The sequence below is a fragment of the Shouchella shacheensis genome (genome assembly GCF_001484965.1).
GTDB classification, from domain to species: Bacteria; Bacillota; Bacilli; order Bacillales; family Bacillaceae_D; genus Shouchella; species Shouchella shacheensis.
The window spans coordinates 1-57,671 of the sequence record NZ_LLYY01000007.1 but is presented as its reverse complement, the minus strand read 5'-3'; the positions used below and the strand labels follow the sequence as shown (position 1 = coordinate 57,671).

Below are 57,671 nucleotides of genomic sequence, written 5' to 3'. Positions count from 1 at the left end.
TAATATGCCTCCTATAATTAACTCAACCATACCTACAACAAACGAAACAATCGTTAACAAGTAAACACGTTTATCCATACTCTAACTCCCTTCTTTTTAGATTACCACAACGATAGTAACCCAATCAAGAGGATGAATCAAGAGTAAATTTCACGCCTTACAAACAGCATGGTTAATGTCTCATGAAAACGGAAAAAATCTCTCCAAGATTCTCGTTTCTCTCGAGAGCTTACTATGTTTCCCCGTCCCCCAGAGTAAGACGAACTTCATTTTGCGCAATTCTCCACGTATTTCCCCGGAAATTGTCGAGAACTCTCTAGCCTCAAAGAGCGATTCATTGCTTATTGTGCCTTACTTGAGCGATTTTCTTCCTTATATGTCTGAACTCATTTCTGTACAAAACGAGAGCTTCGCGAAAATGGAAAAAGTGGGGACTTATTTTAGCCCAATTCACTATTGAGGTGAGGAAAGACTACTATTATTTACACAATGAGAACTCTTGTTCGAAAATGTATATTCTGCTATACTCTACTTAGAATCACACCACGACTCACATCTACTCCCCTAAAGAAAGATGTGTTACGATGACCTTAACAACCATCGCACGTGAAGAATCTTCCTCGTACACTGATCACGACCAGTTGTTCAAGCAGCTAATTCACTCGTTTTTCGCTGAGTTTTTGGAATTGTTTTTCCCAGAAGTCCATGAAGAAGTCGATTTTCGTATAACGAAACCACTATCCGAGGAAATGTTCACGGACCTGATTGAAGGCGAGCGCCGCCGACTGGACATTGTTATAGAAACCAAACTCAAAGGCCAAAACACATTTATCATTGTCCATGTTGAACCTCAGAGTTACGGGCAAACCCATTTTCACGAACGGATGTATCACTATTTTAGTCTCCTGTATCACAAGTATCGCAAACCGATAGTGCCGATCGCGGTCTTTACTTATGACGAAAATCGCCAAGAACAGGATCATTTCACGATGTCATTCCCTTTCTTTCACGTGCTCACCTTTCAGTTTCTCAAACTGGAATTAAGAAAAAAGAACTGGAGAGACTACCTAGACTCAGAAAATCCTGTCGCAGCCGCCCTGCTCAGCAAAATGGGCTACACCAAAGCAGAACGAGTGCAAGTGAAAAAAGAATTCCTGCGCATGCTCGTTAAATTAGAGCTAGACCCTGCCAAAAGCGCGCTCATCAATGGGTTTTTTGAAAAATACCTATCACTAAACCAAAGCGAGGAGGAAGCTCTCATGGAAGAAATTCATCAATTGTCCAAAGACGAAGAAGAACAAATTTTAAAGCTGCCGAATTCCTGGATCGAAAAGGGGAAAAGAGAAGGCGAGAAAGAGGGCAAGAAAAACGTCGCGCTTGAAATGTTAAAACGAGGCTTAGATTCAGAGCTCATTGCGGAAGTGACAAAACTCGACCAAGAGGAAATCGAGAACCTCCGAAAAACGCTGTAGTTCATTTTTGAAGGGTTGTTCGAGCAAATGCGGGCAGCTCTTCATTCCTGCGCATGCTCGTTAAATTAGAGCTAGACCCTGCCAAAAGCGCCCTCATCAATGGATTCTTCGAGAAATATCTATCACTAAACCAAGAAGAGGAGCATGCTCTCATGGAAGAAATTCATCAATTGTCCAAAGACGAAGAAGAACAAATTTTAAAACTACCGAATTCCTGGATCGAAAAGGGGAAAAGAGAAGGTGTGAGAGAAGGCAAGAAAGAGGGTATGAAGGAAGGCATGAAGGAAGGCGAGAAAGAGGGCAAGAAACACGTCGCGCTTGAAATGCTAAAACGAGGTTTAGACTTGGAGCTCATTGCGGAAGTGACAAAGCTCGACCGAGAGGAAATCGAGAACCTCCGAAAAACGCTGTAATTCATTTTTTGAAGGGTTGTTCGTGCAAAAGCGGGCAAGCCTTCATTCCTGCGCATGCTCGTTAAATTAGAGCTAGACCCTGCCAAAAGCGCGCTCATCAATGGATTCTTCGAGAAATACCTATCACTAAACCAAGACGAGGAGGATGCCCTCATGGAAGAAATTCATCAATTGTCCAAAGACGAAGAAGAACTGATTTTAAAGCTGCCGAATTCCTGGATTGAAAAGGGCAAGAGAGAAGGTATGAGAGAAGGCAAGAAAGAGGGCAAGAAACTCGTCGCGCTTGAAATGTTAAAACGAGGCTTAGATTCAGAGCTCATTGCGGAAGTGACAAAGCTCGACCGCGAAGAAATCCAGAACCTCCGAAAAACGCTGTAGTTCATTTTTTGAAGGGTTGTTCGAGCAAAAGCGGGCAAGCCTTTTTTTGCCCATTGCGCATCTAGCAATGGCGACACGCTATCTTTCAAGTTTATTGGATGCTCTGAACGTTCGCAGTCACTTAGCCACTCAAATCGCCTGGCTATGGAGAGTATCTTACCGTCCAAACTTGAATGTTCCGTCCTTCTTCATTGCCCTAGCTCTCTTAATACCTCTTCTTGCTCTGTCTATCTGCGGAGACTTCGTTTTCTGTTACTCTCGGCCCAGTTTAAAAACTTTTCCCGTTCTCTCTCACTTTCAAATTCAACAGTCACTGGGTGAATGGTTCTATTCGTTGGAGTAAGCATGTTTTCTTCCTCCTCTTCGCTCACACGGATCACCGCGCCTTAGTCAAGCTCACTAACGTAACCAAAGCATAACACAGCTGCTGTTGCTCTTCTACATAACAGAGGACTCATTCATTTCTCCATTCCCTTCTCTACGGTGATCAGCAACTCCATGAAAGCGATCGTTTTCATGGTCAGTCAAGAAGCTTTGCACATTCCCAATCGCGGTCGAAGACGCTCCGAATCAAAACGATTCTTCTATTTTTCCCTTCCTCAAATCAATCGTCCATCCCTCACCATAACATCGCACAGTGAATGGCAGGAACAAGTGAAAGGAGATTTGAACGGGGTTATGCACTAAGTTGTGCAAACGGTTTCTGTAACAGGTTGTGCGTCAGGAGGCGAAACAGGTTATGCAACGGGGGATGGCACCATTAGTTAAACAATACAAAACAATACCAGACCATACCAAAGCAGCCGCCGCTGTTTTAAGAGAGAGGGTTCTCTATGAGAAGAAGCAAGCGTTTGAGACGTTCGTTCGGAGTGCTTGCTATGGCTGTAATGGGCTCTTCTCTTGCTGATTCTCTCGATCACACACCTTCACTGCAAGCATACACTGCCTCTCCCTCTCACCACTCACACCCGTTCACACTCAGGTCTGCACCCGGGCTGCAGTCTCATTCTCACAGTACTTGGCAAAAACAAACAAGAAATTTTTAAAGAAAATATAAACAAACAAAAAAAGGGGCCGATAATAGAGACAGAAGCAAAAAGCAAGTCGGTCAAACCTTCGCTTCGGCGAGTTTGAATAGCAATCCTTAAAAAAACACAAAGGACGTGAACTGTATGATTATCAACAACAATCTAAGCGCGATGAACGCTCATCGTCAACTTGGGGTTAACCAAGGAATGGCCGCAAATTCTCAGGAAAAACTATCTTCGGGGCTGCGCATTAACCGTGCGGGAGATGACGCTGCGGGGCTGGCGATTTCTGAGAAGATGCGTGCGCAGGTAAGAGGGTTGGACCAGGCAAGTCGGAATGCGCAGGATGGAATTTCGATGATACAGACGGCGGAAGGTGGACTTCAGGAAACACATTCTATTCTTCAGCGGATGCGTGAACTTGCAGTTCAATCTGCCAATGATACAGCTACTGACGATGATCGCGCAGAAATTCAAAAAGAAGTCAATGCCCTTGCAGAAGAAATAACACGTATCTCAAATGACACAGAGTTTAATAACCAGAAATTGCTTGATGGAGACTTTGAAGGAACGTTCCACATTGGTGCCAATGAAGGCCAAAATCTTGTTCTCAGCATTGATGCTTTTGATGCAGAAACGCTTGGCGTAGGCACGAGTGAAGGAGTAGATGAAGACGGCAACCCGACTTCGACTTCTAGCGGGATCGACGTATCTTCTCAAGCTTCTGCTGATGAAGCAATCACAGCCATACAAGCGGCGCTTGACACAGTTTCATCTGAACGCTCTAAACTCGGAGCCAACCAAAATCGTCTAGAACACACCATCTCGAACCTAAACAACTCATCAGAAAACCTCCAAGCTGCTGAGTCTCGCATCCGTGACGTGGACATGGCGAAGGAAATCATGGAGTTTACGAAACAAAACATCTTGTCTCAAGCATCTCAGTCTATGCTCGCGCAAGCTAACCAACAGCCACAACAAGTTCTTCAGCTTCTTGGGTAAGAGTGAGATTCCTGCTCGGACTCTGGTTCTACAGTAAACGGGCAAACGAACACCCGCCATGTGCCTTACTAGGTGCATGGCGGGTGTTTGAGTACAGGAACCGATAAAATTAAACAATACTTTGAATTGCCATATTTGATTCTCCGCAGGAATTGAATCTGGATTTCCAATCGTCTCATCAAAAAATTCTAGACTATGATTTACGTCGAGAGCAGATAAGTGATTCCACGGGTGTGTTTGCGCGGGATTATAAAGTACGCGTGCAGCACTCTCCCCATTATTGCATTAGTCACACTTGTGGTTACAATTGTGCTTCTTAAATAAGACAAATAGCCCCTAGAGCTCGCAACTCAGAGAAGGGCTATTTGATAGGGCTAAATGCTTTACCGAATCCGCCAACCTTTGGGTTGACCCATCTGTTTTACGCCTGACTCCGTGTTACCCGCACGGGATCAGGTCTTTTAGTGTACTCTGATATATAGAGGTTATACTTTTAACGTAAGGACTGTCAAATCTTTTTATACGCATTGTTTTAGGAGTACGTTGTACCTATACTTCGTCATCCATCCATAAAGGAACGTCTATCAAACGATGAACCCGAGCCATGATTATCAAGCCAATTTATGAGTAAGTGCATCGACCTTCCGTGGTTGCTATAACCGGAACCGATAGGACTTGATCAGCATTTTGCGCCGACCTGTTTTAGTGAGCATTCGGATCGGTATGACTTATGAGACCTTAAACGACCAGCTACTAAAGTAGGTGAATTTAGACATGAATGTCTGCGACTTAAAGCCGCCTTGAAGGCTGAAGTTTTCTGAAAGCACTTCTTGTGCTTAAGCATACCCATCGAACTGAACTCACTCCTCAACCTCAAAGATTTCGTTCTTTTCTTTCTCGGATTGATTCACTGTATAGTTTCCGATCATTTCTTCCGTCATATTTCCGACCGTAGTACAGAAGTGTCCTCTCGCCCATAGGTGTTGACCCCAATACGTTTTCTTTCGTTCAGGAAACCCGTCTTGCAACAATCAGCCCCTTACCACTAGTGGAATGAGAGGGACTCTTATCCACATCAAAAAAGAACACTTGTTCCCAAATAAATAATCTGGTATACTCTACTTAGAACCACACCACGACTCACATCTACTTCCTAAAAGAAAGATGTGTTATTATGACCTTAACAACCATCGCACGTGAAGAATCTACCTCGTACACGGATCACGACCAATTGTTCAAGCAGCTGATTCACTCGTTTTTCGCTGAGTTTTTGGAATTGTTTTTCCCGGAAGTCCATGAAGAAGTCGATTTTCGTATAACGAAGCCACTTTCCGAGGAACTGTTCACGGACCTGATTGAAGGCGAGCGCCGCCGACTGGACATTGTTATAGAAACCAAACTCAAAGGCCAAAACACATTTATCATCGTCCATGTTGAACCTCAAAGTTACGGGCAATCCCATTTTCACGAACGGATGTATCACTATTTTAGTCTGCTGTATCACAAGTATCGTAAACCGATAGTGCCGATCGCGGTCTTTACTTATGACGAAAATCGCCAAGAACAGGATCATTTCACGATGTCATTCCCTTTCTTTCACGTGCTCACCTTTCAGTTTCTCAAACTGGAATTAAGAACAAAGAACTGGAGAGACTATCTAGACTCAGAAAACCCTGTAGCAGCCGCCCTGCTCAGCAAAATGGGCTACACCAAAGCAGAACGAGTGCAAGTGAAAAAAGAATTCCTGCGCATGCTCGTTAAATTAGAGCTAGACCCTGCCAAAAGTGCGCTCATCAATGGATTCTTCGAGAAATACCTATCCCTAAACCAAAGCGAGGAGGAAGCTCTCATGGAAGAAATTCATCAATTGTCCAAAGACGAAGAAGAACTGATTTTAAAGCTGCCGAATTCTTGGATTGAAAAGGGGGAGAGGAAAGGTACGAAAAACGTCGCGCTTGAAATGCTAAAAAAGGGCTTAGACCCGGACCTTATTGCCGAGGTGACAAAGCTCGACCGAGAGGAAATCGAGAACCTCCGAGAAACGCTGTAGTTCATTTTTTGAAGGGTTGTTCGTTCTAAAACGGGCAGCTCTTTTTTTGGCCCATAGCCCAGTAAGCAATGGCGACACGCTACCTTTCAAGATTTTTGAATGCTCAAAAATTTGTAGGCAGTTAGCAACTCAAATCTCCTATAGGAAGTATCTTAGCGTCCAAATTTGAATGTTCCACCCTTTTTCTTTGTTCTAGCTCTCTTAATGCCTCTTCTTGCTCTGCTATCTGCGGAGACTTCGTTTTCTGGTTGCTCTCGGCCCAATGTAGAAACTTTTTCCGTTCTCTCTGATTTTCAACAGTCATTGATTGGTTGGATCTATTTTCTGCGCTTGGGGAAAGACTCTCCAATTCCTTTAATAAAGGCGGGGAACATATCGTAACAGACCTCTTTAACCGTGCGGGGGGTCCTGGTCTTTGAGAATAAAGTATTGACGAAAGTCTTCTAAGACGGATGCTCCTTTTCCCTCTGTCACAAAGAGGACACGCTTGGTATCAACATCGACAAAGAGGGGAACGTAATGATGTCCGCGTGACGCCAGAGAGATCCATGACATCCACGTGCTTGTTCACATAGTAGTGAAAGACACGCCAAAGACGCGTGTCGTGTTCCCCTACTTTCCGAGCCACAGCGGCCATAGGCATTTCTTTCATCAGCCCTAACAACTCGGATTCAAAGAGCAACGTGAACCACCACCAGGTCGTGACCAATCGACAACAACGGTTCGAGTAGAATGACAACGATCGCAACGTACGCGTGGGAGTCGGGCATGAAGATACGTCCTTGTATTGCCAAAAATCCAGGTGTCTCCACGTGCGATCCACATTCACGACATCATGGACTCTTGCCTGACCGTGACCGCAGTGGGGGCATACAAAGGTCGACCCTCTGGGGAAGTCAAGGTAGATATCTAAGACACCCGTTTGATAATCGATCTCGTAACGAACGACATCCCAAGGTTCTTCAATCTCAAAGGCTTCCTCAAAGAGGCGGTACTTTTCTTTGAACTCTTTTATCTTCATATCGCTCACCTCCGGGTTGTTTCATAGATTACCAACCAGTATAAAACCCATATGCCTTAGCGAGGAAGCCATCAAGTCTTATGGTGAAAAGCCATCAAAACCGTTATTATCGCTTCACATCGATTTTAATATTTCATGCTCCAATACTTGGGCTCCGATAGCAATATCTTCAATAGAAGCAAACTCATTTTTATGATGGCTTAATCCTTCCTTGCATGGAATGAAGAGTAAGCCAGTAGGACAGATGGATGCCATATTCATGGCATCATGTCCAGCCCCACTCACCATTTGAAGATGGGGAACGCCCAGTTCTTCACATGTAGTCGAAAGAGAATTGATCATTTTAGTATCTAATTTAACAGGAGCTTTATCAACTAAATATTCGTATTGAATATCGAGATGGCGTCGGTTTTTCAAGTCCTTAAAGCACTCTAGTAGTTTTAAGACTACCACTTGTTTTGATTCGACGTTTGTTCCACGGATATCGATTTTCATTTCAGCACGACCTGGAACCACATTCATTGCACCAGGAAATACACTACATTGGCCAACTGTGGCCACCGTCCCATTAACAGCCTCTAATTTTGCAGCTTCTTCAACAGTTAGAGCAATCTCTGATGCCCCCAATAACGCATCTTTTCGATAATTCATTGGTGTGGTGCCAGAATGCGAGGCCTTTCCTACAATAGTAACTTTTAATCTTGTAGGTGCAGCAATTGCAGTTACAACTCCGATTTTCTTCTGATGATTTTCCAAAACAGGTCCTTGCTCTATATGGACTTCAAAAAAAGCATGAATCCTCTCACCTTCCCTGGAGGCAAGCCGAATAGTTTCAAAGTCTAATTCCACATTTTCAACCGCTTTTGGAAAAGAAACACCCTCTTGATCCGTAAGTCGAGACATTACTTCTTGATCGAACTTCCCCGCCATAGCACTACTACCGATGGTTCCCATACCAAATCTCGAGGCCTCTTCTCCAACAAAACAAATCAGTTCAACCCTTCTCTCTGGTTGAATGTTTCGATCATTTATACTGCAAATTATTTCCACCCCTACTCCTACGCCCACTGAACCATCATATTGACCACCATTATAGACTGTGTCGAGGTGTGAACCAATAATAACCGGTGCGAGATTTGGGTTTTTTCCTTCCTTAATCATGATGACATTTCCACAATGATCAATTCTCGCTTCCATACCTTCTTTTTCACATAACTCAATCAATACTCTTTTAACCTTTTCTTCCTCTTTTGTAAATGCTAAGCGGTTCATTCCATGCCTCGAATAACCAATCTTATTAAACTCATTTAGGGTATCTTCAATTCGTTTAATATTCACCTGATGCCTCCTATGAACAGATAAGATAAAGTCATTCACAAAATTGTCACATAGATAATAAAGCTAGGTCTATTTTAAGTTTAGTTTCAAGGTAACGTTAGATAGTCACTGACCCTAAATTACAATATTTATTTTTTAAATGACCTAACTTTATTATCATGTATAGACAGTAGTTTGATTTTTAGAATGGTCCCCAATTAATGATAACACCCATAGCTAAAGCAACTGCACCTATAGCAAACCATATTAACATAATTCTCCAGATGAATTTAAGCCATGCAGAATATGGAACACCACCGATTGCTAAACTTGCCATCAGAATTCCTGAAGTAGGGAATAAACTATTGGTAAAACCATCTCCTAACTGAAACGCCTGAACAGCAACCTGTCGATTAATTTCTAGCATATCTGCCAAAGGTGTCCAAACTGGCATTGTAACAACGGCTTGCCCGGAACCAGACGGAACAAAGAAGTTGAAGACGCCATTAGCTACTAACATACCTATTGCACCAGCTATTGGCGAAAGTGGTTCTAGAACAATGGACATAGCATAAATTACAGTGTCTAGAATCCTACCATCTTCTAATATAAACACAACAGCTCTTGCGGCACCTACTACTAATGCACCGTAAACTAGATTTTGCGCACCTTGCATGAAGTTATTAACAATTTCAGTTGAATTCAATCTACCAATTATACCTGCTCCTATTGCAATTACTAGGAATATCGCTGTCATATCATTCATGTCAAAATCATGAACTAACGACCCATACACATAAAATGCAATACCAGCAACAAATAGCAATAATACTAATGCGTGTCTTCCTGTAAACTTTTGAGCTTTGCTTAGCTCATCATCTCCATCACTGGTCTGAAACTTCTCTTCTCCCATAAAGCTTTTAGAAGGATCCTTTAAGATCCTGTTAGAGTACCAGATAACGTACAATATAGTAGCTGCAGCAAACAGTATATATAGAATCACACGATAGGTTAATCCTGAAAAGAGTGGGAGTTCTGCTATTTCTTGAGCCACACCTAAGGTTTTGGGATTTAAAAACGCCGTATTAAAACCAGCCATACTTGTTAGAAATACGATTGCCACTCCGGCTACAGCATCCAGTTTTAATGCCTTAGCTATCAATATTCCAATTGGTATAAATGCAATGGTTGCATTTGCTGAAAATCCAGTCGTACACAATAGTGAGAACAATATTCCTAATATAACAATCAAAGTAAACTTTCTATTCTCAAATCTTTTGATAAGTCCCATAATCCCCGCATTAACTGCTCCAGAGGCTTCCATTATTTTAAATGCACCGCCAATGAATAAAATTAACATAATAATATTGGCAGTCTCTATCATACCTCTTGGATAGGATAGGAAAATATCTGTAATTCCTACTGGTGTTTGTTCAATCCTTTCATAACTTTCAGGTTCTACCACAGTTATACCGTTATTCTCAATCCTATTAAATTCTCCTGCGGGAACAAAGTAAGTACCAATAGCACACACGATCATTAAAATAAACAAAACAACATACGTATCCGGCATCTTTAATTTGAATTTCTTTTTCTTTGGTTCTGGTTTTTGCGTATTGGTTATTTTTTCAGCTTCATTTCGCATGAGAAACCTCCTTAGTTTTTATAGACTCTTGGCTTGCTGGATCAAATGAATGAAGGGATCCGTGACCCTCCTGTTTAATCCCTTCTACTTTGCTGGAAGGTCACGGGATAGTCATCGGGAAAAAGTACTTAACCGCTATCATCTCTACAGGATCAGCGTGTGACAGCCCGTATGACTTACTTCTTTTTATCCGCGCCTGATCTTGGCTTTCTTCCATCAAGCAGTTAGCTTTGTTATCAGTTGAGCTGAATTATCGCAACAGTTCAGCTTAGACGCGGTGGCTGAGCTTCTCGTTGCCACTCATGAGGTCAAAGCCAATATCAATTGATGCTCATAATCAGGCGGACCCATCTTTGATTTAAACGGACTCTCTAAAAACAATACGAAAACAGATAGCTAATTCAAGCTTCATCGGATAGGGCATGGCGTACAAATTTAACACTAGCTGGTTAATGACTTGGAATTCCCATAGCTTACTTCATAGTAGGACACTCCATTTGCCATCTTTAACTTGAATTTCTGTTCCATATGGCAAGGACAGTTTCCTAAGATGCTCTAAAATATCTTGTCTTTTACTAAGCTTTGGCCACCCTCTTCTAGAACGCGGCTTCTCCACACCAAGCTCAATTGGGTATAATTCTAGTTCGATCATTTCTCCTTCTCTCATTTTCCAAATCGGAATAATGGAGGACCATATTTTATCGTCAATAACAAAACCCTTTGTATCTTTACTAGTTCTTGCATCGTAAAGATCAGCTACACTACTAGAGTGATCTAAAGAAAATTTATCGTAGAATTCGGTTGGTTGTTTCGTCATAGTATCATTTTGAAAGATAAAGTTACCCAAGCTATAGAATATAGGTCGATTTCTATACACTTCGATTCCTCTTAACAAATGTGGACCATGACCTATGATTGAATCTGCTCCACCATCAATACAGTTTCTCGCAAACTCTTGTAAAAATTGAGGCGGCTCCTCTAAGTTATCGCCGCTCATTTCATGGGAATGGATACTAACAAGAACAATATCAGCTTGTCGCTTCGCTTCAGAGATAGAATTCAATATTCGATTCATGTCTTTTTTATTAGGTGTAGTTACTTGTTGTTCTTGATCTCCAATCTTAAAGTTGTATACTCCAAAAAAAAATAGGTTCTCATCCGAGTTGGTCCTTATTCCCAGTTTCGCGTGTAAATTATTAACCGCATTGATAGAGGTTTTTTCAGCAATGCGTTTCAATAGATCCATTTGATCCTCAGTTACATGATATTCGACATTGTATCGTAGAGGATTTACTCCTGGTCTACCTAACATATCTGGTCGTTGTTCCCCTGCCCTCCACGATTCGTGAAACGTAGATGTTGCAGAAATAATAGCAACTCTACCACTCGAAGTTTCCAGATATCTAGGCTGGCTTGCCTCAGCTAAATTACTCCCAGCACCAGCATGTACGAACCCATGATCATTAAGGTACTTTTCGGTTGCTTCAAGTCCACCAAACGAAAAATCTAGCGCATGATTGGTAGCCCAGGCTAACAAATTAAATCCGTATTTCTTAAGATCCTCTAACACACTTGGATGTGCAACAGCCCATGCACCGCCACTTACTGCTGAAGGATAACCTTCAAAATCATGAGTAGTTACTTCTAGATTAGTAAACCGAACTTCGGCTTGTTTCATAACATCTATAATGACTTTTGAATCCTCATCGTTCTCTGCTAACCTTCGCGTAATAAAGCTATCCCCAGTAGCTGCAATCGTAATTTCTTCGCTCATGAAGAACACTCCTTAATTACTATTCAACTCTCTAATGGCAATTCTTTTCAAAAGAGCAACTGTTGGCACCAAGACCTTTTCATCTATGTCAAAAGCTTGGTTGTGATGAGGGGCAGGAATAGTCGTTCCAACTAACATGTAAGTCCCTTTTCCACCATTTTCTTTCACTCTATTAATTAGAAAACTAGCGTCTTCACTACCTCCACCTTTGTTATAGTCCTTAATATTATGAAATGCTTCAATCTGTTCAGCCTCTTCCTTCACAACATTAATCAGTTCTTCATCACAGGAAAAGGTTACTCCACTTCCAATTACTTCTGTTTCAAATCCAAGTCCGTGCATTTCCGCACAATGATGAATAATTTTTTTCACCCGATCTTCAAGTTCTGCATTTACACTAGAGGAGGTTGACCTAGTTTCAATTAGCAATTTTGCATAATGTGGGACGATGTTTAATGCTGTTCCACCTTCCAGTAACCCAACATTGACTCTGGTTTGTTCAGAACTATGCCTAGGCAAACTGTGGATATTTAACAATGCAGATGCTGCACCTACTAATGCATTTTTTCCTTTTTCAGGAGAGGCACCTGAGTGAGATGGAACCCCATAAAATTGAGACAAAAGCTTAGTTGTTGCTAGCCACCCTTGCGAACCGCCACTAATTTCTCCTAGTGGGACATCTAAACCCAAATGAAAACAATAGATTTTATCAACATCATCAACCATTCCTTTTTCTACAACAGAATATGCTCCCCGTCCACCTTCTTCAGCAGGTTGAAAAATTAATTTTAGTGTTCCTGAAAAATCCCTATCTGCCATTTTCTTGGCAAAGTCAAGTCCAATTGACGTGTGAGCATCGTGCGCACACGCATGCATATTCCCTTCATATTCGGATCGAAAATCATTTGCTTTTGGAAAATGGTTATGTTCAGAAGTTTCCGGGACAGGTAATGCATCCATATCAAACCGAAAGGCAATAGTTGGTCCTGGTTTACTTCCTTTTAACGTTCCAATGACAGCTGTTAGACCTCCCTCCATCTCCTTCAGAATATCGGTATTAGCCCCATCCTTAATCGCTCTTCGATAAGCCGTATCTAGTTCTTCTTCGGTTGGAACTCCTCTACGGGAGTCGGCATCTAAAGCATCTTTTCCATAAATCACTTCAAATCCTAAAGATTGAAGTATTTCAACGACTTTACTTGCTGTTCTAAACTCTGTGAATCCAACCTCAGGATACTGATGTAAATCACGACGTAGTTGTATAACTTCTTCCATTTTAATTCTCTCCTCCTAAACACTTTATTGAAAGCGTTTTCTATTTTGTTTAAAAAAATCTCAGAATGAGATTTTTTTATTTAGTTTAATAGGCTGCAATTGCTTCTATTTCTACCAAGGCGTCTTTTGGAAGACGACTAACTTCAACTGTTGCTCTTGCAGGTTTATGCTCTGCAAAATGCTGACTATATTCCTCATTGATAAGCCCAAACTGATCCATATCATTAATAAATATCGTGGTCTTCACTACCTGCTCAAGCGTTAGTCCTTCTCCTTGAAGAATTGCTTTTATATTATTCATCACTTGTTTTGTCTGTAACGTTATACTGTTCTCCACAAGATTACCCGTGTTGGGGTCCATCGGTAGCTGGCCCGAGATAAATAAAAGGTTATTCGTTTTTACGGCTTGTGAGTATGGTCCAATAGCTGCAGGTGCTTTACTAGTAGATACAATTTGCATTCTTACACCCCTTCAAAGTAAAGTAATTACTTATTTATTACGTTTTCTACTCTTCGTATAACATCGTCTTTCTCTAACATTTCTGGGTTTACTTGAACGGTATCAGGATACTTAATTCCTGCTCCCGTATTTAAAACTACTACCGTCTCCTCCTCTTGGATCCACCCTTGTTCCCGTAATCTACGAGTAGCAACGAACGCTGCTGCCCCTTCAGGACATACAAAACTACCTTCCAAGCGTGCAACCTTTTCTTGCTCCTGAACCATTGACTCATCATCAATGGCAATCGCACAACCATCCGTTTTATAAATAGCATCCAGTACAAGAAAATCGCCTAATGCTTTTGGTACATTGATCCCAAATGCAAGTGTCTCCGATTCATTCCAAAACTCCGAATCACTTTTTCCTTCTTCCCACGCTTTCACGATAGGTGCACAGCCAGTTGCTTGAACAGCCACCAATCTAGGAAGTTTTCCTACGACCCAGCCAATTTCCTTTAATTCATTTAGTGCTTTATAAATCCCAATTAGACCGACTCCCCCACCTGTTGGATATAAAATCACATCAGGCATCTTCCAATTTAATTGTTCCGCAATTTCAAGGCCCATCGTCTTTTTACCTTCAATACGATATGGTTCCTTCAACGTGGAGGCGTCATAAAGATCGTGGTCTTTTACTGCTTTGCCAACAATCTTCCCCGCGTCACTAATCAGTCCATTTACTAAATACAGATTGGCCCCAGAAGAAGCTACTTCATTTCTAGTAATTTTTGGAGCATCATCTGGCATTACAACTGTTGATTGTAACCCTGCCCTAGAAGCATATAACGCCCAAGCTGCTCCAGCATTTCCATTGGTAGGCATGGCTAATTCCTTCACCCCAACCTCTTTTGCTTTAGACACGCCAACAGCGGCTCCTCTGGCTTTAAATGTACCTGTAGGAATAAGTCCTTCATCTTTCATAAGTAAATTCTTCATAGACATGTCTTTCCCTAACTGTGGCAATGAAACTAATGGAGTCATTCCTTCGCCCAAAGAAACCATGTTATCTTCGTCTTCTACAGGAAGTAATTCATGATATCTCCATAGTGTATTAGTTCGTTCCTTTAAATCTTCTGGTGAAAGATTCTTCTTTACACCTTCTAGATCATAGTTAACAAGTAACGGGGCCCCACAAGTACACAATTGGTGTTGCTCCTTTGTATTAAACGTATTCCCACACTTTGGACAATAAAGATTGGAGATAAAACTGTATTTCATGTGATCAACCCCTATAATATAATTTGATGTACATTTATCTTAAAGGTCCAAGACCTACTTCCCAGAAAAATATCTTTTCCTTTTAACGTTACTGCAAGCGATCTCAACCAAGTTTAATTCAATTACATGCATACACTTGACAGCGATTACAATTATTGCCGTTAAACATCAAGTCAAGATTCAATTATCATAAGCTCATTTCTGAAACTTGTCTAGCAGTCTCTATTTGTTATACCTCCTCTTTTCAGGATATAAATTTGTGGATTCTGAATGGTGTACAGTATCGCATAACGTGAAAGGGTAGTCAACACAATTTTTACAACAATACCAAATATCAGTTATTGATATTTTTAATCCTTTTCTTCAAAAATTTTAATATATATATACTGAACAGCTAGGGACCCCTCAAATCCAGTGGATCTTACACAACAATAAATGATATAACAGACAACAGTACTGACGTAATCAGCATAGCAATTAAAGGACGAGAAGCTCTTGCCCGTATCGCTTTAAAACTCACATTCAGCCCAAGACCCACCATAGCCATCGTCAAGATAAAAGTCGAGAGGCCTACAATACCATCAATAACATAGGACGGAACTTGAATATACTCTCCGATTACGTAGCTCCCCAAAATACTGGTGATGATGAAACCAATCAGGAACCACGGAAACGAAACCTTGGTCTTTTCCGTTTCACTCTTATTTCGTTTCTTCATCCAGTACATTAAGACAAAGCACAACGGGATTAATAAAAACACCCGTCCTAACTTAGCTAATAATGCCATTGCTAACGCATCTTCCCCAGCAGGTGCAGCTGCCAAGGCAACATGGGCGATTTCATGCAAGCTTATCCCCGACCAAACACCATAATCTAGAGCGGAGATCGGCAGCAAAGGACGAATAACTGTATATAATAAAGAAAAAATGGTCCCCCCTAATGCGATGATTCCTACTCCAATAGCCGTGTCCTCTTCTTTTGACTTTATTATCGGGGATACTGCTGCAATTGCTGCTGCACCACAAACCGCTGTACCTACCGCAAGCAAAAGAGATAATATAAAGTCTGCTTTTAGCCATTTCGCCACGAGCATCATCGTTACCATAACAAAGACGATTACTCCCGTGCCGACCAATAATAACGGGAGACCCTGGCTGAAAATGACATTGATGTTCAATTGTAATCCGTATAACACTATGGCAAAGCGCAATAACTTTTTAGCAGAAAACTCTATACCAGGACGGATTTTCTCAGGATAGTCCCAAATCTGTCGGCAAACTATCGCAATGATAATGGCACAAGCAAGAGGACCTATGCGATTAAACTCCCATATTTCAGATAAGCCAAGCCCCAGCAATGCAATGAAGAAGGTAAATGCAATGCCACCAACCCAAGGCAACCACGACATCTGTTCTTCATTTTTTTTTGTTTTCTCTGGCCTCGCTAAAGAATATTCCTCGTCTATCCTATCCGAGATTTTTCGATTTTCCATTTTGGCCTCCCCTCTTTTTAAAATATAGCACAGAAACCCAAGGAGAATTTATAAGGATATGTAATAGAAATTATTTAAAAAAATATTAAAAGGGCTTATAAGCATATTTGACAACTGTTACAGACAGCTACATAGTTTCGCTATATTGGACAGATTTTTAAAAGCCATATAAACTTAAAACAGGTTCTAGATAACTAATACAAGCTTTCCATCAAGTTTTTTTGAGTAGTTTGGTTCAACCTTTACTTAGAACAAATAAAATGAAACAAGTTGTTCTGATCTGTTGAGTATTCAATACATACAGGGCTTCTTTTAGGCTACATGTTATAGCTCAATGGGTTGAGTCATTTGAAAAGGAGAAGTGAGTATATTGAATTACGAACACTTGAAAACTTTTGTATCGGTTGCCGAAAGGAAGAGCTTTTCTGAAACAGCAAAAAAACTATACCTTTCTCAACCAACCATTACGTCCCAAATTAAATCTTTAGAAAAATCGTTAAGCACTACACTGTTTGAAAGAACCACAAAACAAGTAGAATTAACCCCCGCAGCAAAAATACTTTACCGCTATGCGACAAAAATCATTAACCTTAGCGAAGAAGCAGAAAAAGAGATAGCCAACTTATTAGGGAAGGTGCATGGGGATTTATTTATCCCTTGCAGCCTTACCATCGGAGAAAATATCCTACCAAATTTATTGAAAACCTTTACAGAGAAATACCCATTAATTGAACTAAGTGCGGCAATAGTAAACAGTACACAAATTTTAAACATGATTAATGATAACGTAGCGGACATAGGATTAATTGAGGCTCCTCTTGAAAGCCCTGGATTAGTCCTTGAACCTTTTATGGAAGATGAATTAATTATCATCGCCAAAAACGGGTTTTTTGATGGAGGTAAAATGGAGCTTGGCCTAGATGATTTGGTTAAGACACCTATGATTGTAAGAGAAAAAGATTCCGGCACAAGAGCTGTAATGAACCAGTATTTAACAGAATCCGGTATAAGCACGGATGACTTAAATGTTATATTAGAATTGGGGAGTACAGAGGGAATAAAATCAGCCGTGGAATCAGGTTTAGGTATTTCCATCATTTCAAAAAATTCCATTTATAAAGAACTGAAACTAGGAGTACTGAAAACATACAAAATACCAAACGTGTTCTTTTCTAGGCATTTTTATGTTGTGTATAAGCGTGGAGCCATATTAAAATCTCCGTCTGAAAAATTCCTCGAATTATTGCGTAATAATAAAATGTAATTTTAAAAATTGTTGCCCACTATTTCTTCACTATGGTATCGTATCCCACAACCCGGAAAAAGAGAAGACCTTCCTTAAACCTAGTTACACGCCACCTGTGTCTAAAAATCCCGCAAAGCCGCATTCCTATGCGTGTTTGCGGGATTTTTGTTTGCCTTGGCGATGGAGAACTTGAGTGGATTATGTTATGCAAAAGTGGTAATGGTTAATAATTAGTCCCTGCCTTGATGCAGGCGGGGATCAATTATTGTTTAAGTAAGACTTTTCCACACACAATACGAAACCCAGTGACTTGACGAGGGAGTTGCTTGACCGAATGACTGCGATTTTGATGAGTCGGGCCGTGAATACCTTTTGGTTATGATCGCCATTATTTAGACTGTGGATCTGTTTATATTTAATTCCATACGGTTCTAAGAGTTTTACACAATTTCCCTTCGACAAAAGACCCTCTCTGTAAAGAGGGCTCCGCTTATCTATACTTGCTAAATTATATTCTTCTCTTTCAACTCTTCATAACGTTCTTTACTGACTTTCATCTCCGAAATATAAAACGCTTCATTGTCTGATCCTTTTGTCTGACCGCTATGGTTGATTCTTCCTGGGGTTTTTGAGAAATGGGCAAATACATTCGGCATTTGCATTTTCCCAAAGAAGTTGTCTTCAACTTCAACAAAGGTTCTCCGTTGAATGAAATGTGGATCTTCGCGCATTTGATCGATCGTGTACATCGGACCTACGACTGCACCGGTCTGATTAAATGTCTTCATGACTTCATCCAAGTTTCTTTCCGCAATCCATCCGCCAATGATCTCATCCAGTTCCTGAACGTTTTTTAAGCGGGCTTCATTGGTTTCAAAGCGTGCGTCTTCAATGAGTTCTGGTTGCCCGATCGCTTTAAACACGTTAGCCGCAACGGATTGGGTGCTTCCAGATAAGGCAACCCAATTTCCGTCTTTCGTCTCATATGCGTTACGGGGGGCTGTTTGAACACTGCCATTACCCATTTTCTCTGGAATACTGCCGAGTTGATCATACGCCATAAGATGCGGCTCTAAGAAGCGCATTAATGGTTCATACAAAGAGATATCAATATATTGTCCTTTTCGTTCAGGATCACGGTCCCGCTCATAAATTGCCATCATAATGCCAAGTGCACCGAATGCACCGCTTACTCCATCGGCAAGAGGAATCCCTGGCAGCAATGGTTTGCCTCGCCGTTCGCCATTGACGGATGTAAATCCACTCATAGCTTCTGCTACGGTGCCAAACCCACCATTTTGCGAATAAGGGCCGCTTTGTCCATAACCCGATGTCCGCAGCAGAATTAACGAAGGATTGGCCTTGGAGAGGACATCCCAGCCGATTCCCCATTTCTCCAATGTTCCTGGTCGGAAGTTCTCTAGCATCACATCAAACTCTGGAAGCATTTCCAATAACAGCTGCTGTCCTTCAGATTCCTTTATATTTAATGTGATTGTCCGTTTGTTTCGGTTCAGTGACTTCCAATATACTGATTCTCCACCTTTCTTCTTGCCATAATTCCGGGCGTGATCTCCATAGGTCGGATGCTCCACCTTGACGACCTCGGCTCCAAAGTCAGCAAGATGTGTTCCAGCCCAAGGACCTGCCAGCATCGTAGCGGCGTCTAAGACTTTTAACCCTTCAAGAGGACCCTTCTTCATGCTGCATCTCCTCCCAACGTTTTCTGGCGTCCGCTTTTTTAGTTTCAAAGGCGATAATGTCATTATGAAACTCAACTAGCTGCTTTGCTTGTTCATAATGTGGATAATCAATCATTTTGTCTTTAAACACCATTGACGCTCGACCTTGCGCTACACTTTCTTCAAATACTTCAATTAAACGCTGTGCTTCCTCCGCTGTTTCTTTATCGGGAGAGAAGCTGTCATTTAGAATTTGTACTTGCCCTGGATGGATACAGCTATTCCCTTCAAATCCAAGCTGATAGGCGTTCACAGCCGCCTCTCGCACCTTGCCTACATCTTTGTAGTTGCTAATGCTTCCCATCAAGGCCAGCGGTTGAACGTGATGAGCTTTTGCGGAAAGTAGCATCGTGTAACGAACATGGCGAAGTAATTCTTCACGCTGCGGACCATTACCTAAATTCAATTCAGAGGCGAGGTCTTCTGCTCCTAATGATACGGATTCGATTCGCGTGCTGGCGGAAAGGATGGCATCAATATTGCGAATGCCTTTCGACGTTTCGATCAGGACGCTAATCTGTATTCTTTGTTCTGGATCTAGTTGATCCAATTGTTCGTCAACTATTCCGATGTCTTCTCTCGTTTCTACTTTTGGCAGGATTACCCCATGTACCTCAGGAAGTACAGAGGCGTGTATATCTTTTTTTTGTACAGTTTTTTCGGCATTTACTCTTATATACAGCCGATTTCCTCCAGCGGCAGCTGGCTTAACCGCTGAGCGGATGAGATCCCGAGCAATTTCTTTCTGATCATAAGGAATACTATCTTCTAGATCCAGTACAATCGCGTCAGCATTTCGTTTATAAGAGTTATTGACAAACTTTTTCACATTGATTGGAATAATTAAACGAGAGCGAGTGATTCTCATAAATACCTCCTTAGCGATAGAGCCGTTGTCGAATGTTCTCTAAATGCTCCATCATTTTCGTTCTTGCAAGCTGTTTATTACGTTGCTCGACCGCCTCAACAATAGCCCAATGCTCTCGATTGGCTTCATCGTATTTTTCTTTTCGAACGTAGGTGATCGAACGCGCCTGATGGATCAAATCAAGATTTAATTTCGTAAAGTTTAAAAGAACAGTGTTGCCGCTTAGCGCAGCTAAAGTCTCATGAAATAAATAATCAATATCTTTCTCTTTAAGAATCGTCTTCATATGTTCGATATCATTTTCTGATGCACGGTCTATAATAAGATCTAGCATCGGAACCTCCATTATCTCTCTAGCTTCAATCAGCTCAAGAACCGCGGCTTTCTTCAATTCCATAATAATTTCCTGGTTCTTCGTCGATACATCCTTTGAAGTCGAAAGCTCCTTCTTCAAGATACGCCCGCCTCCAGGGATCGTTTGAATGATCCCCATTGATTCGAGGACACGGAACGCATCACGAAGTGTTCCTCTAGAGACGCCAAGCGTTTCCGCTAATTTCCTTTCCGGCGGAATTCGATCGCCAATTTGAATCAATCCTTGTTTATAGTTATCCATTAATTTATCCAACACTTGTTCATAAAGCCTCTTATGCTCAATCACATGAACCTCTCCTTCAACTAAGCCGTTATATTTAACCTAATCTTAACGTACTATAACGACTGGGTGATGAGGGTTCAAGAAATTTCAGCAGAATTTTTCATATAGTGCAAGAGAAATCCTAACACGGCTGCGATTGCACTCAGAATATAGGCGGTTTTTGTTAGCACTTCGTTTATTGCAATCACTAGATCACCACTTTGAATAATCAAACCAACCATCTGAACCGTCACAATGACCATGCCGAGCAACAAAAAACCACATAAAAAGATTTTAAATAGTAAAGACATGATTCGATACATCCAATATTCCCCCTTCTATCAACCAGTTGGGACCGGCAGCCAACCTACACCAATGAGCAAACCAATAATCGTAATTGGAATAACATAATAAACAATTAATGGAATAAAGGTTTTTGTCGGGTTTTCATCCGCGATACTCGAAGCGATCATAATTGGTGCTGCACCTGGCGGCGACGCTCCTTCCGTAGAAGCAAATACGAGAATCGCAACAGTGGCTACGACAGGATCAACACCTGCTGATGTTAGGGCTGTAAAAGCAACCAAACCAACCGCAGTTACCGTGGCAGTTGCCGTTAAAGGCGTAGCAACCAATACAATGAGAACACCGACGAGAGCAATGATTCCCCAAAGCGGCAGGTCTGCGGAAGCCATTAAACTTCCTAAATGGTCGGACAATCCGAGTTCATTGAGAACATCACTTGCGGCAAAGGCAAATAGTAGGATAACACCAATCGTTGAGAAACCTTTCACCGCTTTCTGCAAGTAACTCGACCAACCTTTAATAGAGGAAGGTAAAGCCTTTCGCCCAACGGCCAAACAAATCATGATGATCAAGATCGGAACCCAAGTTAAGATGGAGATAGCATCTACCGCGTCCTCCCCGATGCGTTGGTTACCAGCAAAAAAATCTGACAAAGGTCCAATGGTTACAGCCACAGGAATAATAATTCCTAAGAAAATAAGCATAGATTTCCAACCTTGAGTTAAAGACTGTCTAATTGGAAGAATTCCTGTCGGATCTACCGCATCGATCTTATGCTTTTTAACGAACCACCATGTGAGGAGCAAACGATACCCTAAGGTATATATTCCCGCAACGTATAAGGCAATGAATAACTGTCCTTCAGATACTGAAGCAGCAACAGTAGCCATACCTAGTAAAATGAACACCGATCCACTTGGTGGAAATGAAATCCCTAACCCAGCATTCCCGGCAGCGACTGTTGCTGACATATGCTTAGGCCAGTTCGTTCGGATCATCCAAGGAATTGTAATGGCTCCTACTGAGGCCGTATTTCCGGACCCAGAACCGGAGACACTTCCAAATAAAGCTGAAGCAATGGTATCTACGTAACCAGCGCCCCCAGGGAGCCTCCCCAGCAACGAATTGAGAATCGAGATAAGTCTTTGAATAATCCCGGTTTGTTCGATAAGAAACGCCATGAACACGAAAGACATCGCAGCGAATAACACTTCATGTGTAGCACCAAAAATGAATCCGTTCCAAAGCAGGTTCGGAAGATCAGTCAACCCTCCAAATATAGCGCTTACAAAAAAGCTGACAATCATCGCTTCGCCAATGTTTCTCTTTAATGCAACGACCCAGAATATAATTAGCGCAATATAGACGATCAAAGCCCATACAGCTACCCCCAAACTCTTTCACCCTTTCTCTAATTGGATTATTGGATCAACCAATTTATATGTATCTTATAACGTTAATTCTTAAGAGTCAATGAATTTTTATAATTTTATTCACGAAAGTTTATTTAAATGGCCTCCAAATGTGCCCATCAATGTCGAACTCGAGTTGTAGACAACGATAGAGGTGAATTCTCATAGGCACGTCATTAATGATGCAACTCCCTTCTCCTCCCTACAAAAAGTAAAATTCCTGTAGCGTCTGAATGATTGTTCAGGGGCTTATGAAAGGGTATACCTTTTTCAATCATGAGCTCGCCTGAAAGATGAAGCAAAGGACTGGATTGCTGATGGCTAATGCTTGGTTTCAATTTAAGGGCTCCTTTGTGTTTCTTGTAGTATACAATGGAACTTCATAATACACGGCTTGTGAATCAGATCTTTCCCCATGCTTTGTTTTTGATCGTGCTACACAGTTTCATTAATTCCCAAAATAAAAGGTCTGACTATTATCCTTCGAAAAAAGATCTTTAATCATCCCACAGAATTGACGCGTAAAACAGGTCAATCCCTTCGCACACTGGGGGGGTTGGAGTTCTTCTAAAGATCTTTGACATTTCATCCAAAAAACCTGTTACACGCCACCTCTGGCTAAAAATAGCAAAACCCATACTATGGCCTTAGTTGCCTAGTCACTATAGAACTCAAGTTAACCAGACGCCTAATGTGGGATGAAAAAAGTCCAAACTAAAAAAGCCTATGCAATGGCGGAAACCCTCAAACACAGGAGAACACAAAATTGTCAACCCCAAAGGGTCGGGCATTGTAGGTATTGCATCCAATAGCCCTTATTCAAGTGGGGATAAATGGGAATATTTACTACTATTGTGAACCAAATCAAACAAGACGGTTATAATAACAACCAAAAACGCCACACGTACACCAGCGAAAGCAGATTCTGATGCTGAAATATTTTTGCATTAGGCATAATCATCCAGTATAGAAGCTCATTTCCGAGTGGGTCGTATCCTACGTTATCATTCATTTTTTTGCCGTTGCTGCTGCGTTCTCGTAAATCCGTTTCAGCGTTTGAGCGCTATGATGAAATTGCTCTTGCTCCTCTTCGCTCAAGTCCATTTCCACCACTTCGTGTATTCCATTGCGGGTAATGATGGCCGGTACACCAATGCATACATCGCTTATGCCGTATTCACCAGCTAGGGGAGCACTGACGGTTAAAATGGACTGTTCATCTTTTAAGATGGCTTTGGTGATTCGCACGAGGCTCATGGCAATCCCATAATACGTGGCACCTTTCTTTTCGATCACGTCGTACGCTGCATCCCGAACATCTTCATAGATGCGTTCCACATCACGGCTGTGGGAAGCGCCCTTTTTCTTTACCCATTGTTGCAGCGGGACCGCACCAATGGTTGCTGTGCTCCACACAGGAAGGGACGTGTCTCCATGTTCGCCGATAATGTACGCATGGACATTCTTCTCTGAGACGTTAAAGTACTCGCTGAGCATGTGCCGGAACCTCGCCGTGTCCAATGTCGTCCCACTGCCAATGACACGGTTTTTCGGCAGACCACTGAAGCTTTGAGTCGCTTGTGTTAAAATGTCCACTGGATTTGTAGCGACTAAAAAGATCCCATCAAACCCACTCGCCATGACCTTGCTTACAAGTCCCTTAAAAATGGTCATATTTTTCTCTACGAGCTCCAGCCTGGTCTCGCCTGGTTTTTGGTTTGCTCCGGCACAGATGCACACAATGTCTGCCTCTTTGCAGTCTTGATACTCCCCCTTCCATATCTTTGTTGAAACAGGCGCGAACGCCAGCCCGTGGTTTAAATCCATCACATCGCCACTTGCCTTCGCTTGATCCAGATCAATCATAACAAACTCTTCAGCAATTCCTTGATTCATCATCGCAAATGCATAACTGCTCCCAACAAATCCTGCTCCAATCAATACCACTCGGTTCACTTTTTTTCTGTTATCCATTCAGCTCATCCTCCAGTATGTTTGTGAAACATTTCACAAGTATAATCAAAAATAAATACACGTTCGTACACTTCTTGCACGTCTTCTCCATTAAAACACCAACCCAAAGGAAGAACCTCTCTTGTTGTGTACAACGGTAACGGGCCATTCCGCCTTTAGAGCGGCACGAACATCAAGGCGAACACTTTTATAGGATGCGACGCCATTGATCCACAGATGCCTCCACGACATCGTGATACACTCCAACGTCAAATGCACTACTGACACGCTCGTCTATCGCGTGTAAAAATAGCCTCCTCTCATTTATAAACCGTCGGAGAATGCGCGCATACACCTCCATAGTCCTTTCCCCCTTACATCCCTTTACTCTGTTTGTGAATCACTTCACAATTTCTTTATACGTTCATTATAGCCGATCTCGCTTCATTTGTGAAACACTTCACAAATATGTTCATGAATTGGACATAGATGAACGCTTGGAGTGAAATCATCCCCCCACCTGGATCGTCTAAATACCGATCAACGAACATCTTCTGTTGATGCGAGAGGTGTATCCGCATTCATATTACCTCCAACGACCATGCAGAATGAAAAAACCCCTTCACATGTTACAGCAAAGGAGCCTTCGATCTATAGCCTTCATCCGTTGTTCCTGCTTTTTTGACGGTTTAACTCCTCCACTTCTTTTTCCGTCAAACCCGTTAATTCCACCACTTTCCGTACACCCATGCCATCGGACAGCAAATTAATGGCTACTTTTTTAGCTCCTTTTCGCTCGTAAGATGTCATTAACTCCATAACTTTCGCCTCCTCCTCGGGGTTTAAATCTCTTACTTCTTCCTGCAATCGATCCTCTTCCTCGTCCGTGAGTTTTAAGTACGTTTCAAAGAATGCCGTCAATTCATGATTCCTTGCTGGATCGATTTCCAGTCGCACCAGCATTCGCAAAAATTCTTTTTTAACCTCAATCTTTTCATTTTCAGTATACCTCATTTTGCTCATTAACGCACCTGCGACCGGGTTGCTCTGTCGTATAAAATCGCGCCAATTGAGCTTTTTTAATTCCACAGTCAGATAGTTAAACTTAACCACATGAAAAAACGGAAAACTCATCTCATAAGTAGTCGGTTCTTCCTTATGTTTATCGTCATAGCTGAACAAAGCGATGGGTATAATTCGCTTGCCAGGATTCTCCTCCAGCAAACGGCTGAAATATAGAAACATCCGCTCATTAAAATCGTTTTCGTATTGAGCTTGTTGCTCCACATGGACGAGAATCAAACTGTCTTCACCTTTGAGCTTGGTTTTCAACAGCCATGTCCACTTCCTTGCTTCGCCGTCTTAGCGTGTCGTTGAACAATTCCTTGTCCAAAAATTTCAAATGGGCGAAGTCAATTTCCTCATGAACATTCGGAAAAAACAACAGAATAAATTCTTCGAAAAAATCTTGAAGCAATTCTTTAAACAAATGGTCATGGTCGATTCGCATTTCTTTACGATTGCCATTCTCCATAGCCAGCCTCCGTTTTTTCTTTTATTATACCAAACGTTTGTTCTATTTTCAATGTAAATATTCACGCCGATTCCTTTTATCCAAAAAGGTGGTTTTCTTCTTTGACGGATGAAAGATGATCAATTCGCTCAAGGAGCCCTATTTCATCGAGCAATTGGCCGATCACGGAACAAAAGCCTCTACTGTTCGGTTACTCAACTTTCGGAGTTGAAAAATATAGCGGAATCCCTATTGCTTGTTGGTAGGAGAGAACCCTGGGGATTGGTGCGTCTCCTGTCGGTATGAGGCTCGATCCTGTCGGTATGAACGCTCCTCTTGTCGGTATGAAGCTCGCTCCTGTCGGTTTGAACGCTCCTCTTGTCGGTATGAGGCTCGCTCCTGTCGAGAATAGCTGCACCTAATTCCCTTATACCAGTGGATGAGGTGCGCTTTTCGTGTCCGAAAGTTGAATCGGTAACATAGAAACGCCCAGGCGTCCTGCTGCAAATGCCGAAAGCTACAGCCGACCCTAACGATCCCTCTCTTCAGACAAAAAAAGGAACTCGCTCCTAAAAAAGCGAATTCCTTTTTCACACCTTAAACTGCGCAGTTATGCTTTTTCCATGATAGAATAAAGAGAAGATAACCAAGTGACGCACGGTCCATCATAGCTCTGGGGCTTGGCGACACCTTCTGAGAAAGGAGGTGTTGGCCCGGATGTCAGCTTATGAAGCACTGGATTTAGTGATCTCTACAGCAACAAACGTCGCAATGCTCTTTATTGCGGCCGCAGCCGTAGGGGTCCCTCTAGTGCTGTGGCTGATAGACAAACAGAAATAAGCCCCTTGAGCAACCAACTCTAGTAGGGGCTTATTGTGATCAACACATGCGCCAACCTTAGTGTTGTAAGGCCATGCGCCCGCCTATTGATGTATCAGCACCAATAGGTCTTTTTATCGTTCGCTTTCCTTGCTTTCATTATACCCTTCTTTGCCTCTCTTTACAAGCGACAGATCTACACATACGTTTGGCTCCTCTCCTACATACAATCGCTCTACATCTGAAAACCCACACGATTGCACTCCTTTCGCACAATGTAGACTACTCCATTATTCTGCCCCCTTGAGATGGTACCAATGTTACATTCCATGATCCGGGCTCATCCGTACATAGATGAATGTGGGAGTGTTGATGCCAAACGAATTGTCCCTCTGGTTTGCCAGCCATGCTAACGATTTTGCTTGTAGTCATTCTCTATCAATCGTAATCAGGCGATTCGTTTGATATAATAGATTACAAGATAGCCAAGTGAGATCACTAACGCTCTATGGGTTCGGTGACACCTCTGAAGAAAGGAGGTGCCATCCGTTTATGATGTCCGACTACCGAACAATCGAGCTACTTCTAGAAGTAGCAGACAAACTAGCGCATATAGCCATTGCTTTTGTTGCTTTGATTGTCTTGCCGATTGTTTTTAAATGGTGGGACGATAAACGCAAATAACCCCTCTAGAGCGCCAGAACTCGTAAAGAGGGGTTATTTGTGAAAACAAATTTTAAAGCATCTAACCCAAAGAGTCAGATCTCCGCCAATCAGTTACAGCTGATTGGTCTTTTTATTATTCTTACGTCTTTTCCTCATTATACATAAAATGTTCTTTGGTTGCAAATACTCTTTCCACTCAACAGCTCTGAGGAGTACACGTTAAGAAAAAATGTACGAAAGGTTATGTCAGGTTATCCACATGTAAAATTTACCAGTAAAGTTTTTGTCTTTTTTGGCAAAAAAGACAAGCCCATTCCGTCTTGTCATCATCAAAAAATCCCCCAAAATGCCAATATTATAGGTTTTTATATCGCTCAATTATCCCGCACTTGGCGAATTTTGGGGTGGATGATCTCGAAAAATATTCACTCTTCAGCGCTGTCTACACATCGTTTTCAACCTAGAAGTTGACCCTTCCTATGAGAAACTGACGCAATGCTCGAATCGCCTGTTCTTTTTCATTGATTGTACGTCGTTATTAGTAACAAAGGAGCGCAAGAACCCCATCTGCGTGAGCAAGCCCTGAATCTGCGTGAGTACAGCCCCAATCTACGTAAAACGACCCCGATCTGCGAGACCCCCGCGAGATCCGTCCTCCCCCACTACACCTCCCCCCCACCACATACCCCCGCTCCGCAAGCAACCGGTCAATAAAGTACCGTCCCTTCTGTGTCCAATCGGTCTGCACAACCACGGTCGTCCCTCCGTCCACCCGCAGGATCTCAAATGTGCGCGACTGCGTGTACCCCTCCCCCTGGTAGGCTGCTTTCAAGATCCACTGCCCGCGCACTCGGTACTGTACGTCTTCTGCCTCTAGAATCAGGTTCAGCGTCCGCGCCGACATTCCGTACTCTTTGGCGATTTGTGTCACGGTCAGCGTCGTGGGCGCAAGCAGAATGCGCTCGGCATAGCTCGCCTTTTCTCTAGAGGCCACGATCTGCTCCTGCTCCCAGACCCAGCGCTTCGCCCGCTCGATCGCATCGTCGATCGCATACGAGGGCCGCTCCTCTCGCTCCCTCGCATCATAGGCGCCGTGCTTGCGAATGCTCGGCAGCACCTCTTCTGTGACCCAGTCGGTGAATCGCTCGGCTTCCGGCTTGTTGCTGCGGAAGGTGAGCTTGTACAATCCGGCTTCATTAATGATCGAGAGCTCCTGCGATCCTCCAAGGGTCAGCATCCGATGCTTCCCCTTTTGGTTCGGCCCAATTTTACGAAGCACACTGTTTGTCCGTGCCAGCCCGAGCACATGGCACACATCCCTGGCGACAAACCAGACCTCCCCGCCCTTGACGACGGTTCGTACCTTCTGCGCGTGATACATGAAAATCCGCTCCACCTGCTCCATGCCTCCATCTCCCCTTTTTTAAAATTGGAATACCCGCTCGACCGTCTGCCCGCTCTCATCCTCGTCTTCCCCGACAATCCCTTCCATGAGCTCGCTTTTCCCCTGCCGCTTCGGAAACAAACTCTGCTGTGCCGACTCAATCGACACATGTACCACCTCATTAGGCCTAAACTTCCTCAGCGCGATCAAATTTTCGTTGTTCAACTCAATATCCGCGAGGACAATTTGCACGGATTGGTACCATTGTTCTTTTCGTGACTTGTTGATGATCTCAATTTTCTTAATCGTTGCGGTTAAGGCCGATTCACCCATGCGTTCTCACCCTCTCCAATTGAATCGTTGTGGCCCAGCCGATGTGCCCCTGGATCTGTTGGAGCAAGCCTTCCTCTTCCGCAAACGCACCGAGCGAGCGTCCGTTAATCACAAGATCGTACACCAGCGGTTGACACGCGACCGGTTGGCCCGGCGGATCAATCGTCCTTGTGGCTCGCTGCAGGTTATAGGCTTGGACAAGGCCACGCACATGGGCCTGCACGACTCGCTCAATACAAACGCTCTCGTTTTCCTTGACCGAAACGGGGCTGATTGTGAGAATCGCTGGCATGAGGGCGAGCGAGAGGATGTCACTCTCCGTTTCGCCCGCTTCCACCTCTTGGTCTAACGCTTCCGTCATCCCTTGATTCAGGTACTGCTGCAGGAAGCGGTTCACTCTTCCGCTTCCCGGGTGAATAAACGACCCATGCGTCTGTGCCGAATCGCTCGTGACATGAACGGAAACGAGACAGTCGGCGTTCCATTCCTGCGCGCATTCCACTCGTTCTTCCGCGCGCATCGGTTCGTCCCCCACCCTCGTCACACGGGCCTCGACGTCATACGCCTTATTGAGCTCGTCCTGGATGCGGGCAACCACCCGTGCCGTGACGTCTTTTTCCTGAACGCCCCTCCGTTGAAGGCCCGCATCACTCCCGCCATGCGCCGGATCGAGCATGATTCTCGTTGGTCTCCTCATTCGTTACACCCTTTCTTCTTTCATCGTCTTTTCAGCGCGGCGAAGCCGGTAATCTTCTCCACTGAGCGCCACCGTGATCGTCCGGTTCATCACTCGTGAAAAATTCCGTATAAGCCTATGGGTATCCCACCGGCTGATTCGATTGTACTATGGGCTGAAAGGGAAAAACAATAGATTTTAGAATAATACAACTATTTGTTGTGGAGTTTTTTGAGGGGGAGGGGGAGGCTGCGTTTGTGGGTTAATCAAACGTTTAATTAAGGGTGAATATCATTCCTTTTTTACGTGCTTACCTCTCAATATGTAACACTTGAATTAAGGAAAAAGAATTGGAGAGGCTCGAGAAATACCTAACTCAACTTTCCGAGTTGAAAAACACAGTGGAATCCCTGTTTCTTTGTTAGTAGGAGAGAACCCCGGGGGTGTTGCTTCTCCTGTCCGATTGAATCTCGCTCTTGTCGGTATAAGCACTCCTCCTGTCCGATTGAAGCTCGCTCCTGTCCGTATGAGCTCTCCTCTTGTCCGATGGAGGCTCGCTCCTGTCCGTATGAGCTCTCCTCTTGTCCGATTGAGACTCGCTCTTGTCCGTATGAGCTCTCCTCTTGTCCGATGGAGGCTCGCTCCTGTCCGTATGAGCTCTCCTCTTGTCCGATGGAGGCTCGCTCTTGTCCGTATGAGCTCTCCTCTTGTCCGATTGAAGCTCCTCTTGTCGGTACGAGGATCGTTCCTATCCAGAATAGCTACACCCAATTCCCTTATACCAGTGGGCCAGGCGCGCTTTTCGTGTCCGAAAGTTGAATACCTAACCTTAAACGAAAGCGAGAAGGAAGATGGCAAGAAAAGCGCCGCGCTTGAAATGCGGAAAAATACTGTAATTCCCTCTTTTGAAGAGTACAGTTCTAAACTTTCTAAATCAATGACGAAATTATGTTGTTTTAAAATATCTAATCCGAGCATTGCACTATGTTCCTTAGGCAACAACCCTACATCCACTTGGAAGTCTTTAACAATGAATGAGTCTATCTGTATTTTGTCCATGTTTTTTGTATAAAATGGAACACTGCCGCCAATCCCATATGCTTCATAAATCGTGTCACCGTTCTCCTATGTTACTCCAATTGTTTCTAAAATATCTGGTGAAATAACAGTATGAGAGGATCCGGTATCCACGACCACATTATCTATTCTTAGTGCCTCCCCACGGAATGTGACAGTTAAAGAAGTTGTGATAAGTTGCCCATCATAAAATAGATTCATTAGATCCTTCTCACTTTCATTAAAGGATCTTTACGTATATGGATTACAAAATCTGTATTCTCAGTATGGTAAACCAATGTTCCTTCTTCTGCATTGAAAAAAGCTTTATTCGCATCTTCATCTTTGATTGGTCGTATTGGAGCTACCTCATCAATTATCTTTTTGTTACCTTCATAATGGTAATTTAAAATGGAAACTAAAAGAAACTGATTAGGAAATAGTTCTCGGGCTTCTTCCCATCTCATTTTACATCCCTCCATGCCTTCATTATAAACACAAATAAAGGATGACCATATTCAAACGATTAGCTCCAAGTAACTTTTAGCTATTCAACAATCGCGCCTCGATTGGTGAACAAATATAATATTCAATGCCTTTAAATGGCCCTTATACGGCATAAGGGGCACAATGCTTTATGCTGCAATCGCGCCTCAATTCTGGAATAATCTTTTCCAATATTGGTTAGAACTCCATTAATCTTCGACTCACAAGGTGATACAAACCTGCAAAAGCAGCTGATTTTGATTGCTCCGGTGTAACCGTTACCTCCACATTGTTCGGGATAAGTTCATCTAACCTTTGGGCAATTTCGGGATACCCCCTGGATATCCCCCCACCTAATGCCAAGAGGGCATCTGAATTTATGTTTTTGATACCGATCGCTGTTGCCAATTTTTCAGCAATAAATGTGATGTTCTTATTGCTTAAATACTTCGGCAAACGCTTTGATTCTAATTCTGAATTTAGGCATCCAAAACTGCGACAACCCTCACAATAATTCTTGCCACCAATATGAAGGTGGCCCAAATCTAAGTCATAAGCTTGATTATTGAAAACCGAAGCACTACCTACTCCTGTTCCTAAAGAGATGAAATGTAAATTCATTAAGTTCGAGTTTTCTGAACGCAGAACACTTTCCCCCAAACTAGCTGCTACCACATCATTTTCTACTATTTGAATACTAGGTGCATTTAATTCTTTTCTTGGATCAGCTTTATCTGGCCAACCTAAGTTGGTTGCATAGTAGACCATATTTTCTTTTATAAGGCCCGGACATGCTAGAGCAATACACTTTTCGGCATTTAGAATGCCGGGATGAAAGCTAAAAGAATCTTTTGATTGATCATATATAATTGTTTGAGAAGATGATCCTCCCAATTCTAAAAATATCCAGTTATCTAGCACAGGTATCCCCCCTTTTTTATCGAAGTTCCTTGGGTCATGAATATTTTAGAATACTGCCATTATTAAGCAATATGGACCGTTAATTGAAGATTGTTTCTCCTCAAAATTCCCTTTGGAATAATCATATCCATGGATATGCGAGTAAAACCATGAGCCTTGTAGTATTCCTCGCGATGAGGCGGGGACTCCAAACAGATAAACGGTATTCCAACTGACTCAGATAACTGCACGCATTTGCCCATAGCTTCTTATAAAATGGATGAGCCATACTTCTTGCCTTCGTACTTAATATCTCTTCCCAAGTAATGCAACCTCACAGCAGGAAGCATTTTAACAGGAAGGTCATCATACTCTTCCCATCCTTGTTTCAGAATTTTACTTTTAGGCACTCTTATATGATCTGCGAAAAGAGTATAAAACCCAACGATGCTGTCATCCGTGGCAAAAACACGGGTTTTTGCTAAATTTTTGGAATGATAGCTAGGCTGGCTTCTTTTAGAAACTCCTTAACTACATCGTCATTGCAATCAAATTTTTTAATTAGCTCTTTGTCAATTTTCGTGATCGGGAGTATATTAGCGTCCAAATTTGAATGTTCCGTTCTTTTGCATTGCTCTAGCTTTTCTAATGCCTTTTCTTGCTCTGAACAGATCCTTAGACTGAGTTTTCCGCTTGCTCTCGGCCCAATTTAGAAACTGCTCCCGATCTGCCTCGTTTTCAAATTCAACTGAGATGGGTTTGATTTGTCTATTCGTAGTGGGAGTTGGCATGTTTTTCTTCCTCCTCGTCCTTGCTCACCCTGATCACCACCTTACTTATGAATACTATCAAGTGTGAGCATTTATTAACAATAGTATATCACGGCCTTCGGTTAAAGTACTTTCTTTATTGCCCATTCCTTCTCATTTTTCATCTAAAAAAATGACCCTCACGTTTGTTTTCCTATTAGGCAAATGGCATTTGCAGTTAGACGGACATTGACCAAACGAACAAGCCGTCCTAGAATACGAAAATGGGATCGATAAGCATTCCGTTTCGTCTGGTATCTTGAAGCAGAAGAAGCGCTGCTCGTCATGACCGACGTCAAACGTTACTTAATGGAGGCACGCGGAGCTTACTGAAATGTTCTGCACAACACGTAAAGAAATGTCGAGACTGGGTTATCTACAACTGCTTGCGGAGCGTTGCAGTTGCACGGGGGGAGAAGCGGATGGCTTGTTAATAACCGTATCCGTTTAACACATATAGCCTTTGTCACTTACTTCCTAATCGATGAGGCAGCTGAATCGATCAGCAACTGCCTCCTTTCCGTTTCCTCTGCCTAGTTCTATTTATTTAACCAATACACAAACAGAGGGAGACAGAAGAAAACGGTATACAAACGAATAAGCTGAACGGTAATGACCGTCATTTCATCCAATTGTAGAACGATAGCAGTAGAAGACATTTCTCCAGCGCCAGCCGGGATCCAGCCTAACACTGCACTAAAGACGTCGACCCGTGCCCAAAGACTGAATGCAACACCAATCAAGATGGTCATTCCAACCATACTCACCACAAGGCCAATACTTGTCCACTTGATTTCCCGTAATGTCTGCAGTGTCTCCCGATTAAAACGCAGACCTACCGAAGCACCAATCAGCATTTGTCCGATTCCAGCTAATAGGACCGGAACCTCGAACGATGCGAAGGGGGCCAGCAACACCATGATGATCGTTGAAAACAATAACGGACCCGCTGGAATTGGGAAGAGATAGTGTACCGATATCGCCGCGAATAAGATAAGAACAATGGGGAGAATCGATGCGCCCAAAGACAGTATATCCGCAATCACCCGCGTCCTCGTCCCCTGCCCTGCTCCCACCCCAACGAAAACCGGGATAAAGCCGACAAAGAGGATGACTCGGACAGAATGGAAGGCAGCCACAATACTAATATTGGCACCATCACGATCAGCAAGCCCGAGAACTTCTGAAGCTCCGCCCGGGATAAATGAATAGACGGCCGTTTTCTTGTCAATGCTTGTGCTTCTGTGAAGGATAAACGCAAGAACCAACCCACATCCGATAGTGGCGGCTATCCCAAACACAATCGCCCAACCAAAACGCATAATTGAATCCCATATTAACGGAACATCGACAGCACTGCCTAAAGAAATCCCTATCAGCCCGAGCGCTACAGGAAACACTTGCTTAGTAACCTTTGTGTTCTTAATGAAAAAGCTGCAGTACATTCCCACGCATAAAGATCCGATGAGAAATCCAGCAGGAATGTTTAGGAGATAAAAGATCGACGCCACGATAATGACGACGGGCCAGAAAGCAAGTCTTTGAATGTTATTCACTCAGGGAGCTTAGCTGGATGTATTGTTTTTCCCACTCTTTGATCCGAGCTCGATTGGTTATTCGGTTCCTCTCGTCCATCGTAATAATGTCGTTCATTTGAGATGTTGTCGACCCTTCTTCCTTAAGTTGAAGCAAGGATTCCTGCATGGCTTTAATGGTTCTCCTCTGAAGAAAGTTGGCATACAATACGATCCGAAAACCAAGCGTTGTTAATTCCGCATTGTTTAATATTGGGGTTAACCCATGCTCCACCATATTGGCGACCTGAGGAACGCCGTTCAATTCAGAAGTGATTTGCCTCATTTCTTCCTCGTTACGTGGCGCTTCTACAAACGTGATGTCAGCTCCTGCCTCTACGTAAGCATGAGCGCGCTCGATCGCCGCATCAATTCCTTCGATCGCAATCGCATCTGTCCTGGCGATAATCTTAAAGTATGGATCCTTTTTCGCATCTTTAGCTGCTTGAATTTTGAGCACCATCTCTTCTTGCGATACGATCTGTTTTCCGTCAAAATGCCCACACTTCTTCGGGGTCACTTGGTCTTCTAATTGAATGGCTGAGACTCCTGCTTTTTCAAACTCTTTCACGGTTCGAATGACATTCACCGCATTTCCGAATCCTGTGTCTGCATCAGCAATGACTGGAATGCTGACTGCATCGGTAATATAGTGCACTTGGTCTACTACTTCCTTAAAAGAAACCAACCCAACATCTGCGACGCCGAGCATTGAATTTGAAATACCGGCTCCTGTTATATAAACCGCGGGAAACCCCGCTTCCTCGATTAATCTTGCCGTGATCGCATTGGCCGCCCCGGGAGCGACGACGAATTCATCCGTCGAAAGCAGATGATGAAACCTTTCATTACGAGACATTGTGAAACACCTCTACTGGTTTTATTTGATCTATTTTTCATAACGAATGCTGTGAAGACTCTTCAATTCTCTTTTTCCTTACCCTCTTAAGAATAAATGGCGTTAATGCACCCGCTACCGTAATCATCATCATAATCAGGCTGATGGGCCGCTGGAAAAACGCCAACCAGGTTTGATCGCCGTACAGCTGGACGGATCGAAGCAATTCCTGATCCGCAATCGGCCCTAAGATTAATCCTAATACGACGGCAATGACTGGGTATTCGTTTCTTCTCAAATACCATCCAATCAACCCAAAAATAAAGACGATCGAAGCATCAAAGAGTAAATTCCGTTCGGAAAATGCACCAATCAACGCAAAAATGGTGACCACAGGAATCAAAACTCTTGTCGGAACTTGAACCACTCTGCTTGCCAGTAAACAGAAAGCAGCGCCGACAATAAACAGGACAATCATGGATACAAACTCAGCCATAATGACCCCATAGAGGACAGAGGTATGGTCAATAAATAACCTTGGCCCCGGCACCCAGCCCTGCATGACAATGGCTCCTAAAAGCATAGCTGCAGATGCACTTCCAGGGATACCCAGCACCAACATCGTTGCCAGCGCCCCCCTTCTGAAGCATTATTCGCGGACTCTGCGGCGATTACGCCTTCCTCATTCCCTTTTCCGAAACGTTCTTTATCTTTGGAAGCGCGCTTCGCTTCGTTATAACTGAGCAGACTGGCAACGGTTGAGCCTGCCGCTGGAAGCGCACCAATGAATACACCAATCCCGCTGGAGCGTACAATATTGAATGGAGATTTAAGCGCCCGCTTGATCCCATCCAACAATTCAGTACCATTGTTTCTCTTCACTTGCTGAGTGGCTACGTACTTCTTGTCCACTAAGAAGAAAAGTTCGGATATGGCAAACAACCCAATCAAGGCAGGAATAAGAGGGATCCCGTCCAATAAATTCACTTCACCGAACGTCCCTCGTACCGCCCCTGTGCTGGACATGCCAATTGTTCCTAATAGGATCCCAAACAAACCGGCATAGAGAGTTTTTACGAAACTTCCGCCTTTTAACGCTGCGATAATGGTTAAACCAAAGACAGCAATCATAAACAGTTCAATCGGACCAAACATTAAAGCAAAACTAGCCAGCGGTTCAATGATAATGAAAAGCACAAATATTCCTAGAAACCCACCGATGGAAGAGGAAGCAATTGCGATTCCCAAAGCTCTTCCAGATAACCCCTTTTGTGTCATTGGGTACCCATCGATCGTCGTGGCCACTGCAGCCGGTGAACCTGGTGTATTAAGCAATACCGCCGTGATCGCTCCTCCAAATAAGCCCCCAGTATAAATCGAAAGCAAAAAGACGAGCGCAGGCAGCGGATCCATCATAAACGTGAGTGGCAGCATGACTGCGATTCCAAGAGAACCTGTAAACCCTGGGATGGACCCAAGCACGACCCCAAGAATCATTCCAAGAAAAATGAGCAGGAAGTTTTCCCATTCCAAGAGCATCATCGTGCCTTCCAACACTGAATGCCAATCGATCATTCCTACCACCTCCTACGAAGGCCAGACAGGGAATGGGATACCCAGCGCCTCCACAAAGATAAAATAAATAATCAACACAACGGTTATGGGAACAGTCGTGAGCACTTTGAAAGATTTCGTCCCAAGCACCCGCATCATTACAGACAGAAAAGCCAAAGTGACAATGACGAAACCGAGGGGTTCGACTAATACTAAGTACAACGCAATTCCAACCATATAGTAAAACACTTTCTTTGTAAGCCTTGCATCACCCTCGCTTTTTGTGATCGCTTCAGCATCCTCGAGCGTCATTTTTTCTTGATTGATGTCTGTAGTGGCGCTTACATCCCCAAGCGTTTCATTTTTTTGTTTCCATTGTTTGCATTCCTGTACTATCACCAACAGGTAAAGAAAAAGCACCACCCAAAAAATTGGATTGATTAACAATTGATCCTGTGAAGAAAGTGCCTTCACTTCAATAAAGTAAGTAATGCTAAAACATAAAATCAAAGTAGGAAGAATCAAGCGATGAGCCAGTTCCCATTTTCCATGAGCCATCATGACTTGTTACACCTCGCTTTCAATTGCCAAGAAGAGAGAACGCTTTATCTTCTTGGCCGCCTGCCTAGTTTTCATCGCTCATAAGTTCAGATTCATATTGAAGGACTAACTCGTGCAACTCCAGATTCATCGCATCACTTTCTTCCGGTCCAATGAAACTACTGACGACGTCCGCCCCTTGATCGTCTAGATGCGACTGGTACGCTTCACTTTCAAACATACGTTCATAAGCTTCAGCGAAATAATCAAAAAGCTCAGGGTTGGTTTCTTTCATGGAAGAATGGGCCGCAATGAACCTGGCAGACCCGATATCAGGAATTTCCACTCCACGGTCATCCAATAATCCGTTTAAAGATTCCGTTCCTTCATAAATATTCAAAATTTCTTCATCCTCAGATGCAACCGCCAGCACTCGTGCCTGATCGCCGATCGCCAAGTCGCCATTTGCGTTCCCGATCATAAAATCGGCGTGCTGTCCTAAAAGTGCGTTTCGCATTTCGCCGCCCCCATCATAAAAGACAGGGCTTAATTCAATATCTAGTACATCTTCCAAGAGCACCCCTGTAAGATGTAGCGCCCCTCCATAGATCGTCGTATAGCTGATCTCCCCCGGATTGTTCTCAATGTCTTCAATGAGATCATCCAAGGTCTCGTGAGGAGAGTCTTCGTGAACAGTAATCGTAATCGGATCAAACTGTTCATAATTAACCATCGCAAAATCATCAATGCTAAAGTCCGCTCCTTGAAGAGCGATGTTGGCACTCAAGTATAATTGCGTTCCTACAAAAAAGACAGATCCATCATCAGGGGAATTTATAAATTGAGAAGCACCAATTTGCGCAGATGCCCCAGGGTGGTTCTCTATCCTTACATCAACACCTAATTCGTCTTCAAGATAGGGAGCCATGCCCCTGGCCATCACGTCCACACTTCCGCCTGCATCAAAAGGGATAATCAACGTAATTTCGTCATGTGGCCATTCTGTCATCTCCCCGTTCTCTCCAACTGCTTCTTCCTGGCTGTCACTTCCACACGCCGTCAACACTACAACAGACGACACAACCAAAGGAACCGATAACCGTTTGAACACTTTATACATTCTCAACCTCCCCTTTCACGTATTGATCACTAAGAATGTTTGATGTCTGCTAGCTGCGATATGTTCCTACATCATTTGCTCTGCCTTTGCCGCCTCCTCACATTCGATTGCTTTTACGACTTTCAGATGTTCGTCAAAAGCTAGAACAATTGAGGATGAAATGCACGTCCCCCATACCGGTGCGCAACTTGTAACAGGCTACGCCCCCCTGTCTTTGCTTAAAGCTCTCTTTTCTGTGGAAAGGGTTTCAAAAATAGGCCTATTTCTTTATTTCGGTAACTCCCCCTTTTTCACAAATTTAGTACGCTTATGCGTCCAACTTCAAATCACATTATAACGTACGTTTATAGGTACAGCAAGTACTTTTTACGAAAAGATGTGAAAACAATGAAAAGAGTTGAAGTAGCACTGAACGACCTTCTTCATAAACACGACTTAACCGTTCATGGACTTCATTTAAAGACTGGCATTCGACGTGCGGCGTTGAGTGAGCTGGCAAGTGGCAAACGAGAGAGAATTCAGTTTGAACACATTGAAAAGATTGCAGATGCCCTAGAAATTGAAGATATGAATGAGATTTTGAAGTTTGTGGAGAGCGAGGCAGAATCAGAGAAATGAAGGTATTGAGTACTACTGCTTGGAGTCTCGAATTATCCGCGAATCGGGGTTAAAGCACGTGCCGGTTCTCTTTACGAGGTGTTGAATGACTAGCTCTTAGCGTGGATGATCTTGTTCGTTGGGCCACTGATATTATTGATAACCAATTAGAGGGTTAAACATTTCGATAAGATAAACAGCCATTGGAACGGCACCGTTCCAATGGCTGTTTATTATTTTGTGCTTTGCCGTCATTACTAGCTCGCACGTCCAGAGCGAGCATAAGAATTACTGGTTTCTACATTGAACGCCATTCTTTGGACGAAGCGGAGCTAATCCACGAAAACCTTCCTCACGCATATTCAAACGTAAAATTGGATGATGCTGAATTAGTGCAATATAATAGGCTAATAGACCGCCTTGAATTCTATAACTCTACCGAAAGTTCTCCTCTATAAACTGTTCCTCCTCTTCCTCCGTAAGCAACCTTGTAGCCTCTCCGACTGTTCCTCCTTCCCAACCCCAAACGGTATTATGAACTTCTACGGCATTGGAAAAGTCCCCCTCAAGCCAAGGTTCGATTAGCTCTTTTAGCTCTTCTGCTTTCGGATGGCTGATATCTTTAATCTTGTCGTAAACCTCTTCTATCCTCTCGGGCGTGGCCTCTAAATTCGTCCACTTTTCGTCTGCCTCCACTTTTTGATGGGACATATAGTGAACATCGGAAATCGCTCTAGAGACGGTTGTATTAGGACTTTCATAGTCATCATCTTCTGATGCCTCACTGGCTGTGACAACTATTGATTCCTCGGTTGCAGGGGCTGCTTCTTCCTCTTCTCCGGTTGAGGAAGATTCTGCTTCAACGAGCTTGAACCAATAAACGCCGAATACGATGCCTCCTGCAACGAGTACTAACGAGAAAATAGAAGTCGCTATTGTTTTGTTCCTCATTTGTAATCTCCCCCTAATATGTAGTCTCTATTCCCGTCCAGTCTATCGTTAGGAAGACTATTTTACCACCCCTTTGAATCAATCCATTTCATCACTTTATCTAGGAATACGAACAGCTCTTTTGTTTCACATTCTTCGACTGTAGCAGAAAAAAAGGAAATCCCATCTTATCTATGAGAAGTCACTTCATTGGGTATATCTGGACACCTAATGCTCAGTATTTCTAATAACTCGGGTCCATTTGTCCAATTAGGGTTTTCTTTCATCGTTCCCAGATGGTAACATGAGAGCTCGATATTCCATGAAGGTTCATGGCTTCGGCGCTCAGCACTCGGAAGCTAGCATCCGCATGTTCGCGGGACGCTATCATGTCGTCCACGAACTCGTGCTCTTCCGGTGTAAGACTGTTATAGGACGGCCCCTTTGCGCTTTTTATAGGGACGACGCGAATGGAGGGCTTAGGGCTTTCAAGTCGTTCTCATAACGTCCTTGGCCGCCTTGAGGTTGTTCTTTTACTTCAGCCCATGCCCCGCCCAATGGTCCACAATTGTTCTTTTCCATATCATGTGATCATTACAAGCCAAAACATCTTTATCTTATATAAGTGTTCACTCTTATTTAGCGGAAGTTGTCTACTTTAGTATATTATCACCCCTTTGCCTTGTTTTTTTCTGCAACACCCAAAAAGAGAGCTACCTCGTAAGGTAGCCCTTTTTTAGGTGTTATCTATTTTTTCCTGTGTCTCTACTACTAGGTGGTCTTCCTGCGGGTTTTGCTTGAGTAGCAGGTGGCTTGACCCCCTTTTCGATATTTCCGGGCTGAACTGGAACTACTTTTTTAAAGTTTTCTCCCAATAGAATACACTCCCTTTTAGTTACATTATTTTTTGAGTTCAATTTCCGTTCGATGTCTTTGTGCTACTAGGTGGTCTTCCTGCCGGCTTAGGAACCGATGATGGAGGCTTCACACCGTTTTGTTGCTTAGTCGGTGGTTTCAGCACAGCTTTTTCCACTCTCTTCCCTGTCAGTTTCTTCACCCCCTCCATATATTTCGACGGCGAAATCTTCAGTAGCGTTAAAATTAAAATACATACTATCTAAGTGATAGAGCAATTCACCATTACCTTCTGGATACACATCCACGTCACTCAAATATAACTCTCTTATGTTTTCTTTTTCTGAATAAACCGCCACTTTCCCTTTGTATATTAAATCACCTCTCCGAATGTTTATCCATTGAACGTCATTAGAAGCCATAATATACTCCCATACATCTGAATCTCCATGGCTAGTTGATAGTCTTATTGCATTTACTGCCTTATAGACTAGTCCCCGAGATATTACAAAAACCAAAAACAGAGCTAAGGATATTCCAACTAATGTCGAAAGGAATACTTCCCAAACCTGAATTTCTTGACCACTGTTTAAGAGTGTTTCTAAAAAAGTCCCATCCAAACTTATTATGAAATTACAATAATTGGATATAAATGAATAGCCATGCAAAATGCCATATGAAAAAATACCAATTAGATAAGCATGTATAACAAAATTAAATACTTGTCTTTTCCTATGAGTGGTTAAAATATCAATTATAACTGCACCAATTATTCCCGGTAAGAACAGAAATATTATCCTTACTGACAAATCCGTAATGTCTATACCAATCACCCCGGGGTTATATACTACACACATTAACAACGTTCGACATAAAACTCTAAAATCCTTTTAAGCTGTCCATCCCCGCTCATACATTGACTAATGGCCCCTTAGTACGAGTCATCCTCTTGAAGTCCTACTAACCCTCTAAGCCAACAGTAGCGGATGAAAGATAAGGAACACGTCCTTTTCCACCTGTTGGATACGAATTAACCCTCCCTATTTCTACTACTGATGAGTATTCACTTTCCTAATAGTCTGGTTGAAGTTTTCTGATCCTCTCTTTCTATTACAACCTTCTTAGGGTTTATTGATTATCAAGGTTTTCAGTTTCATTTCCAAGATCAAACTTGATATCGTCTAATTTTTCCTTAACCTTGTCTTGTATTTCTGCCCCAATTGACGAAATAAAATTAAGCTTCATTTGTTCGTTCCAGCTACCTACATCAAGATGATGCTTGTACGCCTTAAGTATTGTTGGATATATTACCTTATAGAAGTATATCAGTAGACAGCCTTTCTTCTTGTCACGCTGGTAGAGAAAAAAATTCCCAGTATGCGAGTCCACATCAAATTTATAAGAACCATTAAGATTTATTTCTACAGTTAGATTTATGTTATCTACACTTAACTCTGGCGTTAAAGACTTTAATTTTTCTGTATTGAATAAGAATGCCAGTGTAGCAAGAATCTTTGTAATACGTAATCCCCTCCCCCAAGTATCATTTGCTTCGTCATCTGTACCGCCTCTATAAGCGGTCAATGCATTAACGTAAGCACTAGTTCCTTTAAATAACTCCTCAGTTTCAAAATTCATATATCTGTTAAAAAGCCAGTAAAAAATATCCTCTGAAACATCTAAACTATTTTCAGTAATTTCCTTTTTTCCACTAAAATTATTAGCTGATCTAAGGGCGGTTTTAGTATTAGCAGTTAATCCCTTAAAAGCAATAAAGAAAACTTGCCCAGTAGAATTTTCGCACACTAAAAATTCTAAGTCTGATTGTTTTATTCGCCTATTAACGTCTTTGTTATTACTCTCTGTACTGACCACCCTTTCCCAACTATGTAATACTTTAGAAAAGCGAAATGATTCATCGTCACTTATTTCAAGCTTATATTCATCACTATTATCGACCTCAATTAGAAATTGCAAATCTCTTTCTGAATCAACGGTGTCGTAATTTACAGGTTTCCAACCTTCGTAATCAATCATATTTTGTATAGTTTCGTCATAGCTCTTTTTTGTGTTTAGATTCCAAAAAGAAAATGTTTCCATAACCCCCATAAGAATCCCCCTATTCTAAGATTTTAAGTTTAAAATTTTTCTTGTCAGCAAAGAACCTGTTTAAAATTTTACCTTTTTTGAGCTCTGCTTGTATTTGTCCGGTTACCCCATTGAATTTTTCTGGCATTACCTTGAATTTAATAGTTTGAGTCTGTTCATTAGTTATTTTGTGATTAAATAACTTGTCCAATTCGATATAAATTACAGATTGAGCACGATCTATTTTTACTATACCTCGGAGTTCAACATCATTATCAACCTGTATACTCAACCAAGAAGAAAAATTTAATATCAATTGATTCTTCGTTTTATCTACAGCCTTACCACTGTCCAGAGTTATTTTACAGTTAACACTCAGGGGATTATAACTCTCTTCAGGCTTTAAAACTAAATTATTTTGTTTTTTCCTTGCCTCTTCAACTGACACAGTATACTTTGAGCTATCATGAAACCATGCAAGCAATACTTCTAATAAAATTCCAAGTAACATAGTGTTAAAAGTTAAATCTATAGCCCAACGTATCGATTGGTCTATATTGTTTAACTGGATAATGAAATCAGAAATTCTAAAAAAGAAAATGGAAATAACTAAAGACAATAGATTGAGACTTAACCTAAAAAATGCTATTGCTACCTTCATATGTGCTTCCTTAAAACGGGGGTTAATAACTCATTCTTTATAAAGTCAATTTCTTGATCAGTTGTGAAGAAAACTCCATTGTTATAAATCGTTGTCTTAACAGATGTTCCACCTTTTTTAAAAACAACTATTTCCTTAATATCAATGCTTTCGTCATTCACCAGCCAATCAATTGATTTAAACAAGGTGTTAATTAGTAGTTTATTTCCCTTAGATTGATTAATTTGATCAAGCAATTCTCTCATGTCTTCTGTCAAGTAGTCTTCTAACGGATCTATAAAATTTATCTCGGCTACAAATAAACCCTTTTCATAAACTAATTTTACAATTGATTTGAATATCGCTGTGGTAATTATAACTTGTTTGAAATCTCTTAATTTTGCTTCTTCAACGACTTTTTTATAAGAAGCTGAGCCATAACCGTAAGCTAAGTAATCAAACTTTTTCGCCGAATTAAAAAAAGCCTTATATTGTACCTTAGCCACCGTTATTCTCCCCTTCCCGATTTATGATATGCGCCCTAGTATTATACCATACCTAAGCATTAAGGAAATAAATTAAATTCAAATGTACGAACTTTTATGACAAGCAACGCTTACACTAACGTTAACAGCCAGGGTTGGCGTTAGTGCAAGAGTCTAGCAATGCGAGTGGTGGAAAGTATTCTAAATCACTTGGGAATACAATCCTACTCGAGATATATTTTAATATCTTCACCCACTTGAGTTAGTGCACATTGTACTTTCCCTGACTCTGTTTTATGAGCTTCCATTAAACCAAGGTTTTGCAACTCAATAATTGAATGCTGAATTCTAGCAGTCTTTTTTTTATCACTAATTCTTTTATGTTTGCAGTACTCTGCTGTAAACTCAGTGTAGAAGTCAGAGGTGACCTTTGTCCCGTTGGTCGCTGTGAAACCCAAGGTGATTAATGGCCAACTTCTTTGATCAGCTATAATTGTTAAAGCTTGAGGCGTGAGTCTTTCTATTTGGCCTAAAGCATACCTGTGTTGTTCAAAAAGAGATTTAAAATTTCCGTTCTTACAGATATTCTCTAATACTTTTGAAAGGTGCTTAACTAACTCAAGATCAGGAGGCGAGTCGTCAACAATTCTTATCAGTTTATTGAAAAGGGTATTGCCTTGAGGATCTCTTATAAATGCCGACAATTTTTCAAGAGCATGCTCAAATTCATCACTTTTATTAAAATATTCTTCAATTAAAATCATTTTCTTAGCTTCGCTGATGTTATCATTCACTTCTGTATTCCAGTCTAATATACTATTCGCAATATCGCCTACTACGCCGAACAGTGAGAACCCCTTTTCTCTTAAAATGGCTGTTCCCTGTTCCTTTTTAATAGTAGCTTCCTCTTTTTTACTTAAAGTAATTTCCTTAATACGTTCATCTAGACTTTTCCCTGATGTTTCGAGGTATTCACTTTGATGCTTAGCTATATATGCAAGTTGTTGTTTTCTGTTCACTTTTTCATCTCCTAGTAAATCAGTTGGACTTTCTACTGACATTCTCTACATTTCTAGCGTGAACCCTCACTATTTTACTTACGATACAGCTATATTGCTATGAGACCACCTTTAAAAAACCAGCGGGTAGCAGATACTGCGGACAAAAAATATCCAAATTAAAACAGAAACCACTCTCAGTGATAGTAAGGTTATCTTTATTTCTTTACGCTACTCCCTCTACTACTCGCACCTTCAAATAAAATGTTCTAATACATGCTAACATAATAAAACCCTTCAAACGCAGTTTCCTCTTTCCTACTTTAGGAGTTGCTGAATAATCTCCAATTCCTTCGAGCCATCCGGTGTTTCGAAGGCATGCTTGAATAAGACCGAGGCCATAGGTGCGTTTGCCTTCACCGGCAAAGGAATGCTCTTCACTAACCAGGCGGGTGGTGACAACACAATGAGACCCTACCGTTTTTCATTGCTCTTCTGGGACATACTCAATTAAATCCTGCACGTCACACTCAAGTGCTTCACAGAAAACCTCCAACGTTTCTCGTGTGATGGATCGAACTCCTTTGCCCTCATCCTGTAACTCATCGTCATGAACCCATTGACTAATTGTATTCGGTCTTATGCCAGTTAATTTGCCTAACTGATACATCGTTAAATTGCGCTCTTTTAATACCTCTGCTAACTTGAACCGAATCATACGACTCCTCCGTACACTTCATTTACAAAAATTTTATCATCTTAGTTATTGATTTTAATAACCCATTAAGTTATTATTAACTCATTAGGTTATTATTAATCAGATCAAGGAGGAGAGTTTTATGGCTTTTCACGCCGTTCAAGTCATTCAAGACCTTTCTCAACCAAATGAACAAGCGGTTCTAGAATACGAAGGTTGGATCGATACGCATTCCCGCGTCGTTTGGTATATCGAAAAAGAAGAAGCGCTGCTCGTCATGGCCGATGTCAAACGTTACTTAGGTGAAGCCCGTTATGAAATTCATCCTTACAGTACCCTCATTATTATGACCTTGCAGGATGCTGCTGCTTTCAACTCGGAGCACTTGGAGATGTTATGTACAACACTTACAGAAATGTCGAGTCTGGATTATTTGCAACTGCTTGCGGAACGTTGCAGCTGTACGAATTTGGGATTGGAGCGGGTGATTTAATAGCCGTGTAAGATAGCTTCAAATCATTCGGCGGCATTTTCATCGTGCGATAATCGATGCTCGAACTACTAGCCGTCGAATGCTATAGCCTTTCTACTTATTATTGTCTGATAGAATAATGTCAGTCACTTGTGGCATCTCCTTAACACTCCTTTCTGTCTAACGGGACAGTGAAAACTTCTCAGCACTAAGAAGCCAACAAATCCTCATCAATATCAGATGATTTCTGCTTAGTTGGATTATTTTCGTTATGGATAAATGCGGGTTCCGGGCAACCATGCGAAAAATAGATCGCCGCAAATAAGCCATAACTGACTTCGGAGACGATGGTCTTGGACGGTGACCGCAAATAGCGGAAAAACAAGTTGGAACTCGATGAGAATAGCGCACGGCGATAAGTTGCAATAGACCTATAGCCATACAACTGCACATGACGTAGCTTCGATGGCTTTGATTGTCAGGCGGATGCTTTCCTTGTCCTTCTCACCGGCGTCATGATCCAGTAATTGCATCGCCACCATTACTCCTTAAGAGAGCCTAACACCAAAAAAACCACCCTCAACAAGGATGGCCACAAGCACTCCCACTACTCCCTCACCTCTACAATATCAATAATCTCACGGATATCATCAATATCGAAGGTTTCAGCAATCTTTTCAATATGATGGAAATTGATATTCTGTCGCTTATGAGTGGAAAGCTCGCTTAAGGCTGCATGTCTAATATCTGTCAGTCGGGATAACTCCCGCAGTGATAGTTCTCGTTCATTCATTAACTGTTTTAACTTGACCTCAACTCTTTTTCCCATAGACATTCCTCTATAATTCTTTAATTTATAGTTGACTATCTTTTCAAACTAACATATACTAATTTTTAAACCGGTACGCTATAACGTACCATAAGAAAATATTTTGGTAGCCTTAAGGACTGTTTTAAGAGCTATAAGACTCTGTGCCAGATGTTCTTCAAAGGTGTAGCTTGGTGTAGTGAGCTTTTTGCGTTTCTTGGCATTGAGTTACAGCCGGAAATTTCGCCTATGTCTAGCTCGGCTGGGTTGTTGCGGTCGGTGTTGATTAGGAAGATGTGGATCAAGGTGAGAAAACGATAAGAAATAAGGACGATTCTATTCCTGTACCCGCGGCCCCAAGTTCGTCTTATGGTATCTTTATCAAAAATTCTTCTCGAAAAGGAATTAGGAGGTCTCAAAATGTCGTTTCAAGAAATTCAGGTTATACAAGACCTTTCTCAACCTAATGAGCAAGCGGTCGTGGAGCATGAAGGTTGGATCGACAAACATTCCCGTGTCGTCTGGTATGTTGAAAAAGAAGAAGCGCTGCTCATCATGGCCGATGTCAAACGTTACTTAGGGGAGGCACGCTATGAAATACATCCTTACAGTACCCTCATTATTATGACATTGCAGGATGATGCTGCTTTCAACTCGGAGCATTTGGAGATGTTATGTACAACGCTTAAAGAAATGTCGAGTCTCGATTATCTGCAACTGCTTGCGGACCGTTGCAGTTGCACGAATTTGGGGTTGGAGCGGGTGGTTTATTAAAATCCGTGAAATAGATACCATTCGGTGGCATTTCTTCATTGTGCGTTAATTGGTCTTGTTCTTCTTGCCATCGAACATTTATCGCCTTTGCTACTAACCCTACTTTCGTTTTAAAAGCCTGGAAGTTCCGTTGCATTGGGATTTCCTTTTTTATTTTGGTCACTACAAACTTTTTCCGACAATTTCGTGGTTCCTCTTCAACGGGTCTTTAACTCCCAATCGTTGTAAATCCCATTGCGCTGGATTTCCGGTTCCAGAGACTTTGATAAAGTGAATCTGATCGTTCATGATTACCGTTGATCGCTGATGGGTGGAAAGTTGGTTCTTGATGGTGATCCAGTCACGGTTGTCCCCACTTTCCTTTAGTTGATACTCCTTGCTTATAAGCAGATGATAGGCTAATACAGCGGTGAACAGGTGACCATTTGTCCGTTTAGCTGTTTGGTGATAAATCGGCCTCTATTTTTGTCAGAATGGTATAGAGTTGCCATACCTCTTTAAAAGCAGTTTTTGATCATTTTCATCAAAAACTGCCAAGAGTTGGGCTAAGTCCAGAGAACGTACAGCAAAAAAGCTCCCGCCTTGGTGGAAAATTCACTTGTTATTTATTTTATTATCCCTTAGCTGATCTGTCATAAATTAAGTGACTCCAGACTCTGCTAATGTGAAGCTTCTTTGATTGCATTAACAATATCTTCTGGTGCATTTTCCTTAAATACTTTCTTCCAAGTTTTCATTAGATTATCGCGTGAAACATGAACAGGTTCAACACCAATAAATTTGGGCACTGATTTATTAAGCATAGCATTGGCAGCCACGAGCGCGAGTGCCTGTCCTTGTTCATATGGGAGTTGGGCACTTACTTTCTTAACATGGCGTCTTTCCGCCATATTCAAGGCCAGATCATAATCTAAGTCAGCAGTTCCAATAATAATATCATTCCTACCAATTGAGGATAAAGCATTGACAGCTTTTATAGCTGGTCCCTCCCATGAGACATAAAGTCCTTCAATTTCAGGATGGTCTTTTATCAATCGAACGGTTTTATCAAATACCTCTTTTTCATCCTTGAAAAAGATTTCCTTCACAATTTCTAAGTCATCGTATTCCTTCATTATCATCTGTTTTGCTGCCGTATCACGTTGGTTGGTCGCATAGAAATCTGAGTCAAAGCGAATCATCCCAATTTTGAACTTGGCGAGTTCCCGCATGCTACTTCCAAGTCCACTTCCGGCTAATCTTCCGTGAGACCATTCATTGACAGAGACACAGCTTACATAATCGTTTTGGTTCATCCCTTTAGGCACATTTGTAATTAAAATTAACTGTGACCGGCTTTTAGCAATTTCTTTAAATATATTGGAGGTCTTACTATCATCTACAGGGATTGCTATGACAATGTCAGGATCCAATGAGAGAAGCCCTTTCAACTGTTTATTTTGCATTTCTGCGTCAAAATGGGCGTCAGTAACTGCTAAAATAGAAATACCAAGTTCATTGAAGAGATCACGTATCCCACGTTCGTGTAGATGCATCCACGCAGCCCCCGAGTAATGAAAAGAGATGACAGCAGTATGCTTATTTTCCTTAATACTTTTTTTCTCGTTAGCAGTAAGCTGGATTGTGTTAACACTAGCTGCTTTCTCGCCAAATGGACCCTTTGCAATACCTCCTGTAGAAGACCGGAGCTTCAATTTTGTGTCAATGATTGTAGTCTGGCCTCTTGAACTTAATACATTGGTCTGTTCAGTTTTATTAATAAACTTATCGACGATCTTCTCAGCAATCAGTTGGCAATTCTGTTGCACCGTTGTAATTTCTGGTTGGAAAAATTCGAACCATTGTAAATCATTGATACAAATAATCGATAAATCATCGGGGCATCTTAAATTTCTGCTCTTTAAGTATTTTAATACCGTCATTAATGAATGCTCATTTGTAATGAGTAGTGCGGTTGGTGCGTCCTCACCCCTCATCAAAGCAGCCAACTCATCTTCGCTCAAATGTCTATTTGATTCTATACCTAGAACGTTTTTTTTATTAAACGGGACTTTATTATCTAGAAAAGCTTCTTTATAACCTTGATATATTTTTTTACGCTCAGCACCTCTGTCGCATTCCGTCTGAAGTAGAGAAATTTTTTCATGCCCATAGTTAATTAAATGTTTGATTGCATCATACGCACCTTGATAAATATTAGAGAGGATAAAATCAACATTGCCAGCATAAGACTCTTTTAATTGAAAGGGATTTTCACTAACAATCACAGTAGGGATCCCTTTTAACGAGGAGTGCTCCCTATAAGAATTCTTTAAAGTCTTGTCAACTAGAACCACTTTTCCAATAAAACGTCGGGATTCAGGGACAACATAATTTGCAATTAGCTCTATCATATCATCGGATTGAACGACAACTAGATGAATATTCTCCTCTTTCTGAAGCTCTTCATTCAAATGTTCAATTAATCTTTTTTGAAAAGGGTGAAACATGCTTGAAGCAAAGATGAGCAAATAACGCTTTGCAGACTGTTGATTTACACCTCTTTTTTTCACAATAAAATTGGGCAGTTCATCTAACGAGTCAATTGCTTCTTCAACCCGCTTGACTGTGTCGGGGCTGACATATCTTGTCTTATTTACAACATGAGATACAGTTGCCACCGAGACCCCTGCCCTTAATGCCACATCTTGAATTGTAGCCACTTAAAACCCACCTTTTCAGTTCACTAAAAACCAGTTGATAACAAGACCTTGCGTTTTCCCCATACTGTGTGCAGAACTCCTCTTAAATAATAAAAACAAATTTGCAGAGTTATTTTACCAGCGCATATATAAAACCTACTCAATTCTTTTTATTTATTGTGTGCTTTGTATTTTTATTAGGCGGAAAAACAAAGGTAACTCTGCATAAAATCAGCATTTGAAATAGATTTTTCCGTCCTAAAACAACAAAAAACCCATAGGTTAGTCGGTTATAACAATCGACAAGGCTTCATTGTAGAATCAACTGCAACACCTAAAAACTAGGGGAAAGGCATGGTAAGAACGTGTAACGTGTATCATGAAAGTCACCACAACCTATGATATACGAAAATCTTATCGATGGCTTATCCTGATTCTAGCACAGAGAACCGTAAGAACAAACACCGTCCAAATTCGAACGCGATCAAGCCCAGTCTATCGCAGACAAGGCTGATCAATGCTCGTATTCGGACAGGCCTTAGGCCACGCTCCGAGTGCCATCAAGCGACAATTGGACCGCGGAAGCATAAAACAGCGGGCATCCAGCTGGAAGCTATCAAAGAGCACTCCCGACACCGACCAGCGGGTGTATGAAAAATCGTCAACGTTGTGGGCGAAAGCATCGCTATTTTGCCGAGGCGTGTTCGTTTCTTCATTTCTTCCTGCAGTGTCTATATAGTATCCCTTCGCCCAGAAATGTCTGTTGCCTTTCTGTTTAAATTCTGGATGTCGATCAAAAACCGTTAGAGCACTTTTCCCTTTAAATAACCCATAAAGGTCGATACACTGATTTTTGGCGGTATTTTCACACATAAATGAATATGATCGATAGATACACTTCCCTCTATTATTTCGACTCCCTTGTACTCACATAGCTTTTTGATGATTTCCCGTATGTCTTTCTTTAATTTCCCATACAAGACTTTTCGTCCGTATTTCGGAATAAACACAATATGGTACATGCAATTCCATTTTGTGTGTGATAAAGTTGATTTGTCCATTTTGGATGCCCTCCTCCGCTTTTGACAATGGCTTGCGAAACCTTTGTCATTATAGCGGAGGAGGGCTTTTTTATCATGTTTATCGGCACTTCCTCTTCCGTTCTCCCACGCATAGAGTGGAGCTTAATCTGGAGTTATGCTTTTCTCTTCTTACTTGCAAAAGCCACAGCAAGAATAATAATTATCCCTTGAATTACTTGTTGCTGACTAACATCAAGTCCTTGCAATATTAAAGCATTGTTTATAGTTCCAATCATGACCGAACCAATAATTGCTCCAACAACCGTACCGACACCCCCAAATAAACTTGTTCCTCCAAGGATAACGGCGGCAATAACTGATAATTCATCCCCTTCACCGAAAGTAAATCGCCCAGCCTGCAATCGGCCGGAGTAAAGCATACCAGCAAGCCCAGCCATCATTCCCGAAGCCATAAAAACACCCATTTTAACCCTCATCGTCTTAATTCCTGAAAAGGAAGCCGCTGTCTCATTGCCCCCTGTAGCAAGAGTTTGACGACCAAATGTTGTTTTACGCAAAATAAAGTGACCTATTATCGCTATGACTATCGTCCATATGAGCAGGATCGGAATACCAAAAACATCCCCTGATCCAAATAAATAAATGAAGCTTTCACTTGAAATTGGAATGGGGGCAGTACCCGATATCCACATTGCCAATCCTCTGGCAATCATCATCATGGCCAATGTAACAAGGAAACTAGGGATTGCAATTTTTGCTACAAGGTAGCCATTTACAAAACCGATCGCCAACCCTGTCGCCAACCCGACGATAACACCTGAAATCATACCTAAACCAGCTTGCATTGTTAATGCAGTCGTTATAGCAGATAAGGCAGCTACGGAGCCCACAGAGAGGTCAATTTGTCCTGAAGATATAACGAATGTCATGGCTACTGCCATGATCGAAATCATAGCTGTTTGTCTGGCGATATTCATCAAATTAGACGTAGTTAAAAAGCCCTCATTTGATAATGTAATAGCGAAATATATAAACACTAGTATAAAGGCTATATAGACGATATATTGTCTCCAATCAAAGTTTTGCAGCAAACTATTCACTTTGGATTGCACGTTCAACGTCCTCCTCGCTATTAATGTCAGTCCTCTTAATCGATCTAGTAACTTTACCATCTTTCATAACCAGTAATCTGTCGCTCATTGCTAGAAGTTCTTTCATTTCTGATGAAATTACGAGAACTGCTTTGCCTGAATTAGCAATTTCCCTAATTATTTTTATAATTTCTGTTTTCGCTCCGATGTCAACTCCGCTCGTCGGCTCATCTAAAATAAGAATTTCTGTATCATTTAATAACCATTTAGCGAGGACAATCTTCTGTTGGTTTCCCCCTGATAAAAGTGAGACTGTCTTGTAAATTCCATCTGTTTTTACATTTAATTTTTCGACAAAGCTTTCAACTTTTTCATTGGCTATTTTATTTTTTATTACTTTTAAATTAGATAATTTTTCGAGACTCGGTAAAATTAAGTTTTCTTTCACATTGTGCTCAAGAACAAGTCCTTGGGAACGACGATCTTCAGGTACAAGCCCAACGCCATAATTTATGGCATCTTTCGGTGACTTTATCGACTTCCTCTCACCTTTTATCCAAATCTCACCGCTATCAAGTTCATCAATTCCAAAGATCACCCGAGCCGTTTCTGAACGGCCACTTCCCATTAGACCTGCTAGCCCAAGGATTTCTCCTTCATAAAGAGTAAAACTGACATGCTGAACTTTATCACCCGACTTGATGTTTTTTACTTCGAGCAATGGTTTGAGGTTTTCATTCTGATCCCGCTGTATCCATTCAAATGAGGACTTCATATTGCCACCGATAATATAAGTAACTAGTTCATCCATTGTGGTCTCTGAAGCGATTGATGTAGCAGCTTTTTTGCCGTTTCTTAAAACAGTAATCCGGTCGCAGATACGGAATATTTCATCCATTCTGTGTGATATATATATAATCGTGATACCGTTTTCCTTAAGGCGTCTAATAAGTGCAAAAAGTATTTCAGTTTCCGTTTTGGTCAATGTTGACGTTGGTTCATCCATAACCAATATTTTTGTATTCATCGAAAGCGACTTAGCAATTTCTGTCATTTGCCAATAACCTATACTGATATTTTCCACTAGTTCCTTTGGCGAAAATGATAGTTCCAGTTCTTCCAGCAGGTTTTTTGCATCCTCTACCATTTTGCGATCATCAATCATGCCATATTTCGTTTTTGGCTCACGATTCAAATAAATATTCTGGGCTACAGTCAATTTTGGGATTAGACTGAACTCCTGGAATATCATTGATACACCTGCAGCAACAGCCTCATTTTGATTCATTAATTCTCTGATTTCACCACTAATCCTAATCTCTCCTGAATCCTTACTGTAAACACCGGTGAGAATCTTCATCAAGGTTGATTTACCAGCGCCATTGCCTCCCATAAGAGCATGAACTTCTCCCTCTTCAACTTCAAAATCAACTTCATTTAGTACGTTTACACTATTAAATGACTTGCTGATCTTCGACATTTGAAGAATAGCTTTACCCATTTGCACATCTCCTTTACATCCTCAATTGAGGACTAAGCAGTAAACCAGCCGCTGCAGCCTCCATATCTCAATTAGGCATGGGCATTTGTTTTCGTCCACCGTTGTTCTTCTGCTGAATTCAAAATTGCATCTGTAACCTGTGCGATTCTATGCCCTTCTTTAAAACTCGGTTCACAAACACGATCATTCATGATCGCTGACAAGAATTCATGCATTTCAATGATTTTCACTTCGCTGTATCCAATGCCTAAACCTGGAATTGGCCATAAACCTTCACCATAAGGATGAACCCCACCAGTATAGACTTTTTTGTAGCCTCGACGATCTTCAGGATCTTCTGAAAAACACACTTGGAGCTCATCGCGGCGCTCATAATTAAAGAAAAGCGATCCTTTTTCACCATGAATTTCAAAGGTTAGAAAGTTATGTCTTCCCCATGCATTGCGGGTAGCTTCAAGCGATCCAATTGCACCGTTGTTAAATTTAAGCATCGTCACTAGTTCGTCATCTACTGTAACCTGTCCCTTTTTTCCATTCGGCATTTTTACATTACCAAGTGAATCTTTTTGTGAAGCTTGCACTGGTCTTTCATCTATCCATGTTCGCGTCATGGCATTTACTTCAACAATATCCGCTACAAGATAGTGTGCTATATCAAGAACATGCGTCCCAATATCTCCAAGTGTTCCCGAGCCGGCAAAGTCCTTGTCAAAACGCCATGATAAAGGAGAGCCCGGATCTGCTGACCAGTCCTGCAAGTATGTCCCACGAAAGTTTAAAATTTTTCCGACAGCACCTTCATCAATATATTTTTTAGCCAGTGCCACAGCTGGTGTTCTACGATAGTTAAAAGTGACCATATGCTTGACTCCTGCCTTATCAACTGCCGCTAAAATACGGGCCGTCTCTTCAGCATTTCGGCCGAGTGGCTTTTCGCACATAATATGCTTACCTGCTTCAGCTGCTGCAATCGCCATTTCTTCATGTAAATGATTCGGTGTCACAATATCTACAATATCAACTTCCGGATTATTGATAATAGTTTTCCAGTCCGATGTTGAATGACTGAATCCAAGTTTTTTTGCCGCCGCATCAGCTGAAGGTTCATCAATATCTGCAATAATATGTTTCTCTAGCCTTACATCATCCTCATAAAACATCGGAACAGCAGTCATGGCCAAAGAATGTGCTTTAGCCATAAAACCACCACCGATCATCCCTACCTTCATCGTTTTCATTTAGAAAAACTCCTTAGTTACTTATTCGAATGCTTCAATGATTTCTGCTGGAGGTTCCTCGTTATATACTAACTCCCAGGAATCAAGTAAATTTTCTCTAGTAACAGTTGTAGCAGGAACTGCAATATAACTAGGTACCTCTTCTTCAAGAAGCGCGTGCCCTGCTATGATAGCTTCCGCAACACCTTGATCAAATGGAAGCTGAGCACCGACCCCTTTAATTTGCTGGTCACGAGCCATATCAAGCGCTACACCAGAGCCTAGATCAATTGTCGTCATGACCAGGTCATCCATTCCTGCCGTTCTAACTGCAGAAAGGGCGCCCTCAGCTGGAACATCCCATACAACAAATAGCCCGTCTAAATCAGAATTACGAGTCAGCATAGCAGCTGCCACACTTTCTCCGTCTTCCGGCTCTGCAATACCGTCACGTTCAACAATCTCAATATTGGGGTATTCTTCTTCGATGGTCTGTTCAAAAGCTTCAACACGCTGAGCAGTGACAAAGAAGTCTGCATCGTGATAAATAACCCCTATTTGGCCCTCTTCCTCAAGTTCATCAGCCAGCGTATGCGCTGCAACAGTACCGTTTCCATAATTGTCTGCTGACACTACACTTACGTAATCTTCACCTGGCTCAAATCCGTCTGGAACATTGTCCATGAAAACGAGGTGTATACCTGCATCGGCTGCCGCACGATAAGCTCCTGCTGTTGAAACAGGATCAACTGGTATACTGACGAGAATATCAGGATCCCTAGCCATTAATGTTTCAATATCACTTGCCTGTTTTTCTACACTGAATTGTGCATCTGTAATAGCGATAACTTCAACACCCATTTGTGCAAAAGTTTGCTGCAGACCATCAAGTTGTGCACGGGACCAGTCATTTCCTGCATAGTGCATGGAAATTGCTGCTGTATAGTTTCCTTCACTGATTTCTTCCACTTGGTCAGGCGTTAATTCAATATCATGTGCTGAAGTTGCAACCTCACCTTGAGGACCTTCACTATAAATTTCAGAATCTTTATCTATATTCGGGTTGATGCGTATTGGCTCCGACGCTAATTCGACATCATCCTCATCAACTTCCACTTCGACATCACCAATATCATCACCAGTACCCACTGAATTACCATTACATGCAACTACAAAAATTGTCGTTATTGAAAGCATCCCCACCACTGCTAACCTTTTGTACATTTCCATGTGCCACACACCCCTTAATTTACTAGAAAAATTTAATCTGATCTGCCTTTGTCAGATAATATTTATTTCACTTTTTCCCAAGATCGTGATTCTGAAGACCTCATAACCGCTTCACATACGCGATCAACTTTGTAAGCTTCCTCAAATGTTGTCGATGGCTGGACACCTTCTGTAACAGCTTTCAAAAAGTCATAACTTTCAATGGTTTTTAATTCACCATACCCGATATTCATACCTGGAATATTCCATGTAATCTCTCCGTAGTCATGAGCCGGGCCTGTATAAATCGTTTTAAACCCGCGGCGGTCATCCGGATCATCTGAGAAGCATACTTGGAGTTCATTAAGTCTCTCATAATTAAAAAGGATTGATCCTTTTGTGCCGTGAAGCTCAATTGTAATGTAATTATTTCTGCCCCATGCATTACGTGTGGCTTCGATACTCCCTACTGATCCATTTTTAAAATTAACGAGGAAAGATGCTTCATCGTCAACATCCGAGGCCACTGAAAAACCATCATTTTTTCAGCTAGAGAATTTTCAAACA

Annotated in this window: 51 protein-coding genes and 3 pseudogenes (1 of these 54 running past the window's edge); 11 read left to right on the top strand and 43 right to left on the bottom strand. The window is 41.9% G+C overall.

The window, feature by feature from the left end:
• Positions 1–78 carry the start of an MFS transporter gene (locus AVZ68_RS09465; RefSeq protein ID WP_059104304.1) on the bottom strand. It extends 1,125 nt beyond the left edge of the window, so only the first 78 of its 1,203 coding nucleotides appear in the window; it begins with the start codon at positions 76–78; its stop codon lies beyond the left edge, outside the window.
• 506 nt (positions 79–584) lie between these two features.
• Between AVZ68_RS09465 and AVZ68_RS09455 the strand changes: the two genes are divergently transcribed.
• The 4 genes from AVZ68_RS09455 (at position 585) to AVZ68_RS09440 (ending at position 4,293) form a co-directional block, all read left to right on the top strand.
• A complete protein-coding gene (locus tag AVZ68_RS09455; RefSeq protein ID WP_059104302.1) occupies positions 585–1,472 on the top strand; it encodes an Rpn/YhgA-type helix-turn-helix domain-containing protein in 888 nt (295 codons plus the stop codon).
• A 152-nt stretch (positions 1,473–1,624) separates the two neighbouring features.
• The gene (locus AVZ68_RS09450; RefSeq protein WP_059104301.1) at positions 1,625–1,885 is read left to right on the top strand and encodes an Rpn/YhgA-type helix-turn-helix domain-containing protein; all 261 of its coding nucleotides are present in this window, start codon (positions 1,625–1,627) and stop codon (positions 1,883–1,885) included.
• A 153-nt stretch (positions 1,886–2,038) separates the two neighbouring features.
• The gene (locus AVZ68_RS09445) at positions 2,039–2,263 is read left to right on the top strand and encodes an Rpn/YhgA-type helix-turn-helix domain-containing protein (RefSeq protein ID WP_059104300.1); all 225 of its coding nucleotides are present in this window, start codon (positions 2,039–2,041) and stop codon (positions 2,261–2,263) included.
• Positions 2,264–3,435: 1,172 nt separating this feature from the next.
• Positions 3,436–4,293, top strand: a complete 858-nt coding sequence (locus AVZ68_RS09440) for a flagellin N-terminal helical domain-containing protein (RefSeq protein ID WP_059104299.1) — start codon at positions 3,436–3,438, stop codon at positions 4,291–4,293.
• Between the two features lie 860 nt (positions 4,294–5,153).
• Here the strand turns inward: AVZ68_RS09440 and AVZ68_RS09435 are convergent.
• Positions 5,154–5,321 carry a transposase gene (locus AVZ68_RS09435; RefSeq protein ID WP_059104298.1) on the bottom strand — a complete coding sequence of 56 codons (168 nt, stop codon included), beginning with the start codon at positions 5,319–5,321 and terminating at the stop codon, positions 5,154–5,156.
• A 146-nt stretch (positions 5,322–5,467) separates the two neighbouring features.
• On the opposite strand from AVZ68_RS09435, the gene AVZ68_RS09430 reads away from it, so the two are divergent.
• Positions 5,468–6,343 carry an Rpn/YhgA-type helix-turn-helix domain-containing protein gene (locus AVZ68_RS09430; RefSeq protein WP_059104297.1) on the top strand — a complete coding sequence of 292 codons (876 nt, stop codon included), beginning with the start codon at positions 5,468–5,470 and terminating at the stop codon, positions 6,341–6,343.
• A 493-nt stretch (positions 6,344–6,836) separates the two neighbouring features.
• Here AVZ68_RS09430 and AVZ68_RS09425 read toward each other — a convergent pair whose 3' ends face one another.
• The 8 genes from AVZ68_RS09425 to AVZ68_RS09390 all read right to left on the bottom strand — a co-directional run bounded on the left by AVZ68_RS09425 (position 6,837) and on the right by AVZ68_RS09390 (position 16,586).
• Positions 6,837–7,364, bottom strand: coding sequence for a helix-turn-helix domain-containing protein (locus AVZ68_RS09425; protein ID WP_059104296.1), 528 nt, complete (start codon positions 7,362–7,364; stop codon positions 6,837–6,839).
• Between the two features lie 114 nt (positions 7,365–7,478).
• Complete coding sequence (locus tag AVZ68_RS09420) at positions 7,479–8,702, bottom strand: M20 family metallo-hydrolase (RefSeq protein ID WP_059104295.1); 1,224 nt, start codon at positions 8,700–8,702, stop codon at positions 7,479–7,481.
• A gap of 181 nt (positions 8,703–8,883) precedes the next feature.
• Positions 8,884–10,326 carry a YfcC family protein gene (locus AVZ68_RS09415; protein ID WP_245628099.1) on the bottom strand — a complete coding sequence of 481 codons (1,443 nt, stop codon included), beginning with the start codon at positions 10,324–10,326 and terminating at the stop codon, positions 8,884–8,886.
• A gap of 478 nt (positions 10,327–10,804) precedes the next feature.
• Entirely contained in the window at positions 10,805–12,100 is a 1,296-nt protein-coding gene (locus tag AVZ68_RS09410; protein WP_059104294.1) for a CapA family protein, read from the bottom strand.
• 12 nt (positions 12,101–12,112) lie between these two features.
• Positions 12,113–13,375 (bottom strand): amidohydrolase, encoded by a 1,263-nt coding sequence (locus AVZ68_RS09405; protein ID WP_059104293.1) that lies wholly within the window; start codon positions 13,373–13,375, stop codon positions 12,113–12,115.
• 85 nt (positions 13,376–13,460) lie between these two features.
• On the bottom strand, positions 13,461–13,835 hold the full coding sequence (locus AVZ68_RS09400; protein ID WP_059104292.1) for a RidA family protein: 375 nt from the start codon (positions 13,833–13,835) through the stop codon (positions 13,461–13,463).
• A 26-nt stretch (positions 13,836–13,861) separates the two neighbouring features.
• On the bottom strand, positions 13,862–15,094 hold the full coding sequence (locus AVZ68_RS09395) for a threonine synthase (RefSeq protein WP_059104291.1): 1,233 nt from the start codon (positions 15,092–15,094) through the stop codon (positions 13,862–13,864).
• A 421-nt stretch (positions 15,095–15,515) separates the two neighbouring features.
• Complete coding sequence (locus AVZ68_RS09390) at positions 15,516–16,586, bottom strand: YeiH family protein (RefSeq protein ID WP_059104290.1); 1,071 nt, start codon at positions 16,584–16,586, stop codon at positions 15,516–15,518.
• Positions 16,587–16,956: 370 nt separating this feature from the next.
• Here AVZ68_RS09390 and AVZ68_RS09385 point away from each other — a divergent pair, with 370 nt between their 5' ends.
• Positions 16,957–17,850, top strand: a complete 894-nt coding sequence (locus AVZ68_RS09385) for a selenium metabolism-associated LysR family transcriptional regulator (protein WP_059104289.1) — start codon at positions 16,957–16,959, stop codon at positions 17,848–17,850.
• A gap of 485 nt (positions 17,851–18,335) precedes the next feature.
• Here AVZ68_RS09385 and AVZ68_RS09380 read toward each other — a convergent pair whose 3' ends face one another.
• The 8 genes and pseudogenes from AVZ68_RS09380 to AVZ68_RS09350 all read right to left on the bottom strand — a co-directional run bounded on the left by AVZ68_RS09380 (position 18,336) and on the right by AVZ68_RS09350 (position 26,260).
• Positions 18,336–19,535: a CaiB/BaiF CoA transferase family protein gene (locus AVZ68_RS09380; RefSeq protein WP_059104288.1), complete on the bottom strand. Its 1,200-nt coding sequence runs from the start codon at positions 19,533–19,535 to the stop codon at positions 18,336–18,338.
• Positions 19,516–20,442 (bottom strand): HpcH/HpaI aldolase/citrate lyase family protein, encoded by a 927-nt coding sequence (locus AVZ68_RS09375; RefSeq protein WP_059104287.1) that lies wholly within the window; start codon positions 20,440–20,442, stop codon positions 19,516–19,518. Before AVZ68_RS09375 ends, AVZ68_RS09380 begins: the two co-directional genes overlap by 20 nt.
• A gap of 10 nt (positions 20,443–20,452) precedes the next feature.
• Complete coding sequence (locus AVZ68_RS09370) at positions 20,453–21,103, bottom strand: FadR/GntR family transcriptional regulator (RefSeq protein WP_059104286.1); 651 nt, start codon at positions 21,101–21,103, stop codon at positions 20,453–20,455.
• Between the two features lie 74 nt (positions 21,104–21,177).
• Positions 21,178–21,402 (bottom strand): hypothetical protein, encoded by a 225-nt coding sequence (locus AVZ68_RS09365; RefSeq protein ID WP_059104285.1) that lies wholly within the window; start codon positions 21,400–21,402, stop codon positions 21,178–21,180.
• Positions 21,403–21,420: 18 nt separating this feature from the next.
• Positions 21,421–22,779, bottom strand: coding sequence for a TRAP transporter large permease subunit (locus AVZ68_RS09360; protein ID WP_059104284.1), 1,359 nt, complete (start codon positions 22,777–22,779; stop codon positions 21,421–21,423).
• A gap of 1,026 nt (positions 22,780–23,805) precedes the next feature.
• The gene (locus tag AVZ68_RS09355; protein WP_059104283.1) at positions 23,806–24,771 is read right to left on the bottom strand and encodes an L-lactate dehydrogenase; all 966 of its coding nucleotides are present in this window, start codon (positions 24,769–24,771) and stop codon (positions 23,806–23,808) included.
• A gap of 187 nt (positions 24,772–24,958) precedes the next feature.
• A complete protein-coding gene (locus AVZ68_RS20200; RefSeq protein ID WP_157404622.1) occupies positions 24,959–25,111 on the bottom strand; it encodes a hypothetical protein in 153 nt (50 codons plus the stop codon).
• Positions 25,112–25,410: 299 nt separating this feature from the next.
• Positions 25,411–26,260 (bottom strand): annotated as a pseudogene (locus tag AVZ68_RS09350) (Rpn family recombination-promoting nuclease/putative transposase).
• 720 nt (positions 26,261–26,980) lie between these two features.
• Between AVZ68_RS09350 and AVZ68_RS20880 the strand changes: the two are divergent.
• Positions 26,981–27,103 (top strand): hypothetical protein, encoded by a 123-nt coding sequence (locus AVZ68_RS20880; protein WP_281176607.1) that lies wholly within the window; start codon positions 26,981–26,983, stop codon positions 27,101–27,103.
• 531 nt (positions 27,104–27,634) lie between these two features.
• Positions 27,635–27,766: a hypothetical protein gene (locus AVZ68_RS20875; protein WP_281176606.1), complete on the top strand. Its 132-nt coding sequence runs from the start codon at positions 27,635–27,637 to the stop codon at positions 27,764–27,766.
• Between the two features lie 520 nt (positions 27,767–28,286).
• On the opposite strand, the gene AVZ68_RS09345 is transcribed toward AVZ68_RS20875, so the two are convergent.
• The 10 genes and pseudogenes from AVZ68_RS09345 to AVZ68_RS09295 form a co-directional block, all read right to left on the bottom strand.
• Complete coding sequence (locus AVZ68_RS09345) at positions 28,287–29,153, bottom strand: phage antirepressor (RefSeq protein WP_059104282.1); 867 nt, start codon at positions 29,151–29,153, stop codon at positions 28,287–28,289.
• A gap of 18 nt (positions 29,154–29,171) precedes the next feature.
• Positions 29,172–29,465, bottom strand: coding sequence for a hypothetical protein (locus AVZ68_RS09340; protein WP_059104281.1), 294 nt, complete (start codon positions 29,463–29,465; stop codon positions 29,172–29,174).
• Positions 29,458–30,162, bottom strand: a complete 705-nt coding sequence (locus AVZ68_RS09335) for an N-acetylmuramoyl-L-alanine amidase (RefSeq protein ID WP_082676445.1) — start codon at positions 30,160–30,162, stop codon at positions 29,458–29,460. Before AVZ68_RS09335 ends, AVZ68_RS09340 begins: the two co-directional genes overlap by 8 nt.
• A 1,256-nt stretch (positions 30,163–31,418) precedes the next feature.
• Positions 31,419–31,664 carry a hypothetical protein gene (locus tag AVZ68_RS09330; protein WP_059104279.1) on the bottom strand — a complete coding sequence of 82 codons (246 nt, stop codon included), beginning with the start codon at positions 31,662–31,664 and terminating at the stop codon, positions 31,419–31,421.
• A 217-nt stretch (positions 31,665–31,881) separates the two neighbouring features.
• A complete protein-coding gene (locus tag AVZ68_RS09325; RefSeq protein WP_059104278.1) occupies positions 31,882–32,604 on the bottom strand; it encodes an ROK family protein in 723 nt (240 codons plus the stop codon).
• A gap of 1,327 nt (positions 32,605–33,931) precedes the next feature.
• Entirely contained in the window at positions 33,932–34,948 is a 1,017-nt protein-coding gene (locus tag AVZ68_RS09315) for an AbrB family transcriptional regulator (protein ID WP_059104276.1), read from the bottom strand.
• Positions 34,941–35,825 carry an isocitrate lyase/PEP mutase family protein gene (locus AVZ68_RS09310; protein WP_059104275.1) on the bottom strand — a complete coding sequence of 295 codons (885 nt, stop codon included), beginning with the start codon at positions 35,823–35,825 and terminating at the stop codon, positions 34,941–34,943. The genes AVZ68_RS09315 and AVZ68_RS09310 overlap by 8 nt, the downstream gene beginning before the upstream one ends.
• A gap of 37 nt (positions 35,826–35,862) precedes the next feature.
• Positions 35,863–37,301, bottom strand: a pseudogene (locus tag AVZ68_RS20700) (tripartite tricarboxylate transporter permease).
• 90 nt (positions 37,302–37,391) lie between these two features.
• Positions 37,392–37,919, bottom strand: coding sequence for a tripartite tricarboxylate transporter TctB family protein (locus tag AVZ68_RS09300; protein ID WP_059104274.1), 528 nt, complete (start codon positions 37,917–37,919; stop codon positions 37,392–37,394).
• A gap of 64 nt (positions 37,920–37,983) precedes the next feature.
• Positions 37,984–39,018, bottom strand: coding sequence for a tripartite tricarboxylate transporter substrate binding protein (locus tag AVZ68_RS09295; protein ID WP_059104273.1), 1,035 nt, complete (start codon positions 39,016–39,018; stop codon positions 37,984–37,986).
• 387 nt (positions 39,019–39,405) lie between these two features.
• Between AVZ68_RS09295 and AVZ68_RS09290 the strand changes: the two genes are divergently transcribed.
• Positions 39,406–39,636, top strand: a complete 231-nt coding sequence (locus AVZ68_RS09290; RefSeq protein WP_059104272.1) for a helix-turn-helix domain-containing protein — start codon at positions 39,406–39,408, stop codon at positions 39,634–39,636.
• Positions 39,637–40,050: 414 nt separating this feature from the next.
• Here AVZ68_RS09290 and AVZ68_RS09285 read toward each other — a convergent pair whose 3' ends face one another.
• The 7 genes from AVZ68_RS09285 to AVZ68_RS09255 all read right to left on the bottom strand — a co-directional run bounded on the left by AVZ68_RS09285 (position 40,051) and on the right by AVZ68_RS09255 (position 46,329).
• Positions 40,051–40,566, bottom strand: coding sequence for a DUF6241 domain-containing protein (locus tag AVZ68_RS09285; RefSeq protein WP_059104271.1), 516 nt, complete (start codon positions 40,564–40,566; stop codon positions 40,051–40,053).
• Positions 40,567–41,546: 980 nt separating this feature from the next.
• On the bottom strand, positions 41,547–42,233 hold the full coding sequence (locus AVZ68_RS09280) for a hypothetical protein (RefSeq protein WP_157404621.1): 687 nt from the start codon (positions 42,231–42,233) through the stop codon (positions 41,547–41,549).
• A 295-nt stretch (positions 42,234–42,528) separates the two neighbouring features.
• Positions 42,529–43,509: a hypothetical protein gene (locus AVZ68_RS09275; RefSeq protein ID WP_059104269.1), complete on the bottom strand. Its 981-nt coding sequence runs from the start codon at positions 43,507–43,509 to the stop codon at positions 42,529–42,531.
• A gap of 10 nt (positions 43,510–43,519) precedes the next feature.
• Positions 43,520–44,149 (bottom strand): hypothetical protein, encoded by a 630-nt coding sequence (locus AVZ68_RS09270; protein WP_059104268.1) that lies wholly within the window; start codon positions 44,147–44,149, stop codon positions 43,520–43,522.
• Entirely contained in the window at positions 44,146–44,634 is a 489-nt protein-coding gene (locus AVZ68_RS09265) for a hypothetical protein (RefSeq protein ID WP_059104267.1), read from the bottom strand. The genes AVZ68_RS09270 and AVZ68_RS09265 overlap by 4 nt, the downstream gene beginning before the upstream one ends.
• Before the next feature lie 203 nt (positions 44,635–44,837).
• Entirely contained in the window at positions 44,838–45,632 is a 795-nt protein-coding gene (locus AVZ68_RS09260; RefSeq protein WP_059104266.1) for a hypothetical protein, read from the bottom strand.
• 463 nt (positions 45,633–46,095) lie between these two features.
• On the bottom strand, positions 46,096–46,329 hold the full coding sequence (locus tag AVZ68_RS09255) for a helix-turn-helix domain-containing protein (RefSeq protein ID WP_059104265.1): 234 nt from the start codon (positions 46,327–46,329) through the stop codon (positions 46,096–46,098).
• Between the two features lie 121 nt (positions 46,330–46,450).
• On the opposite strand from AVZ68_RS09255, the gene AVZ68_RS09250 reads away from it, so the two are divergent.
• Positions 46,451–46,801 carry a hypothetical protein gene (locus AVZ68_RS09250; RefSeq protein WP_059104264.1) on the top strand — a complete coding sequence of 117 codons (351 nt, stop codon included), beginning with the start codon at positions 46,451–46,453 and terminating at the stop codon, positions 46,799–46,801.
• Positions 46,802–47,387: 586 nt separating this feature from the next.
• Here the strand turns inward: AVZ68_RS09250 and AVZ68_RS09245 are convergent.
• Positions 47,388–47,609, bottom strand: a complete 222-nt coding sequence (locus tag AVZ68_RS09245) for a helix-turn-helix domain-containing protein (RefSeq protein ID WP_059104263.1) — start codon at positions 47,607–47,609, stop codon at positions 47,388–47,390.
• Positions 47,610–48,008: 399 nt separating this feature from the next.
• Between AVZ68_RS09245 and AVZ68_RS09240 the strand changes: the two genes are divergently transcribed.
• Positions 48,009–48,362: a hypothetical protein gene (locus AVZ68_RS09240; RefSeq protein WP_059104262.1), complete on the top strand. Its 354-nt coding sequence runs from the start codon at positions 48,009–48,011 to the stop codon at positions 48,360–48,362.
• Between the two features lie 659 nt (positions 48,363–49,021).
• Here AVZ68_RS09240 and AVZ68_RS09235 read toward each other — a convergent pair.
• The 7 genes and pseudogenes from AVZ68_RS09235 to AVZ68_RS09205 all read right to left on the bottom strand — a co-directional run bounded on the left by AVZ68_RS09235 (position 49,022) and on the right by AVZ68_RS09205 (position 57,631).
• Positions 49,022–51,064 (bottom strand): LacI family DNA-binding transcriptional regulator, encoded by a 2,043-nt coding sequence (locus tag AVZ68_RS09235; protein WP_059104261.1) that lies wholly within the window; start codon positions 51,062–51,064, stop codon positions 49,022–49,024.
• Positions 51,065–51,538: 474 nt separating this feature from the next.
• A pseudogene (gene tnpA, locus AVZ68_RS21040) lies at positions 51,539–52,065 on the bottom strand (IS200/IS605 family transposase).
• 173 nt (positions 52,066–52,238) lie between these two features.
• Entirely contained in the window at positions 52,239–53,198 is a 960-nt protein-coding gene (locus tag AVZ68_RS09225; RefSeq protein ID WP_218970838.1) for an ABC transporter permease, read from the bottom strand.
• Entirely contained in the window at positions 53,179–54,678 is a 1,500-nt protein-coding gene (locus AVZ68_RS09220; protein WP_059104258.1) for a sugar ABC transporter ATP-binding protein, read from the bottom strand. Before AVZ68_RS09220 ends, AVZ68_RS09225 begins: the two co-directional genes overlap by 20 nt.
• A gap of 71 nt (positions 54,679–54,749) precedes the next feature.
• Positions 54,750–55,916, bottom strand: coding sequence for a levoglucosan dehydrogenase (locus AVZ68_RS09215; RefSeq protein WP_059104257.1), 1,167 nt, complete (start codon positions 55,914–55,916; stop codon positions 54,750–54,752).
• A 21-nt stretch (positions 55,917–55,937) separates the two neighbouring features.
• Positions 55,938–57,125, bottom strand: coding sequence for a substrate-binding domain-containing protein (locus tag AVZ68_RS09210; protein ID WP_059104256.1), 1,188 nt, complete (start codon positions 57,123–57,125; stop codon positions 55,938–55,940).
• A 62-nt stretch (positions 57,126–57,187) separates the two neighbouring features.
• Positions 57,188–57,631: a Gfo/Idh/MocA family oxidoreductase gene (locus AVZ68_RS09205; RefSeq protein WP_218970837.1), complete on the bottom strand. Its 444-nt coding sequence runs from the start codon at positions 57,629–57,631 to the stop codon at positions 57,188–57,190.
• Positions 57,632–57,671 lie beyond the last annotated feature (40 nt).

What these genes read in the sequence shown, in the direction of transcription:
- AVZ68_RS20875 (WP_281176606.1), top strand. Translation starts at nt 27,635, where the DNA reads ATGATGTCCGACTACCGAACAATCGAGCTACTTCTAGAAGTAGCAGAC.
- AVZ68_RS09380 (WP_059104288.1), bottom strand. Translation starts at nt 19,535, where the DNA reads ATGAAGAAGGGTCCTCTTGAAGGGTTAAAAGTCTTAGACGCCGCTACG.
- AVZ68_RS09330 (WP_059104279.1), bottom strand. Translation starts at nt 31,664, where the DNA reads ATGAGATGGGAAGAAGCCCGAGAACTATTTCCTAATCAGTTTCTTTTA.
- AVZ68_RS09415 (WP_245628099.1), bottom strand. Translation starts at nt 10,326, where the DNA reads ATGCGAAATGAAGCTGAAAAAATAACCAATACGCAAAAACCAGAACCA.
- AVZ68_RS09445 (WP_059104300.1), top strand. Translation starts at nt 2,039, where the DNA reads ATGGAAGAAATTCATCAATTGTCCAAAGACGAAGAAGAACTGATTTTA.
- AVZ68_RS09345 (WP_059104282.1), bottom strand. Translation starts at nt 29,153, where the DNA reads ATGGAGCAGGTGGAGCGGATTTTCATGTATCACGCGCAGAAGGTACGA.
- AVZ68_RS09400 (WP_059104292.1), bottom strand. Translation starts at nt 13,835, where the DNA reads ATGCAAATTGTATCTACTAGTAAAGCACCTGCAGCTATTGGACCATAC.
- AVZ68_RS09215 (WP_059104257.1), bottom strand. Translation starts at nt 55,916, where the DNA reads ATGAAAACGATGAAGGTAGGGATGATCGGTGGTGGTTTTATGGCTAAA.
- AVZ68_RS20880 (WP_281176607.1), top strand. Translation starts at nt 26,981, where the DNA reads ATGTCAGCTTATGAAGCACTGGATTTAGTGATCTCTACAGCAACAAAC.
- AVZ68_RS09425 (WP_059104296.1), bottom strand. Translation starts at nt 7,364, where the DNA reads ATGAAGATAAAAGAGTTCAAAGAAAAGTACCGCCTCTTTGAGGAAGCC.
- AVZ68_RS09210 (WP_059104256.1), bottom strand. Translation starts at nt 57,125, where the DNA reads ATGGAAATGTACAAAAGGTTAGCAGTGGTGGGGATGCTTTCAATAACG.
- AVZ68_RS09405 (WP_059104293.1), bottom strand. Translation starts at nt 13,375, where the DNA reads ATGGAAGAAGTTATACAACTACGTCGTGATTTACATCAGTATCCTGAG.
- AVZ68_RS09410 (WP_059104294.1), bottom strand. Translation starts at nt 12,100, where the DNA reads ATGAGCGAAGAAATTACGATTGCAGCTACTGGGGATAGCTTTATTACG.
- AVZ68_RS09285 (WP_059104271.1), bottom strand. Translation starts at nt 40,566, where the DNA reads ATGAGGAACAAAACAATAGCGACTTCTATTTTCTCGTTAGTACTCGTT.
- AVZ68_RS09335 (WP_082676445.1), bottom strand. Translation starts at nt 30,162, where the DNA reads ATGAGGAGACCAACGAGAATCATGCTCGATCCGGCGCATGGCGGGAGT.
- AVZ68_RS09250 (WP_059104264.1), top strand. Translation starts at nt 46,451, where the DNA reads ATGGCTTTTCACGCCGTTCAAGTCATTCAAGACCTTTCTCAACCAAAT.
- AVZ68_RS09295 (WP_059104273.1), bottom strand. Translation starts at nt 39,018, where the DNA reads ATGTATAAAGTGTTCAAACGGTTATCGGTTCCTTTGGTTGTGTCGTCT.
- AVZ68_RS09390 (WP_059104290.1), bottom strand. Translation starts at nt 16,586, where the DNA reads ATGGAAAATCGAAAAATCTCGGATAGGATAGACGAGGAATATTCTTTA.
- AVZ68_RS09300 (WP_059104274.1), bottom strand. Translation starts at nt 37,919, where the DNA reads ATGATGGCTCATGGAAAATGGGAACTGGCTCATCGCTTGATTCTTCCT.
- AVZ68_RS09275 (WP_059104269.1), bottom strand. Translation starts at nt 43,509, where the DNA reads ATGGGGGTTATGGAAACATTTTCTTTTTGGAATCTAAACACAAAAAAG.
- AVZ68_RS09430 (WP_059104297.1), top strand. Translation starts at nt 5,468, where the DNA reads ATGACCTTAACAACCATCGCACGTGAAGAATCTACCTCGTACACGGAT.
- AVZ68_RS09450 (WP_059104301.1), top strand. Translation starts at nt 1,625, where the DNA reads ATGGAAGAAATTCATCAATTGTCCAAAGACGAAGAAGAACAAATTTTA.
- AVZ68_RS09270 (WP_059104268.1), bottom strand. Translation starts at nt 44,149, where the DNA reads ATGAAGGTAGCAATAGCATTTTTTAGGTTAAGTCTCAATCTATTGTCT.
- AVZ68_RS09395 (WP_059104291.1), bottom strand. Translation starts at nt 15,094, where the DNA reads ATGAAATACAGTTTTATCTCCAATCTTTATTGTCCAAAGTGTGGGAAT.
- AVZ68_RS09255 (WP_059104265.1), bottom strand. Translation starts at nt 46,329, where the DNA reads ATGATTCGGTTCAAGTTAGCAGAGGTATTAAAAGAGCGCAATTTAACG.
- AVZ68_RS09375 (WP_059104287.1), bottom strand. Translation starts at nt 20,442, where the DNA reads ATGAGAATCACTCGCTCTCGTTTAATTATTCCAATCAATGTGAAAAAG.
- AVZ68_RS09290 (WP_059104272.1), top strand. Translation starts at nt 39,406, where the DNA reads ATGAAAAGAGTTGAAGTAGCACTGAACGACCTTCTTCATAAACACGAC.
- AVZ68_RS09240 (WP_059104262.1), top strand. Translation starts at nt 48,009, where the DNA reads ATGTCGTTTCAAGAAATTCAGGTTATACAAGACCTTTCTCAACCTAAT.
- AVZ68_RS09365 (WP_059104285.1), bottom strand. Translation starts at nt 21,402, where the DNA reads ATGTATCGAATCATGTCTTTACTATTTAAAATCTTTTTATGTGGTTTT.
- AVZ68_RS20200 (WP_157404622.1), bottom strand. Translation starts at nt 25,111, where the DNA reads ATGGAGGTGTATGCGCGCATTCTCCGACGGTTTATAAATGAGAGGAGG.
- AVZ68_RS09245 (WP_059104263.1), bottom strand. Translation starts at nt 47,609, where the DNA reads ATGGGAAAAAGAGTTGAGGTCAAGTTAAAACAGTTAATGAATGAACGA.
- AVZ68_RS09340 (WP_059104281.1), bottom strand. Translation starts at nt 29,465, where the DNA reads ATGGGTGAATCGGCCTTAACCGCAACGATTAAGAAAATTGAGATCATC.
- AVZ68_RS09455 (WP_059104302.1), top strand. Translation starts at nt 585, where the DNA reads ATGACCTTAACAACCATCGCACGTGAAGAATCTTCCTCGTACACTGAT.
- AVZ68_RS09440 (WP_059104299.1), top strand. Translation starts at nt 3,436, where the DNA reads ATGATTATCAACAACAATCTAAGCGCGATGAACGCTCATCGTCAACTT.
- AVZ68_RS09310 (WP_059104275.1), bottom strand. Translation starts at nt 35,825, where the DNA reads ATGTCTCGTAATGAAAGGTTTCATCATCTGCTTTCGACGGATGAATTC.
- AVZ68_RS09355 (WP_059104283.1), bottom strand. Translation starts at nt 24,771, where the DNA reads ATGGATAACAGAAAAAAAGTGAACCGAGTGGTATTGATTGGAGCAGGA.
- AVZ68_RS09220 (WP_059104258.1), bottom strand. Translation starts at nt 54,678, where the DNA reads ATGGGTAAAGCTATTCTTCAAATGTCGAAGATCAGCAAGTCATTTAAT.